The sequence below is a fragment of the bacterium genome, from assembly GCA_035281585.1.
Classification (GTDB): Bacteria; UBA10199; UBA10199; order DSSB01; family DSSB01; genus DATEDP01.
Map to the genome: position 1 here is coordinate 1 of DATEDP010000118.1, position 55,991 is coordinate 55,991.

57 protein-coding genes (1 of these 57 running past the window's edge) are annotated in these 55,991 nt (G+C 61.5%); 23 read left to right on the forward strand and 34 right to left on the reverse strand.

Annotation, left to right across the window (positions count from 1 at the left end):
• From nuoL (VJR29_10025) to VJR29_10135, 23 genes are all read right to left on the reverse strand, one after another.
• On the reverse strand, window positions 1–1,391 hold a 1,391-nt coding region (gene nuoL, locus VJR29_10025; GenBank protein HKY63745.1), incomplete at its 3' end, for an NADH-quinone oxidoreductase subunit L.
• Window positions 1,372–1,689, reverse strand: a complete 318-nt coding sequence (nuoK, locus tag VJR29_10030) for an NADH-quinone oxidoreductase subunit NuoK (GenBank protein HKY63746.1) — start codon at window positions 1,687–1,689, stop codon at window positions 1,372–1,374. The genes nuoL (VJR29_10025) and nuoK (VJR29_10030), both read right to left, overlap by 20 nt.
• Window positions 1,686–2,195, reverse strand: coding sequence for an NADH-quinone oxidoreductase subunit J (locus VJR29_10035; protein ID HKY63747.1), 510 nt, complete (start codon window positions 2,193–2,195; stop codon window positions 1,686–1,688). Before VJR29_10035 ends, nuoK (VJR29_10030) begins: the two co-directional genes overlap by 4 nt.
• A 106-nt stretch (window positions 2,196–2,301) precedes the next feature.
• Window positions 2,302–3,549, reverse strand: coding sequence for an NADH-quinone oxidoreductase subunit NuoH (gene nuoH, locus VJR29_10040; protein HKY63748.1), 1,248 nt, complete (start codon window positions 3,547–3,549; stop codon window positions 2,302–2,304).
• A gap of 141 nt (window positions 3,550–3,690) precedes the next feature.
• Window positions 3,691–5,187 carry a molybdopterin-dependent oxidoreductase gene (locus VJR29_10045; GenBank protein ID HKY63749.1) on the reverse strand — a complete coding sequence of 499 codons (1,497 nt, stop codon included), beginning with the start codon at window positions 5,185–5,187 and terminating at the stop codon, window positions 3,691–3,693.
• A gap of 36 nt (window positions 5,188–5,223) precedes the next feature.
• The gene (gene nuoF, locus VJR29_10050; GenBank protein ID HKY63750.1) at window positions 5,224–6,456 is read right to left on the reverse strand and encodes an NADH-quinone oxidoreductase subunit NuoF; all 1,233 of its coding nucleotides are present in this window, start codon (window positions 6,454–6,456) and stop codon (window positions 5,224–5,226) included.
• Between the two features lie 91 nt (window positions 6,457–6,547).
• Entirely contained in the window at window positions 6,548–7,024 is a 477-nt protein-coding gene (gene nuoE / locus VJR29_10055; protein HKY63751.1) for an NADH-quinone oxidoreductase subunit NuoE, read from the reverse strand.
• On the reverse strand, window positions 7,021–8,217 hold the full coding sequence (nuoD, locus tag VJR29_10060) for an NADH dehydrogenase (quinone) subunit D (protein ID HKY63752.1): 1,197 nt from the start codon (window positions 8,215–8,217) through the stop codon (window positions 7,021–7,023). The genes nuoE and nuoD overlap by 4 nt, the downstream gene beginning before the upstream one ends.
• Window positions 8,214–8,687: an NADH-quinone oxidoreductase subunit C gene (locus VJR29_10065; protein ID HKY63753.1), complete on the reverse strand. Its 474-nt coding sequence runs from the start codon at window positions 8,685–8,687 to the stop codon at window positions 8,214–8,216. Before VJR29_10065 ends, nuoD begins: the two co-directional genes overlap by 4 nt.
• Window positions 8,688–8,762: 75 nt before the next feature.
• Window positions 8,763–9,281: an NADH-quinone oxidoreductase subunit NuoB gene (gene nuoB / locus VJR29_10070; GenBank protein ID HKY63754.1), complete on the reverse strand. Its 519-nt coding sequence runs from the start codon at window positions 9,279–9,281 to the stop codon at window positions 8,763–8,765.
• Window positions 9,281–9,664, reverse strand: a complete 384-nt coding sequence (locus VJR29_10075) for an NADH-quinone oxidoreductase subunit A (protein HKY63755.1) — start codon at window positions 9,662–9,664, stop codon at window positions 9,281–9,283. Before VJR29_10075 ends, nuoB begins: the two co-directional genes overlap by 1 nt.
• Window positions 9,665–9,904: 240 nt before the next feature.
• Window positions 9,905–11,392 carry an NADH-quinone oxidoreductase subunit N gene (locus tag VJR29_10080; GenBank protein HKY63756.1) on the reverse strand — a complete coding sequence of 496 codons (1,488 nt, stop codon included), beginning with the start codon at window positions 11,390–11,392 and terminating at the stop codon, window positions 9,905–9,907.
• Window positions 11,393–11,467: 75 nt separating this feature from the next.
• On the reverse strand, window positions 11,468–12,985 hold the full coding sequence (locus VJR29_10085; protein ID HKY63757.1) for an NADH-quinone oxidoreductase subunit M: 1,518 nt from the start codon (window positions 12,983–12,985) through the stop codon (window positions 11,468–11,470).
• Between the two features lie 89 nt (window positions 12,986–13,074).
• Entirely contained in the window at window positions 13,075–15,267 is a 2,193-nt protein-coding gene (gene nuoL, locus VJR29_10090) for an NADH-quinone oxidoreductase subunit L (protein ID HKY63758.1), read from the reverse strand.
• Complete coding sequence (gene nuoK / locus VJR29_10095; protein ID HKY63759.1) at window positions 15,267–15,572, reverse strand: NADH-quinone oxidoreductase subunit NuoK; 306 nt, start codon at window positions 15,570–15,572, stop codon at window positions 15,267–15,269. The genes nuoL (VJR29_10090) and nuoK (VJR29_10095) overlap by 1 nt, the downstream gene beginning before the upstream one ends.
• A complete protein-coding gene (locus VJR29_10100) occupies window positions 15,569–16,069 on the reverse strand; it encodes an NADH-quinone oxidoreductase subunit J (GenBank protein HKY63760.1) in 501 nt (166 codons plus the stop codon). The genes nuoK (VJR29_10095) and VJR29_10100 overlap by 4 nt, the downstream gene beginning before the upstream one ends.
• 37 nt (window positions 16,070–16,106) lie before the next feature.
• Window positions 16,107–16,679 (reverse strand): NADH-quinone oxidoreductase subunit I, encoded by a 573-nt coding sequence (locus VJR29_10105; protein HKY63761.1) that lies wholly within the window; start codon window positions 16,677–16,679, stop codon window positions 16,107–16,109.
• Window positions 16,680–16,692: 13 nt separating this feature from the next.
• Complete coding sequence (nuoH, locus tag VJR29_10110; GenBank protein HKY63762.1) at window positions 16,693–17,895, reverse strand: NADH-quinone oxidoreductase subunit NuoH; 1,203 nt, start codon at window positions 17,893–17,895, stop codon at window positions 16,693–16,695.
• Window positions 17,895–19,010, reverse strand: a complete 1,116-nt coding sequence (locus VJR29_10115; protein HKY63763.1) for an NADH-quinone oxidoreductase subunit D — start codon at window positions 19,008–19,010, stop codon at window positions 17,895–17,897. The genes nuoH (VJR29_10110) and VJR29_10115 overlap by 1 nt, the downstream gene beginning before the upstream one ends.
• Before the next feature lie 97 nt (window positions 19,011–19,107).
• A complete protein-coding gene (locus VJR29_10120; GenBank protein ID HKY63764.1) occupies window positions 19,108–19,596 on the reverse strand; it encodes an NADH-quinone oxidoreductase subunit C in 489 nt (162 codons plus the stop codon).
• Between the two features lie 12 nt (window positions 19,597–19,608).
• Window positions 19,609–20,100 (reverse strand): NADH-quinone oxidoreductase subunit B family protein, encoded by a 492-nt coding sequence (locus VJR29_10125; GenBank protein HKY63765.1) that lies wholly within the window; start codon window positions 20,098–20,100, stop codon window positions 19,609–19,611.
• Between the two features lie 18 nt (window positions 20,101–20,118).
• Window positions 20,119–20,574, reverse strand: a complete 456-nt coding sequence (locus tag VJR29_10130; protein HKY63766.1) for an NADH-quinone oxidoreductase subunit A — start codon at window positions 20,572–20,574, stop codon at window positions 20,119–20,121.
• A gap of 92 nt (window positions 20,575–20,666) precedes the next feature.
• Entirely contained in the window at window positions 20,667–21,008 is a 342-nt protein-coding gene (locus VJR29_10135; protein ID HKY63767.1) for a PilZ domain-containing protein, read from the reverse strand.
• 263 nt (window positions 21,009–21,271) lie between these two features.
• Here VJR29_10135 and VJR29_10140 point away from each other — a divergent pair, with 263 nt between their 5' ends.
• The gene (locus VJR29_10140) at window positions 21,272–21,466 is read left to right on the forward strand and encodes a hypothetical protein (GenBank protein ID HKY63768.1); all 195 of its coding nucleotides are present in this window, start codon (window positions 21,272–21,274) and stop codon (window positions 21,464–21,466) included.
• Window positions 21,467–21,560: 94 nt separating this feature from the next.
• Here VJR29_10140 and VJR29_10145 read toward each other — a convergent pair whose 3' ends face one another.
• Together VJR29_10145 and lgt are read right to left on the reverse strand one after the other, a co-directional pair.
• Window positions 21,561–22,046 (reverse strand): hypothetical protein, encoded by a 486-nt coding sequence (locus tag VJR29_10145; protein HKY63769.1) that lies wholly within the window; start codon window positions 22,044–22,046, stop codon window positions 21,561–21,563.
• Window positions 22,043–22,822 carry a prolipoprotein diacylglyceryl transferase gene (lgt, locus tag VJR29_10150; protein HKY63770.1) on the reverse strand — a complete coding sequence of 260 codons (780 nt, stop codon included), beginning with the start codon at window positions 22,820–22,822 and terminating at the stop codon, window positions 22,043–22,045. Before lgt ends, VJR29_10145 begins: the two co-directional genes overlap by 4 nt.
• A gap of 58 nt (window positions 22,823–22,880) precedes the next feature.
• On the opposite strand from lgt, the gene VJR29_10155 reads away from it, so the two are divergent.
• The 3 genes from VJR29_10155 (at window position 22,881) to VJR29_10165 (ending at window position 24,699) form a co-directional block, all read left to right on the forward strand.
• Complete coding sequence (locus tag VJR29_10155) at window positions 22,881–23,810, forward strand: metallophosphoesterase (GenBank protein ID HKY63771.1); 930 nt, start codon at window positions 22,881–22,883, stop codon at window positions 23,808–23,810.
• A gap of 96 nt (window positions 23,811–23,906) precedes the next feature.
• Window positions 23,907–24,308 carry a DUF6789 family protein gene (locus VJR29_10160; protein ID HKY63772.1) on the forward strand — a complete coding sequence of 134 codons (402 nt, stop codon included), beginning with the start codon at window positions 23,907–23,909 and terminating at the stop codon, window positions 24,306–24,308.
• A 13-nt stretch (window positions 24,309–24,321) separates the two neighbouring features.
• Window positions 24,322–24,699: a CbiX/SirB N-terminal domain-containing protein gene (locus VJR29_10165; GenBank protein HKY63773.1), complete on the forward strand. Its 378-nt coding sequence runs from the start codon at window positions 24,322–24,324 to the stop codon at window positions 24,697–24,699.
• Window positions 24,700–24,854: 155 nt separating this feature from the next.
• Here VJR29_10165 and VJR29_10170 read toward each other — a convergent pair whose 3' ends face one another.
• From VJR29_10170 to VJR29_10180, 3 genes are read right to left on the reverse strand one after another with little or no spacing between them, the layout of a single operon-like run.
• Window positions 24,855–25,382 (reverse strand): hypothetical protein, encoded by a 528-nt coding sequence (locus VJR29_10170; protein ID HKY63774.1) that lies wholly within the window; start codon window positions 25,380–25,382, stop codon window positions 24,855–24,857.
• Window positions 25,379–25,960, reverse strand: a complete 582-nt coding sequence (locus VJR29_10175; protein HKY63775.1) for a hypothetical protein — start codon at window positions 25,958–25,960, stop codon at window positions 25,379–25,381. Before VJR29_10175 ends, VJR29_10170 begins: the two co-directional genes overlap by 4 nt.
• A complete protein-coding gene (locus VJR29_10180) occupies window positions 25,947–26,504 on the reverse strand; it encodes a sigma-70 family RNA polymerase sigma factor (GenBank protein ID HKY63776.1) in 558 nt (185 codons plus the stop codon). The genes VJR29_10175 and VJR29_10180 overlap by 14 nt, the downstream gene beginning before the upstream one ends.
• A 188-nt stretch (window positions 26,505–26,692) precedes the next feature.
• On the opposite strand from VJR29_10180, the gene VJR29_10185 reads away from it, so the two are divergent.
• Window positions 26,693–26,953, forward strand: a complete 261-nt coding sequence (locus VJR29_10185; GenBank protein HKY63777.1) for a hypothetical protein — start codon at window positions 26,693–26,695, stop codon at window positions 26,951–26,953.
• A 79-nt stretch (window positions 26,954–27,032) separates the two neighbouring features.
• Window positions 27,033–27,563: a hypothetical protein gene (locus tag VJR29_10190; protein ID HKY63778.1), complete on the forward strand. Its 531-nt coding sequence runs from the start codon at window positions 27,033–27,035 to the stop codon at window positions 27,561–27,563.
• Between the two features lie 77 nt (window positions 27,564–27,640).
• On the opposite strand, the gene VJR29_10195 is transcribed toward VJR29_10190, so the two are convergent.
• Window positions 27,641–28,327, reverse strand: coding sequence for an HAD family hydrolase (locus tag VJR29_10195; protein ID HKY63779.1), 687 nt, complete (start codon window positions 28,325–28,327; stop codon window positions 27,641–27,643).
• Window positions 28,328–28,353: 26 nt separating this feature from the next.
• Here VJR29_10195 and VJR29_10200 point away from each other — a divergent pair, with 26 nt between their 5' ends.
• From VJR29_10200 to VJR29_10260, 13 genes are all read left to right on the forward strand, one after another.
• The gene (locus VJR29_10200; GenBank protein ID HKY63780.1) at window positions 28,354–28,845 is read left to right on the forward strand and encodes a TIGR00725 family protein; all 492 of its coding nucleotides are present in this window, start codon (window positions 28,354–28,356) and stop codon (window positions 28,843–28,845) included.
• Window positions 28,846–28,968: 123 nt separating this feature from the next.
• Window positions 28,969–33,597, forward strand: coding sequence for an FHA domain-containing protein (locus VJR29_10205; GenBank protein HKY63781.1), 4,629 nt, complete (start codon window positions 28,969–28,971; stop codon window positions 33,595–33,597).
• A gap of 300 nt (window positions 33,598–33,897) precedes the next feature.
• A complete protein-coding gene (locus tag VJR29_10210; GenBank protein HKY63782.1) occupies window positions 33,898–35,418 on the forward strand; it encodes a hypothetical protein in 1,521 nt (506 codons plus the stop codon).
• Window positions 35,419–35,657: 239 nt separating this feature from the next.
• Window positions 35,658–38,537 carry an excinuclease ABC subunit UvrA gene (gene uvrA / locus VJR29_10215; GenBank protein ID HKY63783.1) on the forward strand — a complete coding sequence of 960 codons (2,880 nt, stop codon included), beginning with the start codon at window positions 35,658–35,660 and terminating at the stop codon, window positions 38,535–38,537.
• A gap of 154 nt (window positions 38,538–38,691) precedes the next feature.
• On the forward strand, window positions 38,692–40,290 hold the full coding sequence (locus tag VJR29_10220) for an alpha/beta fold hydrolase (GenBank protein ID HKY63784.1): 1,599 nt from the start codon (window positions 38,692–38,694) through the stop codon (window positions 40,288–40,290).
• A gap of 61 nt (window positions 40,291–40,351) precedes the next feature.
• Window positions 40,352–41,299, forward strand: a complete 948-nt coding sequence (locus VJR29_10225; protein ID HKY63785.1) for a hypothetical protein — start codon at window positions 40,352–40,354, stop codon at window positions 41,297–41,299.
• Window positions 41,300–41,459: 160 nt separating this feature from the next.
• Window positions 41,460–41,843, forward strand: a complete 384-nt coding sequence (locus tag VJR29_10230; GenBank protein HKY63786.1) for an RNA-binding protein — start codon at window positions 41,460–41,462, stop codon at window positions 41,841–41,843.
• Window positions 41,844–41,897: 54 nt separating this feature from the next.
• Complete coding sequence (locus tag VJR29_10235) at window positions 41,898–42,713, forward strand: LssY C-terminal domain-containing protein (GenBank protein HKY63787.1); 816 nt, start codon at window positions 41,898–41,900, stop codon at window positions 42,711–42,713.
• Between the two features lie 51 nt (window positions 42,714–42,764).
• Entirely contained in the window at window positions 42,765–43,664 is a 900-nt protein-coding gene (locus tag VJR29_10240; GenBank protein HKY63788.1) for a TIGR01777 family oxidoreductase, read from the forward strand.
• A 107-nt stretch (window positions 43,665–43,771) separates the two neighbouring features.
• On the forward strand, window positions 43,772–44,818 hold the full coding sequence (locus tag VJR29_10245) for a pyridoxal phosphate-dependent aminotransferase (GenBank protein HKY63789.1): 1,047 nt from the start codon (window positions 43,772–43,774) through the stop codon (window positions 44,816–44,818).
• A 216-nt stretch (window positions 44,819–45,034) separates the two neighbouring features.
• A complete protein-coding gene (locus VJR29_10250; protein ID HKY63790.1) occupies window positions 45,035–46,582 on the forward strand; it encodes an FAD-dependent thymidylate synthase in 1,548 nt (515 codons plus the stop codon).
• Between the two features lie 106 nt (window positions 46,583–46,688).
• Window positions 46,689–48,518 carry an SLC13 family permease gene (locus VJR29_10255; GenBank protein HKY63791.1) on the forward strand — a complete coding sequence of 610 codons (1,830 nt, stop codon included), beginning with the start codon at window positions 46,689–46,691 and terminating at the stop codon, window positions 48,516–48,518.
• A gap of 37 nt (window positions 48,519–48,555) precedes the next feature.
• Complete coding sequence (locus VJR29_10260; GenBank protein ID HKY63792.1) at window positions 48,556–48,978, forward strand: hypothetical protein; 423 nt, start codon at window positions 48,556–48,558, stop codon at window positions 48,976–48,978.
• 235 nt (window positions 48,979–49,213) lie between these two features.
• On the opposite strand, the gene VJR29_10265 is transcribed toward VJR29_10260, so the two are convergent.
• Window positions 49,214–50,035 carry a hypothetical protein gene (locus VJR29_10265; GenBank protein ID HKY63793.1) on the reverse strand — a complete coding sequence of 274 codons (822 nt, stop codon included), beginning with the start codon at window positions 50,033–50,035 and terminating at the stop codon, window positions 49,214–49,216.
• Window positions 50,036–50,199: 164 nt separating this feature from the next.
• On the opposite strand from VJR29_10265, the gene VJR29_10270 reads away from it, so the two are divergent.
• Together VJR29_10270 and VJR29_10275 are read left to right on the forward strand one after the other, a co-directional pair.
• On the forward strand, window positions 50,200–50,919 hold the full coding sequence (locus VJR29_10270) for a hypothetical protein (GenBank protein HKY63794.1): 720 nt from the start codon (window positions 50,200–50,202) through the stop codon (window positions 50,917–50,919).
• Window positions 50,920–51,124: 205 nt separating this feature from the next.
• On the forward strand, window positions 51,125–52,765 hold the full coding sequence (locus VJR29_10275; protein HKY63795.1) for a hypothetical protein: 1,641 nt from the start codon (window positions 51,125–51,127) through the stop codon (window positions 52,763–52,765).
• Window positions 52,766–52,768: 3 nt separating this feature from the next.
• On the opposite strand, the gene VJR29_10280 is transcribed toward VJR29_10275, so the two are convergent.
• Complete coding sequence (locus VJR29_10280; GenBank protein ID HKY63796.1) at window positions 52,769–53,404, reverse strand: MBL fold metallo-hydrolase; 636 nt, start codon at window positions 53,402–53,404, stop codon at window positions 52,769–52,771.
• 10 nt (window positions 53,405–53,414) lie between these two features.
• Window positions 53,415–54,020 (reverse strand): pyridoxamine 5'-phosphate oxidase, encoded by a 606-nt coding sequence (gene pdxH / locus VJR29_10285; GenBank protein ID HKY63797.1) that lies wholly within the window; start codon window positions 54,018–54,020, stop codon window positions 53,415–53,417.
• Between the two features lie 27 nt (window positions 54,021–54,047).
• Here pdxH and VJR29_10290 point away from each other — a divergent pair, with 27 nt between their 5' ends.
• Both VJR29_10290 and VJR29_10295 read left to right on the forward strand, forming a co-directional pair.
• Window positions 54,048–54,983: a universal stress protein gene (locus VJR29_10290; protein ID HKY63798.1), complete on the forward strand. Its 936-nt coding sequence runs from the start codon at window positions 54,048–54,050 to the stop codon at window positions 54,981–54,983.
• Entirely contained in the window at window positions 54,980–55,435 is a 456-nt protein-coding gene (locus VJR29_10295; protein HKY63799.1) for a hypothetical protein, read from the forward strand. Before VJR29_10290 ends, VJR29_10295 begins: the two co-directional genes overlap by 4 nt.
• Before the next feature lie 2 nt (window positions 55,436–55,437).
• Here the strand turns inward: VJR29_10295 and VJR29_10300 are convergent, their stop codons facing one another.
• Together VJR29_10300 and VJR29_10305 are read right to left on the reverse strand one after the other, a co-directional pair.
• Window positions 55,438–55,821, reverse strand: a complete 384-nt coding sequence (locus tag VJR29_10300; GenBank protein ID HKY63800.1) for a DUF2203 domain-containing protein — start codon at window positions 55,819–55,821, stop codon at window positions 55,438–55,440.
• A 23-nt stretch (window positions 55,822–55,844) separates the two neighbouring features.
• A protein-coding gene (locus VJR29_10305) for a (2Fe-2S) ferredoxin domain-containing protein (protein HKY63801.1) crosses the window boundary here: on the reverse strand, window positions 55,845–55,991 show its end. It continues 177 nt past the right edge of the window; the window shows 147 of its 324 coding nt (coding positions 178–324); the start codon falls outside the window, past its right edge; the stop codon is at window positions 55,845–55,847.

The window sequence follows — 55,991 nt, forward strand, 5'->3', positions numbered from 1 at the left end:
TGGAGGTGGTGCTTGGCGTGCTCGGTCAGGCGCTGCTCGCCCAGGAAAGTCAGGGTGAAGAGCCGGAACATGTAGAAGCTGGTCAGGGCCGCGGTCAACAGACCCATCGCCCAGAGCACGGTGTGGCCGCGGTGGAAGGCCTGCCAAAGAATTTCATCCTTCGAGAAAAAGCCCGAGAAAGGCGGGATGCCGGCAATCGCCAGCGTGGCCACCAGAAAGGTGGCGAAGGTGATCGGCATGGCCTTGCGTAAGCCCCCCATCTTGCGGATGTCCTGCTCGCCGCTCAGGGCATGGATCACCGAGCCCGAGCCGAGGAATAGGCAGGCCTTGAAGAAAGCGTGGGTCATTAAATGGAAAACTCCGGCGCTGTAGGCCCCGACCCCGACGCCCAAGAACATGTAGCCGAGCTGGGAGACCGTCGAATAGGCCAGGACCTTCTTGATGTCGTTCTGAACCAGGCCGATCAGGGCGGCGAAGAGCGCGGTCGCGGCGCCGACCACCGCCACGATCTCCAAGGTCTGGGGGGCCATGTCGAAGAGAAAATGCAAGCGGGCCATCATGTAGATGCCGGCGGTCACCATGGTCGCGGCATGGATGAGAGCCGAAACCGGCGTCGGTCCGGCCATCGCGTCGGGCAGCCAGATATAGAGCGGGATCTGGGCCGATTTGCCGGTGGCGCCGATGAAGAGGAAGAGCCCGATCAGCGGAGCCAGGCCGGTCAAGGCCGGGGCGAATTTGGCCAGCACCTCGAAATTGAGGATCGGCATGGCGTGGGGCAGCTGCGGCACCAGCGTCGCCAGGATCATGAAGATCCCGATCAGAAATCCGAAATCGCCGATCCGGTTGACGATGAAGGCCTTTTTGCCGGCATAGGCTTTCTCGGCGTCCTCGAACCAAAAGCCGATCAAGAGATAAGAGCAGAGTCCCACCCCTTCCCAACCGACGAAGAGGAGGAGCAAGTCCTCGGCCAGGACCAAGATGAGCATCGAGGCCAGAAAGAGGTTCAGATAAGCGAAGTAGCGGGCGAAGGCCGGATCGCCCTTCATGTAGCCGACCGAATAGAGGTGGATGAGGCTGCCGACCCCGGTGACGATCAAGATCATCACGGTGGAGAGGCGGTCGATGGCCAGCGCGGCATCGACTTGGAAATTTCCGACCGCGATCCATGAGAAAAGGTTTTCGCGCAGCGGGGCCGAAACCCCCTTGAGGAAAGGCAGGCCCAAATAGAGCGAGACGGCGAAGGCGGCCAGCGGCAAAGCGACACCGATCAGGCTGACCAAGGCCTCGGAGGCCGGCTTCTTGCGGGCCGAGGCCTGCAGAGCCAAGCCGCCGTTGATCAAGGCGCCCAAGAGCGGGAATAGGATGATCAAGCTAATCGACATGGGCCGCATCCCTCAAGGTGTTGAGCGTCGTGGTTTGAACCGAGGCCCGGCGCCGGAAGACCAGGACCACGATGGCCAAGCCGATCGCCGCTTCGGAGGCGGCCAGGACGATCACGAAAAAGGCCGCCATTTGGCCGTCCAAGGTTCCCCAAGCCCGGGAAAAGGTCACGAAGGCCAAATTGACCGCGTTGAGCATCAGCTCGATCGACATGAAGATGATCAAGGTGTTCCGCCGCAGCACGACGCCGGCGAAGCCCATCACGAAGAGGGCGGCGGCGAGCACCAGGTAATGGTTCAAGGTGATCATTTCGTTTCCAATTTCCTTTTGGCCAAGAGCACCGCGCCGATCAGCGCCACCGTCAGCAGAATCCCGGCCAGCTCGAAGGGCACCACCCAGGGGCCGAACATCTCCCGGCCCAAGGCCGCGACCTCGCCGAAACCGGCCGGCAAGACGGCCACCGGCAGCTTCGGCCGGGTCAGGACGTAGCCCAGGGCCAGAAAAAGGCCGAGGGCCGAGACGGCGAGCAAGGTCTTGCCGGCCCAGTCGTACCCCTTCTCGTGAAGCTCGCTCTCCTCGAGGTTGAGCAGCATGATGATGAAGATGAAAAGAACCAAGATCGCGCCGGCGTAGGTCAGCACCTGGATCACGCCGAGGAAGTTGCCCTGCAAAGTGACGTAGAGCCCGGCCAGCGAGATCAGCGTCACCACCAGCGCGAGCGCCGAGTAGATCGGGTTCCGGAAGCCGATCACTCCGGTCGCCGAAATCACCGCCATCGCGGCTAAGACATAAAATAAAATCGCAAAACCGGTCATCTCATCGCCTTTGTCATCCCGAGCGAAGCGAGGGATCCCTGCGGAGTTTGTTAATACAAAAAATCTCCGCAGGGATTCCTCGTCGCTTACGCTCCTCGGAATGACACTACAACAACAAATAAACCGCCGCCGTCGCCGCCACGTTGACGATCGCCAGCGGCAGCATCACCTTCCAGCCCAATTGCATCAACTGATCGTAGCGGAAGCGCGGCAGGGTCCAGCGGACCCAGATGAAAACCCAACAGAAGAACAAAATCTTGGCCAGAAAGGCGCCGAATTGAAAAGCCGCGGCCGCCACCTGAGAGCCGGTCGAGCCCAGGGCGACCGGGCCCAAGAGGGTCTGGCCGACGACCAGGATCATGCCCACCAAGATCGCCGGGATGCCGACGACCTTGGGCTCGAAGCGCCGGGCATCGCGGTAATTGGCCACCCGCTTGCGCTTGAGAATAATCCAGCCCAAGAGGATCGAGATCACCCCAAAGCCGATCACCGAATAATAGAGAATCGGAGTGGCGTGGGCCCGCAAGGTCTCGGTGGCGACGAAGGGAACCTGCCAGCCGCCGAAAAAGAGCGTCGCCATGAGGGCCGAAGCAATCGTCATGTTGACGTACTCAGCCATGAAGAAAAGGGCAAACTTCAGGGAGCTGTACTCGACGTGATAGCCGGCCACCAGCTCGGCCTCGGCCTCGGGCAGGTCGAAGGGCAAGCGGTTGGTTTCGGCGAAGGCCGCGACGATGAAGAGCAGGCAGCCCAAGGGCTGGCGCAGGACGTTCCAATTCCAAAGCTTCTCGCTCTGGTCGGCGACGATGGTCCCGAGATCGAGGCTGCCGGCCAGGATCAGCACCCCGACCACCGAGAGGCTCAGGGTCAGCTCGTAGCTGATCATCTGGGAAGAGGAGCGCAGCCCGCCGAGCAGCGAGTACTTGTTGTTGCTGCCCCAGCCCGCGAGCATGATGCCGTAAACCCCCATCGAGGAGATCGCGAAAATATAGAGGATGCCGACGCTCAAGTCGGCGGCTTGCAAGCTGAAGGCTTGGCCGTTCAGCGACAAAGGCGCGGCCCAGGGAATGACCGCGAAGGTCATGCAGGCCACGGCCATCGCCAAGAAGGGGGCCAAAGCGTAGACGAACTTATTGGCCTTGGTCGGGTAGATGTCTTCCTTGAAGACCAGCTTCACCACGTCGGCCAGGCTGTGAATGAGGCCGCCGAGGCGGAGGCCCAGGATCGAGGCGCGGTTGGGGCCGCGGCGGTCCTGGATATAGGCCGCGCCCTTCCGCTCCAGCCAGATCAAGAAAGGCAGGATCTGCATCAGGATCAGGAAGGGAATCAGGATTTTGAGCGTGATTACTAGCATCGCATTCTAATTTCCCCCCTTTGAAAAAGGGGGGACCAAGGGGGGATTTAAAGCGACGGCATGACCATCAAAGTATGCTTGGACTTACGCCGCGTCTTTAAATCCCCCCTGCCCCCCTTTTTCAAAGGGGGGTGTCCTTCTTTATAAAACTTTTCCTCCGGCGCCCAGCGCCGCATAGCCAAAACCAAAGCTCTCCTCGAGCAGACTCTCGGCCGAGGGAATTCGCCATTCCTGGCCCATCGCCCGGGCGATGGCCTCGATCCAACGCCAAGCCGGCCGGATCTCGCCCTCCGGCTCCAAGGCTTTTTCGAATTTCTGGACCCGGTTTTGGAAATTGGTGAAGGTCCCTTCCTGCTCGGCGAAAACCGCCGCCGGCAAGACCACGTCGGCGTACTCGGCCGCCTCGCTTTGGTTGCTGGCGAGGAGGACGAAGAGCACCGGCTCCTCCTCTTTCAATCGCTTGAGATCGGCCTTGCTCAATCCTTCCAAGGCCACCACCACTTTGAGGTTGGTCCCGCCGCTGAATTTCTTGAAGCCCAGCCGCTCGACGCCGGCCCGATTGGGATTCTTGTCGGCCTTGATCAGAAAATCGTCGGAATAAGGGTTCTCGACCTCATGGGCCGAATACTGCAGATCGCGAACCCCCAAGCTCTCGGCCAGCTTCTTCAGGGCGGCGTTGTTCTCGTTGGACTCGTAGGCCGATCCCAGGAAAACCGCGTCCTCCGGGGCCAAGCGGGCGATGGCCTCGGCGGCCTCGCTGACCGCGTCCTCGACGCTGGCCGGACCGAGCTTGTCGTCGATCCGCAGCGCCGGCCGAAAGATCCGGTTCTCGTTGATAAAAGGATAGGAGAGCCGGCCCTCGTCGCAGGTCCAACATTGATTGACCGCTTCGTTCTCCCGCGGGAGGTAGCGGTAGACCTTGCCGTCGTGGTGGTTGATGTTGATGTTGCAGCCGGTCGAGCAGCCGGTGCAGATCGAGGGCGTGCTCTTGAGGAACCAGACCCGGCATTGGAAGCGGAAGGGCTTGCTGGTCAGGGCCCCGACCGGGCAGATGTCGACGGTGTTGAGCGAATACTTGTTGTCGAGCTGCTTGCCGGGGAAGGTGGTCAGAGTCGAGCGATCGCCGCGCTGGCTGACGCAGAGCTCGCCGGTCTTGCTGACCTCGTCGCAAAAGCGGACGCAGCGGGTGCAGAGGATGCAGCGCTCGTCATCGAGCATGACGTAGGGCCCGAGATCGACCTTCTTCGGCTTCTTGACCTTCTCCTCGCGGAAGCGCGACTCGGTCAGGGTGTGATCCATGTAATACTGCTGGAGCTTGCACTCGCCGGCTTGGTCGCAGACCGGGCAATCGATCGGATGGTTGATCAGGATGAACTCGAGGACGTTCTTCTGCAGGGCCTGGACCTTTTCGGTGGCGGTGTGGACCACCATGCCCTCGGTGGCGACGGTGTTGCAGGAGATGGCCGGCTTGGGCATTTTCTCGATGTCGACCAGGCACATCCGGCAATTGCCCGCGATCGAGAGCTTGGGGTGGTAGCAGAAATGGGGAATCGCGATGCCGTTCTGGCGCGCGGCTTCGAAGACGCTGGTGCCGTCGGGAACTGTAACCTGTTTTCCATCAATGCTTAAAGTGGGCATAAAATCCGTGCACGCGGGCGGGCGCAAGGCCCGCCCCTACAAATTGATATACTTCTCAAATTCCTTACGGAATTTCTTCACGTAACTCCAAATCGGCATGGCCAGGGCGTCGGCCAGGACGCAGATCGTCTTGCCGGCCATGTTGTCGGCGTTGGCCACCAGCTGCTCGATGTCGCCGGGCCGGCCCTCCCCCGCCACCATTCGCTTCAGGATCTTGTAGGACCAGCCGGTGCCCTCGCGGCAGGGGCTGCATTGGCCGCAGGACTCGTGGGAGTAAAAATGAGCCAGATTCTCCAGGGCCTTCACCATGTCGACGGTCTCGTCCATCACGATGAGGCCGCCCGAGCCGAGCATCGAGCCCTTAGCCACACAAGCCTCGTAATCGAGGGTGAGGTCCTCGCATTCGGCGGCAGTGAGCACCGGCACCGAGGAGCCGCCGGGAATCACGGCTTTCAAGGCCTTGCCGTCGCGCATCCCGCCGCAGTCCTCATAGATCAATTTCTTCAGCGGATAGCCCAGCGGAACCTCGTAGTTGCCGGGTCGCTGGACGTGGCCGCTGACCGAGAAGAGCTTGGTGCCGGGGCTCTTCTCGGTGCCGAACTTGCGATAGCCGTCGGCGCCTTCCCTCATGATGTAGGGCAAGGCGGCGATGGTCTCGACGTTGTTGATGACCGTGGGGCAGCCGAAGAGGCCGACCACCGCCGGGAAGGGCGGCTTCAAGCGGGGCCAGCCGCGCTTGCCTTCGAGCGACTCCATCAAAGCCGTCTCTTCGCCGCAGATGTAGGCGCCGGCGCCGCGGTGGACGTAGACGTCGAGGTCGTAACCGCTGCCTTGGATGTTCTTGCCCAAATAGCCCTTGGCGTAGGCCTCGGCGACGGCCTCTTCCAAACGATGGTAGGGAAAGACGAACTCGCCCCGGATGTAGATGTAGGCGGTATGAGAGCGGATGGCGTAGCAGCAGACGATGATGCCCTCGAGGAGCAAGTGCGGATCGAGCTCCATGATGAAACGGTCCTTGAAGGTCCCGGGCTCGCTCTCGTCGGCGTTGACGCAGAGGTATTTGGGCTTGGGATTGTCCTGGGGAACGAAGCTCCACTTCAGGCCGGTCGGAAAGCCGGCGCCGCCGCGGCCGCGGAGACCCGATTTCTTCACCTCTTCGACCACGTCGACCGGCTTCATCGCGAAGAGCTTTGTCAAGGTCCGGTAGCCGCCATTCGACTCGTAGACCGAGAGCTTGTGCGAATCCTTCACGCCCCAATTTTTGGTCAATATTTTTTCCATATCGTAGGGGCGACCCTCGCGGTCGCCCCGTCTACCCCATGTCGGTGTACCGGGCGGCCGCAAGGGCCGCCCCCTACCTTTATTTCAACGACGCGATCAGGGCGTCCAATTTCTCCGGCGTCAGGTTCTCGTGATATTCGTCGTTCAACTGCAGCATCGGCGCGGTGCCGCAGGAGCCGAGGCACTCGACCTCGCTCAAGGTGAAGCGCAGCGCTTTGTCGGTCTCGCCGCACCTCAGATTCAATTTCTTCTCCAAATGCTCGGTGATCCTCTCGGCGCCCATCAGCTGGCAAGGCAAGGTCCGGCAGACCTGGAAATGGTATTTGCCGACCGGATGGAGGTTGAACATCGTGTAGAAGGTCGCCACCTCGTAGACCCGGGCCGGCGCCAGCTCGAGCAGGCCGGCGACGTATTCCATCGCCTCGGGCGAAACCCAGCCTTCCTGGCGCTGGACCAGCCAGAGCGCCGGCAGCATCGCGGCCCGCTTCACCGGATAGCGCCGCAGGACTTCGTCGAAGCGCTTCTTGTTCTCGGGGCTGTATTGGAAGGCGTTCACCGGTCCAGCTCCCCCGCCACGATGTTCAAATTGCCCAGGATCGCGACGGCATCGGAGATCATCCGGCCCTCGACCATCTTGGGAAAAGCCTGGTAGATCGGGAAGCAGGGCGGCCGGCACTTGACGCGGTAAGGGGTGCCCGAGCCGTCGCTCACGATGTAAAAGCCGAGCTCACCGTTGGCGGCCTCGGTGGCGCTGTAAATCTCGCCGGCCGGCGGCCGGATGCCCTCGTAGATCAGCTTGAAGTGGTTCATCAGGGCTTCGATATTGGTGTAGACCTCGGCCTTGGGCGGCAAGGCCACCCGCTTGTCGTCGCTCAGGATCGGGCCGGGCTTGAGCCGGGCCATGGCCTGCTCGATGATCCGGGCGCTCTGGCGCATTTCCTCGAAGCGGACCACGATCCGGTCGTAGGAATCGCCGTGCTCGCCGACCACCACTTCGAAGTCGTAAGTCTCATAATCGTAATAGGGATGATCCTTGCGCAAATCGTAGGGCACGCCCGAGGCCCGGAGGCAGGGACCGGTGAAGCCATACTGGATCGCGTCCTCGGGGCCGAAGGCTCCCACGCCGACCGTCCGGTTGAGGAAAATCTTATTGCGGTTGAGCAGGCCGGTGACCTCTTGAATGGCCTCCTCGGTCTCTTTCAGGCAGGCCCGCATCTCGGCCTCGAAGCCGGGATAGATGTCGCGCATCAGGCCGCCGATCCGGGTGTAGGCCGTGGTCAAGCGGGCGCCGCAGAGCTTCTCGATGATGTCATAGAACTTCTCGCGGACGTTGAAGTAGTACCAAAAATTGGTGAGGGCTCCGATGTCGACGATATTGGTGCCGGTGGCGACCAAGTGGTCGATGATCCGGTTCATCTCGCAGACGATGACCCGGATCAGCTTGGCCCGCTCCGGGATCTCGATCCCGATCAGCTCCTCGACCGCCTTGCAGTAGCCGACGTTGTTCATCATCGCGCTGACGTAGTTCAGCCGGTCGGTGTAGGGAATGACCTGGGTCCAGGTCGAGTTTTCGGCGTGCTTCTCGAAGCCGCGATGGAGGTAGCCGAACTCGGCGACCGACCGCTTGATGATCTCGCCATCGAGCTCGGCGAACAGGCGCAAAGTCCCGTGCATCGTCGGGTGGGAAGGACCGAGGTTCAAATAGACCGGCTTGGCGCTGAGCGCGTCCTTGTGCGGGCCTTCGCTCACGGGATCTCCTCGATCTGGGGAATTTTCTGGCGGCGTTCCTGCGGGTAGTCCTTGCGCAGCGGGTGGCCCTCGAAGCCCTCGTAGAGCAGGATCCGTTTCAGGTTGGGGTGGCCGTCGAAACGGATGCCGAACATATCCCAAACCTCGCGCTCGGCCCAGTCGGCGCTGGCCCAGAGATCGGTGGCGGTCGGCAGGTTCTGCCCCTCCTCCACCCTCACCTTCACCCGCAGGCGCTGCTTGTGCTTCAAGGAATAGAGCAAGTAGACGACCTCGAAGCGCGGCTTCTGGCCGAAGAAGTCGACGGCGACCACGTCCATCAGGAAGTTGAAATCGAAGCCCGGCTCGATCTTCAGCGCGGCCAACAGGTCGTGGAGCTGCTCGGGCTTGGCCACGGCCACGGCCTGGCCCTTGTCGAGATAGGCCCGGCTGATCGCCTGGGGAAAGGAATTTTTTAACAGCTCAATATCCATTTTGCAGGGGCGACCCTTGCGGTCGCCCTATTTGCCATCCGAGGTTTTACACGCGGGCGGGCGCAAGGCCCGCCCCTACCGATAGGAATACAAAATTTCATCCGCCGCCCGCTTTTGGTCGACCGCCTTCTCACCGCGGGCCTGGGCATCGAGCTTTTCCTGCAGCTTGACGATGGCGAGCAGGATTTGCTCGGGCCGCGGCGGGCAGCCCGGGACGTAGACGTCGACCGGGATCACCTCGTCGATGCCCTGGACCACCGCGTAATTGTCGTAGAAACCGCCGCAGGTAGCGCAGGCGCCGACCGCGATGACGTACTTGGGCTCGCACATCTGCTCGTAGATCTTCTTCAAGATCGCCGCCTGCTTGTAGTTGATGGTCCCCAGGACCAGCAACAGGTCGGACTGCCGCGGCGAGAAGCGGACCAGCTCGGCGCCGAAGCGCGAGATGTCGAAGACCGAGGAGACGGCGCCCATGAACTCGATGGCGCAGCAAGCCGTCCCGTAGGGCATCGGCCAAAGGCTGTATTTCCGGCCCCAGGCGACGACCTCGCTGAGCTTGGTGGTCAAAACGTTGTTTTCAGCGACCGATGCCATCAAGACTCCCAATCCAAAGCGCCGCGCTTCCACTCATAGACCAAGCCCAGGGTCAGGACGAAGAGGAAGAAGCCCATCGAGGCCAGGGCGCCAACGCCCAAGCCGGCGGCCTTGAACTCCTTGAGCAAGACCGCCCAGGGAAAGAGAAAGACCACTTCGACGTCGAAGAGCAAAAAGATCATGGCGACCAGGAAGAACTTCACCGAGAAGCGCTCGCGGGCGTCGCCGGTCGGGGGGACACCGCACTCGTAGACGTCGAGCTTGCTGGCCGTCGGCTTCTTGGGACCGAAGGCATAAGAGAGCAGGAGGAACAATCCGGCGAAGACGAGCCCCAAGAGGATCACGAAGATCAAAGGAAGGTAATTATTAAACTCGACCTCCATCCGGCCGAAACCCCATTTCCTTTAGAAAAACAAAGAATTAGGCAAGCGCTTATCGCCCCGCCCTTCCCCAAGTCAAGGACGCTTTTTTCTTGGCAAGCCGGACGGGACGCTTCAACTTCCAGCCGTTTTTTACTGAAAATTCCCACATAACGAAAGGATCTTATGACGTAGGGGCACCCCTTGCGGGTGCCCGGATCTAGAAGCCACGTTTAGGGGATTGGTCACCCGCAAGGGGTGCCCCTACAGCAATAAATCGGCCGAAGCCGCGGTCACCAGCGCCAGCGACTTCCAGAAGAGCCCGAAAACGAGGGTGGCCGCGGCCAAGCAGACCAAAACCCGCGACATGCCCAAGGACGCGCCGGAAATGGCCTTCTCGTCGGCCGGATCGTCGAAGAACATGTTCTTCACGACCCGGGCGTAATAATAGAGGCTGACCACGCTGTTGGCCACGCCGATGATGGCCAGGGCATAGAGCTTGGCCTCCAGGACGGCCGAGAAGAGATAGAACTTGCCGACGAAGCCCACGAAGGGCGGCAAGCCGGTCAGCGAGAACATGAACAAGGCCATGCTGAGGGCGATCGCGAAGCCCTGACGGCCGCGTCGGGCGAGGCCCTTGTAGCCTTCGATGTCCTCGGTGCCGAGCTCGTTCTGGACCACGATGGCCACGCCAAAGGCCCCCAAGTTCATGATGAAATAGGTGATCAGATAGAAGAGCACCGCCTTGATGCCCGCGGTGTTCATCGCCGCCGCGGCCATCAACATGTAGCCGGCGTGGGCGATCGAGGAGTAAGCCAAGAACCGCTTGATGTTCTTCTGCTGGATGGCGAGCAGGTTGCCGAGCACCATCGTCGCGATCGCGAAGAGCGAGAGCAGGTTCGAGATATCGAGAAATTTCAGCGGAACGAAATTTTCGCCGCTCGGCACGGTCAGGGCGGTGAAGACGAAGCGCAGGATGATGGCGAAGCCGGCGGCCTTGGGGCCGACCGAGAGGAAGGCGGTGACCGGGGTCGGAGCGCCTTCGTAAACGTCGGGCGCCCACATGTGGAAGGGCACCGCCGAAATCTTATAGCCGAAGCCGGCGAAAGCCATCAGCAGGCCGACGAAGAGGGTCAGCCGCTCGGCCGGGTTCTGCTCGAGGAAGGCCCGAATCTGGATCGCGTCCAAAGTGCCGGTGACGCCGAAGATCAGCGAGAGCCCGTAGATCATGATGCCGCTGGCGGTGGCGCCGTAGAGGACGTATTTGAGCGCCGCCTCGGCCGAGCGCCGCGAGCCCGGCAGGTAGCCGACCATGATGTAGGAGAGGATGCTGACCAGCTCCATCGAGAGGTAGATCATCAAAAGGTTGTTGGAGGCCGCCAGCATCGGCATGCCGATCACGATGCCGACCAGGATCGCCCAGTATTCGGCTCCGGCCTCGGCCAGCTCCTTGGCCTTGAGGCTGAAGTAGATCGTCACCAGGGCGGTGATGGCCCCGAAGATCCGGAAGAAATTGGTGAAGGGATCGACGACGATCATGCCGTGGAAAGCCGCGACCTTGGGGAATTCCCAGGAATAGAGGGTCAGGCCGATGTAGCCGAGCAGGCCGATCACCGCCAAAGTCGGAGTGAGCAGGCGCTTCCGGCTCAGGCCCTGGGGCAGGTCGACCAAGAAGATCAGCACGAAGACCGCCGAGAGCAAAAACTCCGGCAGAAAATACCAAAGACTGGCGATGTTATTTAACGTTTGCATGAATCATCCGTCGGGCGGGGCTAAAGCCCCTTGCTACAAGATCCTGTAGCAAGGCCCTTTAGGGCCGCTCCCCTTTTACCATCCTAAAACAGAGGCCACCTTTGCGCCGTAGGGCACCAACATCTCGTTGATCCCGTTCAAGGACACGCTCACCATATTGATCAGCGGCTTGGGGTAGACGCCCATCGCGATCACGATGATGACCAGCGGCAGCAAGGTGATGACCTCGCGGCCGTTGATGTCGGGATAACCCTTGTACTTCTCGTTGAGCGGGCCCAGGAAGACCCGCTGGAGGCACCAAAGCATGTAGGCCGCGGTCAGCACCACGCTGGTGACGGCGATGGCGGTGTAGACCGGCCAATTCTTGAAGGCGCCCAAGAAAACCAGGGCCTCGCTGATGAAGCCGGAGAGCCCGGGCAGGCCCAGCGCCGCAAAGAAGGCGATGCCGGTCCAAACCGCGTATTTCGGCATGGCGGTGGCCAAGCCGCCAAAGCCGTTGATGTCGCGATGGTGGGCCCGGTCGTAGATAATGCCAACGATCAAGAACAATTGGGCGGTGATGGTGCCGTGGTTGAACATCTGGAGGACGCCGCCGGTGATGCCCTCGGCGGTCAACGAGGCGATGCCCAAGAGGACGAAGCCCATGTGGCTGACCGAGGAGTAGGCGATGAGCTTCTTGAAGTCCTTCTGGGCCATCGCGCAGAGCGCGCCGTAGATGATGTTGATCACCCCCAGGACCGCGACCCACTTCACCAGCTGGACGGTGACGTCGGGGAACATCTGGTAGTTGAAGCGGAGCATGCCGTAGGTGCCGAGCTTCAATAGAATTCCGGCCAGGATGACCGAGATCGCCGTCGGCGCCTCGACGTGGGCGTCGGGCAACCAAGTATGGAAAGGGAAGACCGGGACCTTGATCGCGAAAGCGATGAAGAGCCCGACCCAGCAGGCCACCCGGATTCCGGGGATCGCCAGCGGACCCTGATGGAGATCGATGTTTTGCAGGGCGATGATGTTGAAGGTCTGGCCTTCGCTGTAGAGGTAGAAGGCGACCAGGACCAGCAGCATCAAGACCGAGCCGGCCAAGGTGTAAAGGAAGAACTTGATCGCGGCGTATTCCCGGCGCGGCCCGCCCCAGATGCCGATCAGGAAGTACATCGGCAGCAGCATCACTTCCCAGAAGATGAAGAAGAGGAAGAAATCGAGGGCCAGGAAGGTGCCCATCATGCCGGTCTCGAGGAGCAGGAAGAGGACGAAATAGCCCTTCACCTGCTTCTCGATGCCCCAGCTCGCGATGATGCAGATGGTGCTGATCAGGGCGGTCAGGATGACCATGGTCACCGAGAGGCCGTCGACGCCCATATAATATTGGATGTGGAAGGGCGTGATCCAGTCGATCGGGCCCTCGGCGAACTGGATCGCCTTGCTGGTCCGGTCGAAGTCCATGAAGAGCTTCACCGCCAGCCCCAGGGCCGGCAAGGTCGCGATCAGCGCCACCCACTTGACCAAGCTTTCCTTGGCCTTGGGCAAAAGCGCGATGATCGGAATCCCGATCAGCGGGGTAAAAGTCAAAAGAGAGAGAATCGGAATATTCATGTTCGTTTCCTAAATCGTAGGGGCGGCCCTTGCGGCCGCCCGCGTCTACCAAATTCGTCTGGTAGACGGGGCACCCGCAAGGGGTGCCCCTACAGTAATTTCCAAATCATCAGCACCAAGACGCCGGCCATCGCGGCGTAGAGGTAATTTTGAATCCGTCCGGTCTGGATCTTGCGGAGCTGGCCGCCGGCCGCGATCACGGTGTCGCTGACCAGATTGACCAGGCCGTCGACGTAAAAATTGTCGACGAAGCCGGTGACCTTGGCGAAAGCCTTGGTGATCGTCGCGCTCAAGTTGACCAAGCCGTCGATCACCTTGGCGTCGAAGGCGCTCATGAAGTTGTTCAGGCGCAGCAAATTATTGACGAAGACCTTCTGATAGATCTCGTCGACGTAATACTTGTTGAGCACCAACTTATAGAGCCGGGGGTACTTCTCGACGAAGCCGGCCGGGATCTGCTGGCGCTTGGTGTAGAGGACGACGGCGGCCCAGATCGAGACCGCGGCCACGAAGACCGAGAAGGCCATCAGGAAATACTCGATGGCGTGGACCTCGTGGTGGGCCGCGGCCGCGCCGTGGCCGGCCGCGAAGACCGGTTCCAGCCAATGCTCGAAGAAATTGGGGATGTGGAGGAAATGGCCGAGGGCATAGGGAATGCCGACCAAGCCGCCGACGACCGAGAGCAGCGCCAAGACCACCAGCGCGAAGAGCATCGACTTCGGCGACTCGTGGGGCTCATGGGCGTGGTGATGATCGTGAGCGTGGGCACCGTGGGCGTCGGCATGGGCCGCCGCCGCATCGGCCGCGTCGTGGGGCTCTTCTTCATCGTCATGGTGAAGGTCATGGGCCACCTGCTCGGCCGCCGGGATCAGATGGGCCCGCTCGCCCAGCTTGCCGAAGAAGGTCATCGAGACCGCCCGGAACATATAGAAAGCGGTGCCCATCGCGCCGAGCACGCCCAGCACCCAAAGAACGTAGTACCAATTTTGATGGCCGCCGCGCTCGAAGGTCTTCCAGAGGATCTCATCCTTCGAGAAGAAGCCGGCGAAGGGGATGATCCCGGCGATGGCGATGGTGGCGAGCAAGAAGGTCCAGAAGGTCACCGGCATGTATTTCTTGAGGCCGCCCATCCGACGCATATCCTGCTCATGGTGCATGCCGAGGATGACCGAGCCCGAGCCCAGGAAGAGGCAGGCCTTGAAGAAGGCGTGGGTCATCAGGTGGAAGATGCCGGTGACGTAGGCGCCGGTCCCCATGCCGAGGAACATGTAGCCGAGCTGGGAAACCGTCGAATAGGCCAGGACTTTCTTGATGTCGTTCTGGGCGAAGCCGATCGAGGCGGCGAAGACCGCGGTCAAGGCGCCGATGGTGGCGACGACGATCAGGGCTTCGGGCGCCAAGGTGTAGACGAAATTCAGCCGGCCGATCATGTAGACGCCGGCGGTCACCATCGTCGCGGCGTGGATCAGGGCCGAGACCGGCGTCGGGCCGGCCATCGCGTCGGGCAACCAGACATAGAGCGGGATCTGGGCCGATTTGCCGGTGGCCCCGACGAAGAGCAGCAGGCCGACGACGACCAGGATCGGCGCACCCCAGAAGGTGACGCCTTGAAGGTGATGAACCTGCTCGCCGATCTCCTTAAAGGTCACGGTGCCGTGGCCTTGGGAATAGAGGCCCCAGAAGAGGACCGCCACGCCGACCATGAAGGCGAAGTCGCCGATCCGGTTGACGACGAAGGCCTTCATCCCGGCCACCGCGTTGGGCGTGTGGCTGAACCAGAAGCCGATCAGCAGATAGGAGCAAAGCCCGACGCCCTCCCATCCAATAAACAGCATGAAAATATTGTCGCCCATCACCAGCAGGAGCATCGCGAAGCAGAAGAGGTTCAGATAGGTGAAGAAGCGCGAATAGCTCGGGTCCTCGGCCATGTAGCCGGTCGAGTAGACGTGGATCAGGAAGCCGACGCCGGTGATGATCATCATCATGACCGAGCTTAAGGGGTCGAGCAGGAAGGCCGCGTCGGCCTTGAGGTTGCTGGTCTCGAGCCAGGTGTAAAGCACCCGGGTGACCGAGCGCTCCTCGGCCGGCAGGCCCAGGAGGTTCCAGAAGACGCCGACCGCGAAGACGAAGGCCACGAAGATCGCCAGGCAGGCGACGGTGCCCGAGAAGCGCTTGGACTTGGAATAAGGCAAGCCCAGGAAAATGCCGAGGCCGTTGATCAGGAAGCCGACCAACGGAGCCAGGGGAATCACCCAACTATATTCTAGGAAGAAGCGCTCCATCATCCCCTCATGTCGTCGACGCTGTTGGCGTCGATCGTTTTGAAATTCCGGAAGATCATCAAGCCGATGGCCAGGGCCACCGCGGCTTCGGCCGCGGCCAAGACGATCACGAATAGCGCGTAGACCGAGCCCTCGATGGTCTTATTGCCGAAGTGGCCGAAGGCGACCATGTTGAGGGCGGCGGCGTTCAGGACCAGCTCGGTGCCGAGCAGGATGCCGAGGGCGTTGCGCCGGGTCACCACGGTGTAAAGGCCCAAAGCGAAAACGATGGCGGCCACGAAAAGGAAGTGCTGCAAGCCGATCATTTCACTTCCCTCCTGGCGGCGGCGACCGCGCCGACCAAGGCGGCCAGGAGCAGGATCGACACCAATTCGAAGGGCAGGAGGTATTCCTGCAAGAGCACCTCGCCGATGGCCGCGGTGGTCGGCTCGATCGGCCGCTGCTCGGCGACGAACCACTGGGTGCCGTAGATCAGCTTGCCCAGCAAGATCAGGAGCAGGATCAGGGCCGGAACCGCGATCTTCACCGAGGTCACCGGATTGGAAAGCTTCACGTCGGAAATGCCGGCGGTCATCAAAACCGCGAAGAGGTAGAGGACCAGGATGCCGCCGACGTAGACTAGGATCTGGATGATGCCGAGAAAATCGGCGCCGAGCAGGATCATCAGGCCGGCGACGCCGGCGAAGGCACCGAGCAAGGAAAAGGCCGAGTAGACCAAGTTCTTGGAGAAGGCGATCAGCACGCAGGCGGCGATGGTCATCGCGGCTAGACCGGTGAATACAAGTGGCTCTATCGGATTCATACGCTCAATAAATCCCACCGCTAAACATCAGCGGATTTTAATGCAAAGTTTCGTTCTCGGCCGCGTCGGCCGGCTCATCGGCCGGCTCCGCGCCCTGGGCACCCGCAAGGGGTGCCCCTACAGTCTCGGCCTCATCGCCCTTGTCCTTCTTGGGCGGCTTGTAGGGCACCACGTAATCGCCCTCGGGCACGAAGTGCGAAATCATCTCTTCCAGCGAGTAGGCCGCTCGCTCGAACTCGGGGATGAAGTGGATCGCCCCGGTCGGGCAAGGCTCGGTGCAGAGCCCGCAATACATGCACTTGGCCATGTCGATGTCGAATTGGCTCATCGCGCGGCCGACCGGCGAGTCCTTGGCCACCGTGATCTTGATGCAATCGATCGGGCAGGAGGTCTCGCACATCAGGCAGGCGGTGCAGGTGTCCATCTCGACCCGCAGCCAGCTCCGGCTCCGCTCCGGCATCAGCTCGCTGACCGGCCGCGGAGTCTTGTCGGGGTATTGGATGGTCACCGGCTTGCGGATCAAATGGCTCAGCGTGATCGTCAAGCCCTCGAAAATCGAGGCCGCCGATTCCCGGATATTTTGAAAATATTGTCCGACCGCGGATGCCATGGATCCAATTCCTTTAAACGAAAGGCGTCAATTGCACTTCGGCCCGGGCGGTGCGGATTTGCCACCAGACCCGGTAAAAATAGTAAATCGTCAGCAAGGCCGCGACGCCGAAGAGCAGGTAGCTCACCTTGGGCGCGCCTTGCGGGAAAAGCATCAGCCAGAGAGCCGCGCCGATCACGCAGAAGAAGCCGATCGGCACCAGGTACTTCCAGCACAAGGTCATCAATTGGTCCATCCGGATGCGCGGCAGGGTCCAGCGCAATTGGATGACCAGGAAGATGATCACCAGGCACTTGGCCTGGAAGAAAATCAACTGCAGCACCTGCGGCAGCCAGCTGGCCGCGGCCGCGGCCTTCTCGGTCAAGGAGGCAGGGATCTGCCAGCCGCCCAGGAAGAGCGTCGTCAGGATGGCGGCCATCACGTAGAGATTGGCCCACTCGGCGAAGAAGAAGAAAACGAAGCGCATCCCCGAGTATTCGGTGTTGTAGCCGCTGACCAGCTCGCTCTCGGCTTCGGGCAAGTCGAAGGGAGCGCGGTTGCCTTCGGCGACCAGCGAGGTGAAGAGAATGAAGAAGGCCACCAAGGTGAAGGGATTGGCGAAGAGGAACCACTGCCAAGGATGGGCGCCCTGTTGGGCGATGATCGTCTGCATCGAGAGCGACCCGGCCGGCAGCAGCACGGTCAGGGCCGCCAAACCGGCCGGAATCTCATAGCTGATGACCTGGGCCGCCGCCCGCATGCCGCCGAGCATCGACCATTTGCTGCCCGAGCCCCAGCCGGCCATGACCAAGCCGACGACGGTCAGCGAAGAGGTGGCGAAGATATAGAGGATGCCGACGTTGAGGTCGGCGACGATCAGCTTGCTGGCGAAGGGCAAGGCCACGAAGGTCGTGAACATGCCCAGAAAGACCAAATAAGGCGCCAGGATGAAGAGCGGCTTGTCGGCGTCCTTTGGGATCAAGTCTTCCTTGAGCAGGCTCTTGATGCCGTCGGCCAAAAACTGAAGGATGCCTTGGGGGCCGACCCGGTTGGGGCCGATCCGATCCTGCATGCGGCCGGCGATGCGGCGCTCGACGAAGCTCAGGATGCCGGCGAAGGGCGAGACGAAGGCCAGCAGGACGAAGAGGGCCACCCCGAACTGAACGATGGCCTCGACCAGCCAATAAGGCGTCCGCCATAGCAAGTTTTCATGAAGATAGACGGCCAAGCTTTCCATTATCGATCGATCTCCGGTGCCACCACGTCCAAGCTTGCAATCAGCGTCACCAAGTCGGCGATCATCATCCCCCGGCTCACTTTTTGGATGATCGACATCCCGGTGAAGGAGCCGGTGCGGATCCGCAGCCGGAAGGCCTTGGCCGAGCCGTCGCTGATCAGGTAATAGCCGATGTCGCCGCGCGAGGACTCGGTCCGGACGTAGGCCTCGCCGACCGGCGGCTTCAAAATCTTGGGCATCTTGGCCAGGGTGTCGCCCTCGGGGATCCGGGCGAAGCATTGGCGCAGGATCTTGATCGACTCCAGCACCTCGCGGACCCGGACGATGTAGCGCTCGTAGCTGTCGCCGACCGCGCCCTTCTCGCCCGAGCCGACGCAGACCTGGAAATCCAGCTCCGGATAAATCGAATAGGGGATGTCGCGGCGGAGGTCGAAGTCGACGCCGGAGGCCCGCAGGTTGGGACCGACCAGGTTGTAGGCGATGGCGTCTTCGCGGCTGATGGTGCCGACATTGACCAAGCGCTCGATGAAGATCTTGTTGTCGCTGACCAGCCGCTCGAACTCCCGGACCTGGGGTTCGAACTGGTCGAGAAAGGCCAGGGTCCGCTCGCTGAAGTTGGGCGGCATGTCGTAGGAGACGCCGCCGATCCGGACGTAATTATAGGTCAGGCGCTGGCCGCAGAGGGCTTCCATCAGGTCGTTGACCTTCTCCCGCTCTTTCAGGGCGTGGATGAAAGGGGTGGCCGCGCCGACGTCCATCGCCAAGGCGCCGATCGAGAGCATGTGGGAGATGATCCGGTTGAGCTCGGCCGCGATGACCCGGAGATACTCGGCCCGCTTCGGGACTTCCAGGCCCATCAGCTTCTCGACCACCATGGCGTAGCCTTGGTTGGCGTTCATCGCCGAGAGATAGTCGGCCCGGTCGGTGTAGGGCATGAAGCCGTTGTAGTCGCAGATCTCGCCGATCTTCTCGATCGAGCGGTGGAGATAGCCGACGTCGGGCAGGGCCTCGCTCATCACCTCGCCGTCGGTCTTCACCACGAAGCGGATGACGCCGTGGGTCGACGGGTGCTGAGGACCCATGTTGAGCAGCATTTCTTGCGATGCGATCGCCATAAAAACCTTCGGTAGGGGCGACCCTTGCGGTCGACCCGGGCAAAATGCCCGTTAATAAATCCTTGCCGGCGGGCACCCGCGAGGGGTGCCCCTACAGCTAATTCAACAACGACGGTCTCGTCGTCGCCATCCCCCGATATTCTTCCTGTTCTTTGTAATCCTTGCGCAGCGGATGGCCGACCCAATCGTCGGGCAACATGATCCGGCGAAGGTCGGAGTGGCCTTCGAAAATCACGCCCAGCAAGTCGTAGGCCTCGCGCTCCTGCCAATTGGCCGTCGGGTAGATCGCCTCGACCGTCGGCACCTTGGCGTTGCTCTTCGGCACTTTCACCTTCAAGGTCAGCGAGTGCCGCTTGGAGTAAGAGAAAAGATGGTAGACGACCTCGAGATCGTCGGGCGGCGCATCGACCCCGGTCAAATTGCTCAGGCAGTCGAAGGCCAGCTCGGCCTCGTCGCGGCAGAAAGTGAGGATTTCGGCGATCTTGGCCGCCGGCACCGTCAAAAAGGGATCGCCGGCCCGGTCGGTCGTCGCCACCGTGCCCTCATATTTCTCCGCCAGCTTTTTTGAAATCTCGTCGAAGCCCATCTCTCTAAACCTTTAAGCTACCGCGCGGCGCGCGAACTTTTCCTTCATCATCTTCTCTTGGATCTTGAGCAGGCCCTGGGTCAACGCCTCGGGGCGCGGCGGGCAGCCCGGCACGTAGACGTCGACCGGGATGATCTTGTCGACGCCCTTCACCACCGAATAGGCCAGCTGGAAGAGGCCGCCGCAGTTGGCGCAGCTTCCCATCGAGATGACGTATTTCGGCTCGGGCATCTGCTCGTAAAGAATCTTGGTCCGCAACGCCATCTTGTAAGTCAGGGTGCCGGCGACGATCATCAGGTCGGACTGGCGGGGCGTGGCCCGAAAGACCGCGCCGAATCGGTCGAGGTCGGAGCGGGGCCCGCCGGTCTGCATCAGCTCGATCCCGCAGCAGGCCAGGCCGAAGAGCAGGTACCAGACCGAAGAAGCCCGGGCCCAGTTGAGGACGTCGTCGACCTTGGTCGTGACGATATTGTCAGGCAGCTGGCCTTTGATTGTCGGAAACATCTTAACACTCCTGTGGTCTTAGCTCGCAGCCGGCGGACGCGGGCTGATCAGAGTCGCCGACTCCGGCGTGCTCTTGGCCAGGCGCTCATCGGGCACCACTTGCTTGAACCACTTCAAATCGCCTTTGACCCAAACGTAGAGAAGTCCGACGAAGAGAATCAAGGCGAAAACCAGTATTTCAATGAAGGCGGTCCAGCCCATTCCCTTGGCGATCCAGGCCTTGAAAATCGTCGCCACCGGGTAAACGAAGGCGATCTCGACCGAGAAAATCACGAAGGTGATGGCCACCAAGTAGTAGCGCAGGTTGTAGTTGATCCAGGCCCCCTCGGCCGGGATCTCACCGCACTCGTAGATGAGCTCTTTTTCGGGCGTGGGAAAGGAAGGCCGAACCAGCCGGCTGACCAGCAGGCTGACGCCGACGAAGCCGGCCCCGACCAAGATAAAAACCAATACATTCGCGAAGTTAAAAATCATGGCTTCCCAACCGCAATAGGCGCGGGTGCTATAAGACAGCCGCAGAAGCAGCGTCAAGGAAAATGGGCCGGTTTGAAGGCTTTACAGATCGGCTAGTTGAGCTTGGCTTTGACGAACTTCTCGATCTCGAGAATGTTGTCGTTGTACAGGCCTTGGAACTGGACCGCCACACCCCGGCGATCGTCGCTTTCGCTGCGCAAAACTTCGGCGCTCAGCTTGACCGGGCTCTTTCGGTTGGGGAGATGGATGACCACATCGAGCTTCTGCAGGTCGTCGAGCTTGGCCGGGTCGATTTGGAGGAACATCCCGCCACAGCTGATGTTGGAGCTGGTGGTCTGGAGCTTCTTTTCGCCGACCTGAAGATCCACCGGAAGCTCGGCATCCACGCGTCGGAAGATTCTCTTCTCGATGTAGTTCACGATTCCCTCGATCATTCACCACCAAAAGCGAGCAATTTCTCGATCTAGAAGCGGGGCGCCTCGAAAATTCGCCCTGCGTCCAGCCCTGCTCTAGGATTTATCCACAGGGCTGTCAACAGCTATAAATAACGCCGCGCGTTGGCTTTGAAAATGTCCAAAAAATGACTAAGCGCGTTAAATTGCTCAGCTTTTGAAATCCTTCGGCTTTTGAATTTTCAGCGGCCCGCTTCCTTGACAGGCCGGAATTCGGGTGGAGATAATCGCGCAGGGAAAGCACCATGCAAGACTACCTCTCCATCACCCGACTGCAGGACTATATCGGCCGCAAAGTCGAGATTATTGCGTTCGACATCAGTTATATGGGCATTTTAACGCACGTCGATTACGACAGCGGAACGCTCAAAATCGTCGACGGCGACGACTTCGCGATCCTCGAGATCGAGCGGGTGGAATCGTTCAGTTTAGTGGAGTAGCCAGGGGCTTTAGCCCCGCCAACGGCGCGAAGCGCCGTCATGGTTTGCGCAAAAGATGGCGCCTTCGGCGCCAGGACGGGGCTAAAGCCCCTTGCTACTGCAATCCAATGTTCGTCACCTGGATGTCGCGCTTCCGGGTGAAGTCGGACACCTTGATGAACAGCTCGTCCTCTTCGCGATTCGAGCTCTTCAAATCCGAAATGAAGCTCTTGGCCACGTTGGTGATGCTCACCTTGGAGCCGCTGCCCTGGGGCGTCACCTTGACCGCCATCCGGTAGTAGGCTCCGACCGTGCCGTAATCCCTTTTGCCGAAGATCAAGACGTAGTGCGAGTCGGCGGTCGTCGGCTGCCAGTAGGTCTCGATCGTCATGGCCGCGTCGTCGGCCTGTTTCAGCGAATAGCCCCGGTAGATGAGCGCCTCTTTGGCCGCGCGATAAGCCTCGGCCGGCGGCACCGCGAAATATTTCACGATGGCCTCGGATTCTTGGACCGAGCCGTAGAGCTTGGGCTTGCTGCAAGCCGCCGCGCTTCCGAGCAGAAGCAGAACCGTCAGGATGCGCCAGGCACGATGAAACTTCATGAAGATCTCCCTCTGCGTAAGAGTAGCACCGCCAGAGCCGCCAAGAGAAGGATCGCGCCGAGGAACTGGGAGGTGCTGAGCCAGCCCTGGATCACGTAGCCGCGCTCGGCGTCGCCGCGGAAGAGCTCCAAGACGATGCGGCTGAGCGCGTAAGTTATTAGATACAAAAGAAGAATTTGGCCGTCAAACGCTTTCTTCCGGCTGTAGTAGGCCAGGAAGGCGAAGATCGCCAAATTGGCGCCGGCCTCGAAGAGCTGGACCGGATAAAGCGGAATTCCCGAGGGCGCCAGGCTCTCGGCGTGACCCGGATAGTGCGCGGCGTACCAAGCTTTGGGATCGCAGCCGCGGCCGTAACAGCAGCCGGCCAAAAAACAGCCGATCCGGCCGAAGGCGTGGCCCAGGGCGACGCCGGGCATGAAGACGTCGGCCACCTTCCAAAAGCTCCAAGCCCGCCGCTTCAAATAAAACCAAGCGGTGAAGATGCAGGCGATGAGCCCGCCGTAGAAGACCAAGCCGCCTTCCCAAATTTTAAAGATGGCCGCTGGATTTCGGGCATAGACCTCCCACTCGACCGCAATGAAGGCGAGGCGCGAGCCGACGATGGCGGCGAGCATGAGCCAGAAAGCCAAGTCGATCATCGCCGCGGCCGGCAAGCCCTCCTTGGGAGCCTGGTAGCGAACCCAGCCCAGGGCTGCCAGGAAACCGACCGCGACCATCAGGCCGTAGCTGTGAACCTTCAGGCCGCCGATGTCGAAGAGAAGCGGATGCACCGGCATTTCATCGCCCGGCCCCCAGGCCTTTACAAGGCAATTCTCGAGCGGCAAGAATGCTTGGATGCCCTCGCGCCTGGCTACTCTCGTCCTGCTGGTCCTTTTGTCCCAGGCCTCCTGCGGAAGCTCGCCGGAGCTTTTGCCGCCTTCGCCGACGCCCTCGGCCTCGCCGATTCCGGTCGAAACTCCGGATCCCGCGGCCTTGCGCTTTTTCAGCTTCGGCGATTGGGGAACCGGCGACGCCAGCCAATATGCGGTAGCCTCAGCCTTGGAGAGCTTTTGCCGGGCCCGGGGCTGCGACTTCGGCCTGCTGTTGGGCGACAATTTCTATGATAATGGTGTGGCCTCGGTGAGCGACCCGCAGTGGGAAGCCAAGTTCGAGTCGGTCTATGAGCTGGAGGTCCCCTTCTACGCCCTGCTCGGCAATCACGACTACGATGGCAATGAGCAGGCCCAAATCGACTACAGCGCCCTTTCCGAGCGCTGGACCATGCCGGCCCGCAATTACCGAATCCGCTGGCCCTCGAACCAGGAGCCGCCCTTGCTCGAGATCTTCGTCATCGACAGCAACGCCGTCGACGATGCGGTGGCGGCCGAGCTCGGCCTCGCCCTCGCCGCCTCCGAAGCCCGCTGGAAGATCGCCGCCCTGCATCACCCGCCCTACAGCAACGGGCCTCACCCCGACGACGAGCTGGGGCAGAACGCCTGGCTGATCCCCCTGCTCTGCCCGACGGTCGACGCGGTTTTGGCCGGCCACAACCACTTTTTCGCCCATCTCGACGATCCGAACGACGGCTGCCGTTTTCAGGAGTTCATCGTCGGCACCGGCGGTCGAAACCTCCATTCCATTCGGCCCGACAGCCGCGCCCTCTACGCCGAAGCCGAATTCGGCTTCGCTTGGCTCGAAATTTCATTCGACACTTTGCGGCTGGAATTTCGCCGGCGCGACGGCTCCCGCGGCTACCTCCACCAAATTCTCAAGCCCGCCCCTTGACGCAACGCGACCGAATTTTGACGCGCTCCGCGCGCGCCCGACTCTTGTGGCTTCGACGGGCCGAAGGCTACAATCGTTCAGAGGAAAGGGAACGAAATGCCCCGGCGCTCGATGAAGCGGATCCTGAAAGCGGGCTTGGTGGCCAGCTTGGCCATGGCTCTCTTCACCATTCTCGCCGCCCGCGTCGGCATGCCCTTCCTGGATTGGAGCCGGGTCTTGGCCGAGCCGGCCCGCCATCCATTTCTGGCCTACGGCTTCTTCCTAACCCTGGGCCTCGGTGTGGCCTTCCTTTTCGCTCTGCTTTTCCACGACCTCTTGCCCGGCCAATCTTGGCAACGGGGGTTTCTGTTCGCCGTGATGATGTGGATTTTGACCGGCGCGGCCCTTGCACCGCTGCTCGGTCTGGGATTCTTCATGGGCAGCGTCGTCGTTTCCTTTGGGACCCTGGCGACCTACCTTTGCTACGGCGGAGTGCTGGGCTATCTCTGCGATGTTTGATATTCCTTGAGCGATGCTAAAGAAATCCCGCGCCCTGGTCTTGATCGCCCACGGCAGCCGCCTCGAAGCGGCCAACGAGGAAATCCGCGCCTTGGCAAGCCGGCTCGAAGCCCGGCTCGGTTATCCGGTCATCGGCGCCTTTCTCGAGCTGGCCGCGCCCTCCATACCGGAAGCGGTGGATTTGGCCCTGGCGACCCGCGCCGCTGAAATCCTGATCCTGCCTTATTTTTTGACCCAGGGCCGGCACGTCCAGGCAGACATCCCGGCGATCCTCGCCGAAAAAGCCCGAGCCTATCCCGAAACCCCGCTCAAGCTCCTGCCTTATTTGGGCTCGCAAGAAGGGATTTTAAGTTTGTTGGAAATTTTATTGGAGGAACCAAGGTCATCCTGAGCGAAGCGAAGGATCTGCGACCTACCTAAGGTGGTTTGAAAATCTCAGGTCGCTTCGTGTCATTTAAAGGGATTCCGAAAAGACGAAGAAACTTTTGATTCCCTTAGTTACTTGGACAGTCGCAGATCCTTCGTTTCGCTCAGGATGACCTTTAATCAATACCCCGATCCCGAACCGCCCTGAATCGCGTTGACCCGGCCGCCGCCCGGCGGCGGGAGGCCGCGCTTGACCGATTGAACCTCGCGGCGAATCTCTTCCATCACGAAGATGAATTGGGCTTGCTGCTTGGTGTTGAGGTGGTTCTTGGCCTCGGCGAACATCCGATCGTCGACTTTGTCGAGGTTGGACTTGGCGACCGAAATCTGCTGGATGAGGCCTTGGATCTGGGCTTCGTTGCCGCTGTTCGAGACCTCGCGAAGCTTGAGGGTGAGCTGGCGGATCTGGTTGCGGTCAGCAGTCTTCTCGCGCCGGTACTTAAGCAAAATTTGGCTGATCTGTTGGGACTGGGTCGGGCTCAGCTCCAAGGCATTGTTGAGCCGGATCATGACCAGCTCGTGGATCTGCTGGCGGCGGGCCTCGAGGAGGGCGGCTTCCTGGGCGTCCTTGGCGTCGCCGGCGAGGGCCGGAGCGCCGAAAAGCCCGAGCGCCAAGAGCAAGGCTCCATGGATCAAGCGCCGCTTCATGCCTGCTCTCCGAGTTTCTTCTGCAATCTTTGAATCAGCTGATCCAATTCCGGTCCCGAGAGATCCTGCAGATCGGCACCGTCTTCGAGCAGCACATCATCCTGATTGCCGAGGATTCGCCGTTCCATGTTTTGCGCCAGACCTTCCAATTGCTCGGGGTTCAAGGTTTCCAGCTCCAGGATGCCGGAGCCGGTGACCGAAGTTTGCCCATCGGTGAAGGCCAGGAGCGCCGTCGACCAAAGCGCGGTCGGCGATTTCCGTTCCTGCCACCGGGAGAGCCCAATGAACAATAAAAGAACCGCCGCTGCAAGCGCCAAGGCGGGACGCCAGGCCGGAGCTCGGCGGGCCGGCTTTTCGGCGGCGATCGCCTCGCGAATGCGCTTTCTTTGGGCGGCGAAGAAGAGCTCGCCGGGATCCTCGCCGTCGAGCTGCCGGAAGGACTCGGCCAAGCGGCGGAAGGACTCGGCTTCGGCCCGGCAGGCGGGACAGGCCGCCAAATGGGCCTGCAACTCGGGGTCGGGGCCACCGTCCAAAAGCTCAGCCGCCAGATTTTCTTGAATTTTCTTACATTGCGTCATTGCGGACCTTTTTCCGAATCCAGCCCCTAAGACTCTTCATGGCGTGGTGAAAGTTAACTTTAACCGCCGTTTCGGTGCTCTTCAGCAGGCGGGCGATTTCCTTGAAGGGCAATTCCTGCTGAAGCCGGAGCAAAACCACCTCTTTCTGCCGCGGCGGAAGGTCGGCCAAGGCGGCCTCGAGATGGGCCTTTTGGAAGGCCTTCTCCTCCTCGGCTTGCCGCTCCTCATACGCCGGATCGGGCAGGTTGAGCGGCAATTCTTCCATGTTCCGCTTGGCCTTGACCAGCTCGGTGCGGCAGAGGTTGATCGCGATCGCGCAAAGCCAGGTCTTGAAGGAAGACTCGAAGCGGAAACCGGCCAGGGCCCGATAAGCCTTGACGAAGGTCTTCTGGGTGACCTCGTCGGCGTCCTCGGTCTGCCGGAGCATCCGCAGGGCCAAATAATAGATCGGCCGCTGATAGCGCCGGACCAACCGGTCGAAGGCCTCGGAGCTGCCGGCCAGGACGGCCTCGATGTCTTTTCGGTCTTCTTCCTTGTCGATCAAGTTCAATCCTCGTTACCCTCTCCCCTTGTGGGAGAGGGTGCCCCGAAGGGGCGGGGAGGGGGCGTGGCATAAATCGTATGTTTGCCCTGCCGCACTCCCTCTCCCGTCTCCGGCTAAAGCCGGAGCCACCCTCCCCCGCAAGGGGGGAGGGCACTAAAGTACTGGGGAATATTAAAGCTTGCGAAAAATTGCCACGGCATTATGTCTCCGCCATGCCCAGCACCGCCAACCGCCTTGAAGACCATTGGCCGCAAGCCAAGGAACGGATCCTTCAGGAATGGGATCTTTTGACCGACTCCGACCTCGAAAGGACCGGCCGGGCTTTCGATAAAATCGTCAGCTTGATACGCCGGCGCTATGGCGGCCGGGTCGAAATCATCCAGGAAGCCGCCATCCGCGATGCCCTGAACCGCCTGCTGAGCCCGCTGGAAAACGAACCGGCGACCTAAAAACGAAATAATTTGACGGCCCTCCAGGCTCGAATTATTCTCTAAATAGCCTAAATTTTTCAGAAATCGAGATGAGCCTATGAAAAAATCCCTCTTGGTCCTAGCTCTTTCCGCCCTGATTGCCAGCCCCGCGATCGGCCTCGCCGACGGGATGCCGGAGGCTCCGACCACCGTTCGCCGCCATCGTCCGGCCCGAGCCGCAGCCGCCGAGCCCCTGCCTCCGCCGCCGACCTGCACTTCGAAATCGCCGGCCAAGAAAATCGAGCTCGTCTCTTTCGGCCCCAACCAGCCGGCCGGCAAGATCGTCGGCTCGATCCAAGAGTGCGCCAGCACGATGTACGATGTCCTTCGGCTCCTTTCCGGCCCCAACACCATCGGCCTCAAGTATCCCGAAGAGCACGAGCAATGGGGCTATTATTGGCTCTGGGCTTACAAGCTGGCCAACCCGATCGAGGATTCGATCATCCTGATGGACAACTCCGGTAAGCGGATCATGAAGGGCAAGGATCCGGTCGAGCTCTACATCACCTTCAACGAGCACGACGTGGTCGAATCGGTTGAGATGGATCTGATCAAGAAGAAGAACAGCCAGCAGGTCCTCTTCCCGTAGGGGCGGGCCTTGCGCCCGCCCGAGGCAGGGACAGCGCAAGGCAGATGGGGCACCCGCAAGGGGCGCCCCTACCAGCGTCATCCATCGAAAATCGGCAAAACCTCTTCGAGCGGGTCGAAGCTATCGACCACGAAATCGGCTCGAGCCGCCTCCAAGGCGGCGCGGCTCGTCGAGCCGGTGGCCACCGCGACGGTGGTGAGGCCGAGTCGTCGTCCGCAATCCACGTCGTGAACCGTGTCGCCGACCAGCAGGATCTCTTCGGGCGCGACTCGCCGGCCGAGGCGCTGCCGGCCCCTTTCGACCGCGACCTTGGTCAGCTCGGGCCGCTCGGGGTGGTCCGATCCGTAGCCGCCAAAATGAAAGAAATGATCGAGCTTGGCATGGCGGAGCTTTTGGCCGGCGGTGCTCTCGAAGTTTCCGGTGGCGAGCCCGAGCAGGGCCAAGCCGCGTCGTTGCAAGAGGTCCAGCAAGGGCAAAACGCCGGGCATGAGGCGGAAGCGGGCCGAGCGGGGAATCTCCTCGGCCATCGCCGCGGCATAGGCCTCGGTGACTCGCCGCTCCTCTTCGGGCCGGGGCCGGCGACCGAGATTCTTTTCGAAGAGCTCGCGGATCAGCGAAGGATCGGTGCGGCCGTCGGGATGGACATCGCGCCAAGCTCCCTCGATCCCATAGAGCTCCGCGAAAACCCGGTCGAAAGCGACTTTGCCGGCGCCGCCGGTGAGCAGCAAAGTCCCGTCGATGTCGAAGATTACGAGTTTGCGCATGGTTCAATTATCCATATACTCCAAAGATGTTGCCCAAGCCCTTGGTCGGAGTCATCGGTGTCTTGGAGGCCTCCGATAGCGAGCGCCAGATGGCCTTCGAAATCGGCAAGCTCATCGGCGCGATGGGCCTGGCCCTGGTTTGCGGCGGCCTGGGCGGCGTCATGGAAGAAGCCAGCCGCGGCTGCCATCAGGCCGGCGGCGTGGTCATCGGCCTCCTGCCCGGCGGCCGCAAGGAAGACGCCAATGACTACGTCACCTACGCCATTCCGACCAACCTCGGCCATTCCCGCAACATGCTCATCGCCCACAGCGCCGACATTTTGGTCGCGGTCGGCACCGGCTACGGCACCTTAAGCGAGATCGCCATCGCCCTGAAACTGGGAAAGAAGGTCCTAGGCTACAAAAGCTGGGACGTCCAAGGGGTTACCCCCTGCAACAGCTTGACCGAGATCCAGACCCAGCTGGCCGAGTTCTTCGGCCACCTCAACACTAAGTCCTTGTTATTCAAGGATAATTAACCTCATTCCGAGGGCCTGAAAATTCCGGGCTCCTGCGCAACTAAAGCCCGGCAACGCCGAAAAGCGAGGGAATCTGGGAATTTGCAGGGGAACACGGGGGTGGTCCTCCTTTTAAGGCCATTCATGAGCGGGGGCATCAAATACCGCTTATCACCGCGGGAGCGCACACTTGTCGCCGAGCAGCTCGGCACCCTGGAATCGGTGCGCGCGCGGCTCAAGGGCAGCGGCGTCGACGTCAAGATCCAAGATCCGGAGGTGGAAGTCTCGGTCGAGGAGAAAGGCGGGGAGATTTCCTATGAGCTCACCTATCCTTTGGACAACGACTATTACCCGGGCAACGGCCGCATTTACCTCAAGGACAGCTATCGCCTGAACCGGCGCGACGGGAGCTTGATCAGTTTCAACCGCTCGGCCTCGCAGAACGTCGGAACCTCGAGCCATCGCTTTTGGGTCGATACCGCCCGCCGGGATCATCCCCAGGAAAAGCTCAAGGGCTATGCCGAGCACCTCGAAAAATTCTTGAACGACTTGAGCCAGCTCCAACTCGACGCTCAAAGTCCGGCTCTGAAAACCATGCTCGCCGAAACCCTGCCCGGCTTGCATCGGCCGCTTCCACCCAACTCCAAGGCCTTGTTCGATGAAAACCTCGAAGTCTTCGCTCCGATCCGCGACGTCGTCCAAGACTTGGGTTTGCAGATGAAGTTTCGCAATGCCCAGACCGGACTGACGCTGCGCCGCGAGGGCGGCAAAATTCTCCTCGGCCTCCAGCTCGTCCTCGACAGCGATTCCGATCCGGCGCTGGACGCTGAAAACAACGGCCGCATGTTCTTGCACGACGTCTACGAGATCGACGCCGCCAGCGGAAAGGTCTTGAAGGCCAGCCGCAGCTTCACGCCGAGCAAGGTCGGAAGCCCGGCCTTCGACAAGGCCGCCGAGCGGCTGGCCGCCTTGGGGCCCCTCGATCCCAATTTGCCCGCCCTGGCCAAGCTCACCGCCGGCTGGCTCCAAGGCCTCGGAGCCGTCGAGCCGCCGGCCCCGGCCGGCGAAACCAATCTCGCCGAACCCGAAGACGCCTACGGCAAGGCCTTGTGGCGCTTGTACCAAGCCACCGCCGAGGCGCCCAAGCCGGTCGATTATCTGGTGCCCCGCAAAGACTCGAAGCCACTTCCCTCCGGCGCCGGACTGCCGGCGGATCCCGAGCGTCGCCAAGCGCTCCACCGCAGCCTGGCCGCGATGCTGTCGGGCGACGAAGCCGCCTTGCAAAAAGAAACCCAGGCTCGGAAGGACGACCCGATCTTCCAAGCCTTGGATCATCTCTTTCGCCAGGAAAACCACGCGGCCGCGCAGGCCTTGGCCGGTTTTCCCCGCGATGACGCGCTGGCTCGCCCCATCCGGGAATTGATCGACTGGCAAGACCGGGTCCAGCGCTTGGACCAAGGCCTGCCTCTGCTGCAGCTGGCGGTTCAAGAATGCCTCCAGCGCCGGAACAATGAGGACCGCGCCTGGGTCCGCAGCCTCGGCCGAGCCTTCAGCGGTGACAGCGGGGTCAACCCCGAGATGCGACGGGTGGCCGTGGAAGGCTTCTTCCGCCGCCTTCGAGTCTCGCTCGATCAAAGTCGGACCGGAGTCGACGACGCCATTCAAGGTTTGGAAGGCGACGGGCCTTTTGAAAAAGAAGTCAAAGCCTTGCTTCGCGGCGACACCGGGCTTCGCGAATTGGCCCAATTGCTGGACGAGAAGGACTGGGAGCTGCGCCGCGACGGCTTGGTCCATTTGGCGCAGCGGACTCTGAAGGACGAGGGACGGATGCCGGCAACGGCCCTCGCCATCGCCGAGCGCTACGCCGACAGCTATCCCAAGGCCGAGGCGCTGAAGAATTGGCTCAGCGGCCAGGGCAGCTTCGGCCAAAAGCTCGAATCCACCCTCGGCCATTTCAGTCATGAGGTCACCAACCCCTTCACCTTGGGAACCATGATGGTGGCCGGCGGCGCCTCGAAGCTCGGCAAGCTCGCCTTCGTCCAGTACTTCGGCAATTCCAGCCTGGGGCTCAAGTTCGGAGCCGAGGCTTTCTCGGTGGCGGTCGAAGCCGGCGTCTTCACCGGCAGCGATAAAATTTACCGCAGCCTGTTCCAATCGCCGGTCGGCGTTTGGAACCGGGCTCACCTCGATTTCACCGGCGCCCTGCTCGCCTTCGGCGTCCTGCGCGGCGGCGGCATCGCCGGCCGTCGCTTCCAGGGCCGGCTGCGAAATTCGGAAGCCTGGCAGTCCTGGCTCCAAGGCCGGACCCGGATCGGCTGGGCCGAAAAGCCTTTGGAATTCGCCACCGGCTTGAGCAAGGCCGAGGGCCCCGCCTGGAAACAACAGGCCGGCCGGGCCCTGGCTTACCCGCTGAGCTATGCCGCCGAAACCGGCTTCTCCCGCGCCTGGTTGAAGCCGGCCGCCGACTTCGCCGCCAGCCATGGATTGATCTTGACCTCCTTGATGGCCGCCAACAGCCTCAGCCGCTTCGCCGGTCTACGCCCGGGCTCGGCTCAAGGCTGGAAAGGCGACTTGGTCGACGACGCCCTGCTCTACGGACACTTTTACCTCTCGGGTCAGCTCTTGCAGCGGATGGGCCCGAGCCGCCTCGACTATCATCTGGCGGCGCTCGAAAGCTCCGGGCCCCGCATCGGCCTGCGCAAAACCGCTTCGACCGCCGAAAGCGCCAGCGAAACGCCGGCCGAGCCGGCCAAAGGCTTCGAAACACCGCCGCAGCTCCGCGAGTTGTCCGAAGGATGGGCCAAGATCTGGCAAAACCTGCGGCGGAGGAAGCCCGAATCGGCCGAGCCGGCCAGTGGCACCCCGGCCAAGCGCTTTAACCTGAAAGAGTGGCTGCAGGGCTGGCTTCGGAAAAAAGCCGCGCCGCCGCCGGCAGTGCCGACGGAGAAAACCCCTTTGATGCTTCCGGCGGCGCCGGCCGCCAGCGACCGACCTTCGCATCCCAGCTGGTTCGAGACCTTGCCGCCACCGCCGGTGCCCAAGGCCGGCGAAAGCTTCCTCATCCCGAAGCCCCTGGAGCTGCCCTTGCGCTTCGTGCCGGGCAAGGCCAAGGTGCAGGTCGCCGTCTCTTGGACCGGCAGCCATGACGACCGCCTCATGCTTCCGGTCAGCAAGAATATCGTGAATTACGAGTGCATCTTGGGCCGCGAGGAAATCCAAGCCCGGCCCCAACCGGCCCTTGTCGATCTCACCTTCCCGAGCACCGCCACCGGCATGGAAACCCAGCACGCCAAGATTTCGCTGCAGGTGAAATTAAGGCTCAATGCGATTCCCGACCACAAAAACGTGATCCAAACCTTGGCGACTCCCGAGAAAATCGTCGCGACCCTCGAAAACATGGCCAAGTCTTCGGCCACCTTCGTCAATGGCAAGCGGGTGAAGAGCGCAACGCTGAAAAACGGCGACCGAGTCCAATTCGGGAAGGACGGGCCCAGCGTCATCTTCCATCAAGACAGCCCCGACCGGGCGCCCAGCCTGACCCAAGGAATCGTGCCGCTCTCGCCGGAGCGGCAATCTTGGACCGTCGGCCGGGAAAGCTTCAAGGAGGGCAGCCCCGACATCCCCTTCTCGATGTCCAGCCGCGACATCAGCCGAAGCCAGGCCAAGTTGATTCGCGACGCCGAGGGCAACCACTACATCCAAGACCTCGGCCAGCAGCCGACCCGGGTCAATGGCAAGCCGGTCTACGGCACTCAGCCGCTGGAGAACGGCGACGTCATCGTCTTCGGCGAAGGCAAGGCATTCGTCTTCCGCGGCCCCGCCAAATCCGACGACCGGATCACGCCGGTCTTCGAGGACCTTGAAGCCCATCCGCGGACGAAGGTGCCGGCGCCGGAGCAAGCCGAGCACCATCCGGCGCTGCGCGATCTGAAGCCCGAGGAGGTGCAAAGATATTTCGAAATGCTCCTCGAGCAAGACCGGCTGCCGGTCGACGACGTCCGGGCCGGAATCTTGCAGGCTCCCAACGGCCGCTCTCTCTTGCTGCTGACCCATCACAGCGGCTGGACGATCGGCGCCGAGCCCAACCATCCCTCGACCAAACGTCTCTACCGCGAAAGCGCCGAAACCGAGGCCAATCCCTTTTCGATCTATCTCGACCAGAGCGGGCAATTCATCCTGAAGCCTCTCAAACCCGAGGCCAACATCTTCGTCCAAGGCCGGGAGACTCCGTTCTGGGAGAAGGAAGCGCCCTCGCCCACCGGTCCCCAATTGAGGGTGGAAGGCTGGGTCCGGCTGCTCGGTGGCGAGCGGATTTTTTCCGGCGACCAGATCCATTTCGATTTCATGAAATTCGCGCCGCCGAGGGTATCGCCGGAAGACCTCCGGTCGATCGCGAACCGTCCGACCGAGCCGCCGCCCTCGAGCCCCCGCCCCCAAGCGCCGGCTGCCGGCCAACCGCCGCTCCTGGGCTCCGGTCCCATCCCGCTCCAGCTCGCCAAAAGCCTGATCCTGCAAAACGAGGCCAACGCCGCCCGGCTCGACATCCGCTCGGAATCCGAAGCCCTCTCGGTGGCCATCCCGGTCGATCTGGGCAAGATCGGCCGCGTCACGGTTTTTCAGGAAGCCGGGGTCTGGAAAATCCACAGTGAGAGCGGAGGCGAGGCTCCCGTTTTAGTCAACGGCATCTCCCTCCCCCCGAATATCCGCCTTCCCCTGAAGCCGAATAGCGAGCTCAGTATCGGCAGCCTCCGTTTCAAAGTCCAATTACCCTAAGAATGTCATCCTGAGCGAAGCGAAGGATCTGCGACTGGCCAAGAAACTTAGAGTTTCCAAAGCCCCTTCGTTCCCTCGGAATCCTTTTGGAGGACACGAAGGGAGTAAACCTTTCAAAAGACCTTGGTGGGTCGCAGTTCCTTCGCTTCGCCCAGGATGACAGCCGTAGGGGACCTATTTATAAAGCTGGTAAAAAAACCGCCCTTTGTGGAAAAATCCTGGATAAGCGCGCAACCTGAAGGGGTCGGCCGGCCGATCAATGGTTTAAGGACGATCGTTTTGGGGAAAGGGAAATCCCCCGTGGGTGAACCAGTAGAAAATACCTCAGTTAGTTCCTGTAGTTACGAGGACTATTCCACCGGGATGTCGATTCCGGAGGCGGCCCCCCTGGCCAGCTTTCCGGCCGAGCCGGTCCTCGACCTCACTCAAAATACCTCCAGCACCGACACCTATTCCGAGGCCCTCCGCCTCCCCCGGCACCTTTCAGCCCATGACACGGTCCGCATTGCCGACGGCCAAGGCGGCTCCCGCGACCTCGAATTCGTCGATCTGATCCGAGAAGCCCGCTCCAATCCCGAAGCCCGCCGTCAACTGCTGACCCTGGCCCAGGCCGCGGCTTCCGATCCCCGGGTCACCAGCTCCTGCTTCCTGGCCAGCGAGGAAAACCTCCTCCCGATCCTGGCCCAACTGGGTTCCGACGACGAGACTGCCCGGCGCGAAGGTGCCCTCAGCTTACGGCAATTAATCCAATCGAAACCCGAGGATCGCCGCCTCCAACAAGGTTTGCTCGCCACCGTCGACCAGATGGCTCGGGAAAACCCGCGCAATGCCGAAGCCCGGCAACTGCTGGTCGAGGTTTATCGGGATTCTTCGCCGCAGAACGCGGGCTTGCGTCAATGGATGCAGAGCCATACCGCGGTTCCGAGCTATGTGCCCAATGCCGTCGCCGGCGGGAATGGCAACGGCGGCGCCCGCGCCCTGGCCCTTTCCGGCTCCAGCGGTGACGGCTCTTCGGCCGCGCTGCCGGTTTCGGCTCCCCTGGCTGGCGAAGGCTCCGGGATCCAAGCCTCGAGCTCGCCGCTAGCCCTAAGCCAATTGGTCGCTTTGCCCGGCTTTGCCCCCTTGGCCGGCCTGATCGAAGAGCGGACTCAGGGAACTCCTCTTCAAGGGATCGCTCCCGAAGGCATTGTCGGCTTTGCTTTGACCCACGCCAATTTGCCGGCTTCGGAATTCAAGGATCTGCTCTATCTGCGGATCATGGCCGGCGCCCTGCCGCTGAACAGCTTCACTGGCAGCCAATTCGGCCAATCCATGATCGTCGCCACCTCCTTGGCCCGCGACATCCGCCGTCAGCTCGACGGTCACGGCGGCAGCGAGCGGGCCCTGACCGCCGTCAGCGGCCCAAACGCGGAGGCGCCGACCCTTGAATCGACTCCGGTCGCCTCGACTTCGGTCCCGGCCCCCGGGCCTTCGGCTTCGCCCTTGCTCGATCCGGCCTCGCCGGTCCTGACGGCCTTTGCCAGCCAGCTGCAAAGCGGCTCGGTTTCGGCCCATGGCTTCTTCATGCCGGCTCTGCTGACCTGTCTTTCGGGCATGCAGGGCGTCGCGTCCCAGTCTTCGACCTTGGGCCAAAGCGTCTTGGCCAGTCAAAGCTTCGGTCTGGGCCTCAATTCCCATTACCGCATCGAGGGACCGACCAACCTCGATGAGGACAGCCATCAAGGCTTCGGCGGCGGCTCCCAGGGCCAGCAGGGCTCCGAGCAGCAGGACCAGGACGGCCGCGAGGATTCCGGCCATCCCCAAGATTCTTACTACGCTTAAGTTCTTTCCCTCCCCTTTGTAAGGGGGCTATGGAGGAAACTGGCGACTTAATGTCGCCAGGCAAACTCCATAGCAATGTTCGACTTTCCGAACTTGTTCCAGGGAGGGGTAGAGAGCTCGCGTCATGCAATGAACTTTGCACGACACCAAATCTCTACCTCCCCCTAACCCCCTCCTTACAAAGGAGGGGGAAAACGCTGTTGACCGACAGGGACGGCTCTCGCTAGTGCTTTACCTTCATGGAACCCCAAGCGATTGTCGTCAAAGGCGCCCGCCAGCACAATCTCAAGAACATCGACGTCCACATCCCGCGGAATAAGCTGGTGGTGATCACCGGCCTCTCGGGCTCGGGCAAGTCCTCGCTCGCTTTCGACACCCTTTACGCCGAAGGCCAACGGCGCTACGTCGAGTCGCTCTCGGCCTATGCCCGGCAGTTCCTCGAGCAGATGGGCAAGCCCGAGGTCGACACCATCGAAGGCCTTTCGCCGGCGATCTCGATCGAGCAGAAGACGATCAGCCACAACCCCCGTTCGACGGTCGGCACCGTCACCGAGATTTACGACTACTTCCGCCTGCTCTTCGCCCGAGTCGGGACTCCGACCTGTTACGTCTGCGGCAAAGAGATTCAGGCTCAGACCGTGACCCAGATGGTCGACCAGCTGCTCAAGCTTCCCGAGGGCACCAAGATCCACCTGCTGGCCCCGCTGGTGCGGGGCCGGAAGGGCGAGTACGGGCAAATGCTCCAGGGCCTGCGCGGCAAGGGCTTCGTCCGGGTCAAGATCGACGGCCAGACCTACGTCCTGGGCGAGGAGCCGGCGCTGGACAAGAAAAAGAAGCACGACATCGATCTCTTCGTCGACCGGCTGGTGGTCAATGCCGGCGCCAAGAGCCGGCTGGCCGAATCGCTGGAGACCGCGCTCAAGTTCGGCGAGGGAATCGCCAAGGTCGAGTTCCTGCCCGAGGCCGGCAAGCCGGCGGCGCCCTCGCTGCTCTTCAGCGAGAATTTCGCCTGCATCGATTGCGGCGTCAGCTTCGCCGAGATCAGCCCCCGGCTCTTCAGCTTCAACAATCCCCATGGCGCCTGCCCCGACTGCAAGGGCTTGGGCTGCACGATGATCTTCGACCCCGACTTAGTCGTGCCGAACCGGTCGCTGACCCTGGCCCAAGGCGCCATCGCCCCCTGGTTTTCGAAGACGGGCAACTACTATTCCAGCCTGCTGGCCTCGCTGGCCAAGCATTACGGCTTCAAGACCGACCTACCCTTCGAAAAGCTGGCCAAGAAGCACCAAGAGGCCATCCTTCACGGCTCGAAGGGCGAGGAGATCCGCTACGTCTACGAGCGTGACGGCGGTCGCCGGACCTACACCGCTCCTTTCGAGGGCGTGCTGGCCAACCTGAAGCGGCGCTACGATGAGACCGAGAGCGATTGGATGCGCCAAGAGCTCGAGAAGTACATGGCCTTTCAGGATTGCGCGACTTGCGGCGGCAGCCGGCTGAAGAAGGAAGCCACCGCGGTCAAGATCCAGGGGAAGGCGATCCACGAGGTCACGGCGCTCTCGGTGAAGCAATGCCTCGAAACGATGGCTCACTTGAAGCTCGGCAAGAAGGAGGCGCAGATCGCCGAGCGCATCCTCAAGGAGATCCACGAGCGGCTGACCTTCCTCCACAATGTCGGACTCGACTATCTGACGCTGGATCGGCGCAGCGGCACCCTCTCCGGCGGCGAGGGCCAGCGGATCCGCCTCGCCACCCAGATCGGCTCCTCGCTGGTCGGCGTGCTTTATATCTTGGACGAACCCAGCATCGGCTTGCACCAGCGCGACAACTCCAAGCTGCTCGAAACGCTGAAGCGGCTGCGCGACCTCGGCAACACCGTCCTGGTCGTCGAGCACGACGAGGAGACGATCCTCGAATCCGATTTCGTGATCGACATGGGGCCGGGCGCCGGCGTCGAGGGCGGCTACGTCGTCGCCGAGGGCACTCCGGCCGAGATCTTGGCCAATCCGTCCTCGGTCACCGGCGACTTTCTTTCCGGCCGCAAGAGCATCGCCCTGCCCGGCCAGCGCCGGGCCGGCAACGGCCTGAGCCTAACCCTGAGCGGCGCCAGCGCCAACAACCTGCGGCAGTTGACCGTCGAGGTTCCCTTGGCCACCTTGACCTGCGTCACCGGCGTTTCCGGCTCCGGCAAATCCACCTTGGTCAACGACACTCTCTACAAGGCCCTGGCTCAGCGCCTCCACCAAGGCCGGGAAGCTCCCGGCAAATTCAAGGAGCTGCAGGGCGTCGAGCACATCGACAAGGTCATCAACATCGACCAAACGCCGATCGGCCGGACGCCCCGGAGCAATCCGGCGACCTACACCGGCCTTTTCACCTTGGTTCGGGACCTGTTCAGCGAATTGAACGAGGCCAAGATGCGGGGCTACAAGCCCGGCCGCTTCTCCTTCAACGTCAAGGGCGGCCGCTGCGAGGCCTGCGAGGGCGACGGGATGATCAAGATCGAGATGCACTTTTTGCCCGACATCTACGTCGAGTGCGAGGAGTGCAAGGGCCGGCGCTACAACCGCGAGACCCTCGAGGTGCTCTACAAGGGCAAATCGATCGCCGACGTCCTCAAGATGACCGCGACCCAGGCGATGGAGTTCTTCACCAACGTCCCGACGATCAAGCGCAAGCTCAAGACCCTGGTCGACGTCGGCCTGGGCTACATCGAGCTCGGCCAGTCGGCGACGACGCTCTCCGGCGGCGAGGCCCAGCGGATCAAGCTCTCCCGGGAGCTGAGCAAGATCGCCACCGGCCGGACCTTCTACATCCTGGACGAGCCGACCACCGGCCTCCACTTCGCCGACATCCATTGCCTGCTCGAGGTGTTGCAACGCCTGGTTGAGGCCGGCAATACCGTGCTGGTGATCGAGCACAATCTCGACGTGATCAAGACCGCCGACCATCTCATCGACTTGGGGCCGGAGGGCGGCGATGAAGGCGGCGGCATCGTGGCGGTCGGCAACCCCGAAGAGGTCGCGGCCAATCCCAAGAGTTACACCGGCCAATACCTCAAGAAAATCCTGGAGAAAGAGGCCCAGCGCCGCCAGCAAAAGAAAAAGCGAGCGGTCAGCTGAGCTCTCCGGGCATTTAAGCCTTCCCATCTCGAATTCCGGCAACCTATAATTTTATCATTCCGTCCATTGCTTCGGGGAGGAGGGAGGTATCCTCAACGCGGTACGGCGGTGACATCGTTCCAAACGGGGTGATTTATCTACAGGGGGTGTTGGAATGAAATCACTGAAATCTCGCCCATTATTCTACTTTCTCATGGTGACGGCTTGGGGCTTGGTCCTGCCGGCGCCGGATAGCCTTGCCAAGGCGAAAGCCTGTAACAAGCAACCGACCGGCGTCTTTTCCGAAGAAATCTTCCTCAACGTTGTCACCGAAAACTTGCCGGATGAGACCTTGAATGGACAGCAGGTGCAAATGCGCGTCCATCATGTTGGACCGGTCTATGCCCAGGGGAAATGCCCGAACGTGCACAATTACGCCGCCGTGCTGGTCCATGGTCGAAGCGCTCCGGGCTCCCCCTCCTTCGATTTAAGAATGGCGCCTACCACCGAAGATCCGACCGGCGGCCGGCTCAGCGCCCAAGAAGCCTTGGCCAAAGCGGGCATCGACAGCTTCGCCCCCGATCTATTGGGTTATGGGAGATCCTGGCGAGGCCCACTCGACGATCCCTGCAATGCGAGCCTTCCGGCCTGCGTGGCGCTCAACTCCGACGGCACCTGTCCAGCCAACGCACCGTTTCTGATCCCGCCGACTCCGATCAATCCCCAATTCTGCTCGCCGGTGGCGGTGGGCTGTGATCGGACCCGAAACCCGGTTTTCCCGCTCAATCAACAAGCGAACAAGCCAGTGGGCCTCGGCGTCAATCCCGGCCTGCCCTTATGCGAACACTCCAGCCCTTATCATTTCGCCAATCCCGATGTTTTTGCGGGCAACATCTTGGATGTCATCGATTTGGCCATTGCCGAAGCCCGGCCCCAAGGCGGCAAGGTCGTCTTGCTTGGCTATTCTTTCGGGGGACCCAGCGTGGGCCGGACCCTTTACCTGCTGGGCGAAGATGCCGGGCATAAGGTGAGGCGGGCGGTGTTCATGGCCTCGCTCTTCAACCTGTTCCCCGCCAATCCGCCGGTCCTCATCAACTTGCCAACCGAGGAGAAGGACTTGTCGGAGCTGGAAAGATCGACCTCCTTTCCCTTGTCGTTGGGAAATCCCGCTGGTTGGACTGGGGTCGGTTCCCGCGAGGCCTTTTGCACCGGACGGATCACCACCGATGTCATCGATAATTTCTGGGATCAGATCTTGGCGCTCGACGATCTGGCCATCGCCTGGGGAGGGACTGTACCAAACGTTTATGACGAGAACGGGGAGCTGGTCCAAAACAACGCCACCGGTCTCCTGCGCTCGCCCACCTTCACTCGCAATGGTTGGAATCCCGAAGTGGCCCACACTGTCACCCTACCAACCCTCATTATGCACGGCCTCGACGACGGGGTCGCCCTGCCGGGGAATTCGGACAATATGTTCGACGAGCTGACCTCGGTCGATAACAAGCTGCTGGTACAGCTGGAATGCTCGAGCCACCAATTCATTGGGGAAAGCTGCAGCGGCACTCGTTGCGACGACCAAAATCCAAATACCACGCCTTACGGTCAATCCGTTGACGAGCCCGCTTGGAAGGGGCCGCATCAGACCATCGCCGCAGCCCTGATCGAATGGGTCAAGTACGGCACCTTCAACGAATCCGAATGCGGCCACTTCGTCGTCAACGCCAGCGGCGTGGCCAACGAGGTCCCGACCGCGAATTGCCCGGCCCCCTGAAAAGACCTTGATTTCAGAAACAGGAATGTGAAAGCCGCTCTAAGGCTCGGAAAGGAACCTTATGCGACGGCTGCCGACATTCCCTGTTTTTTTGCTCTTCCTATTTCTCGCTCACTGCGGGGGGTCGGGAAACGATTCCGGAAATCCCGGCGGAAACCCGGCGGCGGGAAACAACGGCGGCGGCAACCTCGCCACCTGCCAAATCTTCCCTTCCGACAATCCCTGGAATCTCGACATCTCGGGCTATGAGGTCCACGAGAACTCCGACGAGTACCTGGCCTCGATGAACGCCGGCAGCGAATTTCTCCACCCCGACTTCGGCAGCAACCCCGATTACGGAATTCCCTACATTACCGTCGGCGGCGATGAGCCCAAGCTACCGATGAGCTTCGCCGAAGAAGATGAGAGCGACCCCGGTCCCTACCCGATCCCGGCCGATGCTCCGGTCGAGGTCGGCGATCAACATGTCCTGGCGGTCGACACCGACAACTGCCTGCTCTACGAGATTTACGATGCCACTTATGTCGGTCCCGGCTGGGAAGCCTATTCGGGAGCCGTCTTCGACCTGAGCTCCAATGCCCTTCGGCCCGATGGCTGGACCTCGGCCGACGCCGCCGGCCTGCCCATCCTGCCCGGCCTGGTCCGTCACGATGAGGCGGTGGAGCTGGGCGAGATTCGGCATGCCCTCCGTTTCACCGCCAATGTGACCCAGGAAGCCTATATCCACCCAGCCACCCACGAGGCCGGCTCGACCACCGACCCCGGCGCCCCGCCCATGGGCCTGCGGGTCCGGCTCAAGGCCGACTATGATATTACTGGGTTTACTGGGGCCTCCCGGGTGGTGCTGGAAGCCCTCAAAAAGTACGGCCTGATCCTAGCCGACAATGGCAGCGACTGGTTCATCACCGGCGCCCGGGACTCACGCTGGGACGACGAGGACCTCGAGCAACTCAAAACCGTCCCCGCTTCGGCCTTCGAAGCGGTCGAAACCGGGCCCCTACATTACTGATTGCGGGCTTTTTGTACCCATGCTACCTTCGCCGCTGCATTCTGACCCTTATGTGCGTAGCTGGATTTCATTCGACCCACGAAATTTCGGGCCTGCCGTGTTTTCTAGCCCCCCTTAAGAGAAAGAAGCTTAAATCTAACCTCCCTATAAGGAGCTCATGATGAGCAAGAAACTCTATGTGGGCAGTCTCCCCTACTCGGTCGACGATGCCCAACTCAACGAATTGGCGGCCGCCTATGGCTCTGTCCTTTCAAGCAAGGTGATCAAGGACAAGTTTTCCGGCCAATCCAAAGGATTTGGTTTCGTTGAGATGGAAAACGACGATGAAGCCGATGCGGCCATCAATGGCCTGAACGGCAAGGACGTCGGCGGACGTACTTTAAAAGTCAATGAGGCTCGTCCCATGGCGCCCCGTCCCGGTGGCGGCTTTGGCGGCGGTGGTGGCGGTGGCGGCGGTGGTCGTCGTTTCGGCGGTGGTGGCGGCGGCGGTGGTCGCGGCGATCGCGACCGTCGTGGCGGTGGTGGCGGCGGAAGCCGCTGGTAAGCCCCTCGCGAAAAGAATCGACCCGTCGAGGCCCCGGCCTCGGCGGGTTTTTTTATGACCTTTTTCAGACGCCATCACCGGACCTTTTTTCGAATCGCCCTGAGCCTGCTTCCGCTCTATGGCCTGGTGGCCTATTTGTTGCTCCCCTTGGTTTGGAAGGAATACGAGCGCCAACCGGCCATGCGGGCCTCGCCCGGTCTCACCCGGACCGCCGAGGGAATCCCCGGCGACCCCATCAACGTCGGTTTCCATGGTCATGAGCGGGCCCTGGTCCAAGCCATGGAGGCGGGCGGCTGGCGGCGAGCCAAGCCGCTCGACGCCAAGACCATTTTGGAAATGGGTGAATCCCTGGCCCGCGACCGCCCCGATCCCCAAGCCCCGGTCAGCCCGCTTTACCTCTTTGGCCGCAAGGAGGACTTGGCTTTCGAAAAAGAAGCCGGCCCCACCCTGACCCACCGCCATCACGTCCGCTTCTGGCGAGCCGATGTCCTGGGCTTCGGCGACAGGCCTTTCTGGGTCGGCTCGGCCAGCTTCGACCGCTCGGTGGGCTTCAGCCGCTACACCGGTCAAATCCTCCACCACATCGACCCCGACCTCGACGCCGAGCGCAACCGGCTCTTCGAGGACCTGATCGGAGCCGGAAGGCTGGACGAGGTGTTTCGGGTCAGCGGGATCGGACCCACCTTCCATGGCCGCAATGGCGAAGGCGATTGGTATTATACCGACGGCGAGGTTCTGATCGGCCTCTTGCGGCCGGCCGAGGCCCCCTCGGCCCCGCCCGCCCAAGTCCGCGATCCGGCGGCCGGCAGCTTCCGCCAGGGCCTCTGGTCCGGCCTCCGCCGCCTCTTCCATGCTTTCGACATTTTTTAGTTGCTTCAAGGCCTTGACTTTGTTGAATCTCCGCACCCGAAGGGAAGGCTTATGAAAATCCTTATTACCGGTTCCCACGGCATGGTCGGCTCGGCCCTGGCCGAACGTTTGAAGGCCCAAGGTCACGAGATCCTCTGTCTGGTCCGGCATAAAGCCAATGCCTCGCGCGGCGAAGCCTATTGGAACGCCGAAGGCGGCAGCGTCGACAAGACCGGCGTCGATGTCCTGGCGCCGGAAGCCGTCATCAGCTTGGCCGGCGAGAACATCGCTTCCGGCCGCTGGACCCAGGAGCGCAAGCGCCGGATCCGCGACAGCCGGGTCAACGGGACCCGCGCCCTCTCCGAAGCCCTGGCCCATCTTCAGGTAAAGCCCAAGGTCTTCCTCTGCGCCTCGGCAGTCGGCTATTTCGGCAGCCGCGGCGACGAAAAGCTCACCGAGGCCTCCCCGCCGGGGCACGGCTTTCTGGCCGAGGTTTGCCAGGAATGGGAAGCCGCGACCAAGACCTCGGCCGAAGCCGGCATACGCACGGCCAACCTTCGCTTCGGCGTGATCCTCTCCCGCAGCGGCGGGATGCTGAAAAAGATCCTGCTGCCTTTCAAGCTGGGCGTCGGCGGGATCATCGGAAGCGGCCGCCAGTACATGTCTTGGATCACCTTGGAAGACGTGGTCGGCGCCATCGAGTTCGCCCTCCAAAATTCCAGCCTCCAAGGTCCGGTCAACACCGTGGCCCCCGAGGCCGTGACCAACCGCGAGTTCACCAAGGCCTTGGGTCGGAAGCTTTGGCGTCCGACCTGCTTGCCCTTGCCGGCCTCGACCGCCCGCATGGTTTTTGGCGAGATGGCCGATGAGATGCTTTTGGCCAGCGCTCGGGTCGTCCCCGAAAAGCTGGAGAAGGCCGGTTTCCGCTTCAAGCATCCCGATTTGAAAGGCGCGCTGAAATCGCTGCTCTAAACCCCATCGAGACGCTGTATCGCCGGCTCCATCGCCAGGGCCGTTCCATCGACATCCTCTATTCGGGCAATCCCAACGAGCAGGGCTTTCGTTTTCCATCCGAGGTTCTGGAGCGGGTTTACCGCGACTACTTTCAAACTCAAGATTACCGGCCCCATCCCAAGGGCCTGCCCGAAGCCCGCCAAGCCATCGCCGATTATTATGCCAGCGCCGGGGCGGCCCTCGATCCGGAAAACATCATCCTGACCTCGGGGACCAGCGAGTCCTTCCTTTACTTATTTCATCTCCTCGGTCCCCAGGGCGGGAACTTCCTCACTCCGGCCCCGGCCTATCCGCTTTTCGATTCGATCGCCGAGCTGGCCAAGGTCGAGTTGAGGCATTATCCGCTACGCGAAGATCGGGACTGGGGCATCGACCTCGCGGCCTTGGAGGCTCGCTGTGACCGCGAAACCCGCGGCGTCTTCCTCATCTCGCCCCACAACCCGACCGGGGCCGTGGCCGGCGCCGAGGAAATTCGAGCCTTGACCGAGCTCTGCAACCGGAAAAACCTGGCCCTGATCTGCGATGAGGTCTTCGCCGAATTTTATTTCGGCGCGGGGGCCTTTCCTCGACCCCTGGCTTCGACCCGACCGCACTTGCTCTTCACTTTGAACGGCCTCTCCAAGATGTTCGCCCTGCCCGGGCTCAAGCTGAGCTGGATCGGGGTCAGCGGCGAGACCGAAAAAGTCGCCGAAGCGGTCGACCGTCTTGAAACCCAGGCCGACACCTTCCTCTCCTGCCACACGCCGATTCAAAAGGCCTTACCGGCCCTGTTTCAGGAGGGGGCGGCCTTCCTGGCCGACTATCGCCGCGAGGTCCGCCGCCGCCGCGATCTGGCTCTCCAAATCCTGGGCGGCTCCGAAAAAATCCGGGTGGTTCCCCCGGCCGGCGGCTTTTACCTCACCGCCGAAATCCTCCCGCCCTTTCCATTGGAGGAAGAGGAATTCGTCCTCCGCCTGATGGACGAGGAAGGAGTCTTTGTACACCCCGGATATTTTTACGATTATGAGCGGGGAGTTCACTTCACGATCTCTTTCCTCACCGAACCCGGGATCCTGAGCCGGGGCTTGGAAAAGACGCTCCAACTTATCCACAGGTTGACGGTGTCATCCTGAGCGGGGGCCCCGGTCGAACGCCGCGAGGTTCGAGTGAGACTGGGGGGAAGGATCTGCGACCGCCCACGGTTGACCATAAGCCTTGGGCAGTCGCAGATCCTTCGCTTCGCTCAGGATGACAGACTTTTTTTTCTCCCGGCGTTCCCTTATCTTGCCAAGAAGCCACCGAACGTTTTAGTGAAAGCCGAACCCTGGAGAAATCCCGTGGATGCCTCCCTGACCCTACTGCCTAAAGTGACGCTCGAAGCGGTGATCCGCGATCCTTACGATCTGGCGGTGGCGACCGCTCGCACCTGCTATTCGGCCAAGGGCGTGATCAAGGTCGCCGACGTCAGCCGCGACGAGCGGGCCCGGGCCCTCCGCGACAAGATCGCCCAAACCACCCGCGAGGCCGGCCACTTGACGACCCGGCAGCACGCCCACTTCGTCTTTTCGCTGGAAAACGTCTCGCGCCAATTCCTCTGGTCCTTCCTCCACTCCCACCCCTTTTACAACAGCGAGCAGGTCTCGCAGCGCTACGTCAAGGTGGCCAAGGGCCACTACACGGTGCCGCCGATGGACGAGGAGCAACGCCGGATCTACGAGGAAGTCATCGCCGGCCAGATGCAGGACTACGAGGCCCTCATCGTCCAGCTCCTGCCTCAGGTGAAAAAAGAGTATTTCCGCATCTTCCCGGTGCGGCAGAAATACCTCGACCGCTACGAGCCGGTGCTGAAGAAGAAGGCCTACGAGGTCGCCCGCTACGTCCTGCCGGTGGCGACCCATGCCTATCTCTATCACACGATCAGCGCCCTCACCTTGCTGCGCTACCACCGCCTGATGGACTGCTACGACACGCCTTGGGAGCAACGCCAAGTCGTCGAGCAGATGATGGCCTTGGTGCTGGAGCTCGATCCCGAGTTCGGCCGCGAGCTGGTCGACCCGCTCAAGCCCGAGCAGACGCCGGAATACCGCTGGTTCCAGGAGCGGCGCCAGCCGCCGGCCGGAGCCGACTATCTTCGGGAATTCGATGCCGCCCTCGAGGGCCGCTACGCGGTCCTGGCCGATTACAAGGCCCACGCTCCCCAGACCCTGGCCCAAAGCGTGCGCTCGGTCCTGGGGCTGACCCGGGCCCAGATGACCGACGCCGAAGCGATCGACGCGGTGCTCAACCCGGCCAAGAATCCGCTCTTGGCGGACACCCTCAATCCCAACACGATGTCGAAGCTCTCGCGGACCCTCTTCCACGTTCACTACACCTTCCGGAAGAAGATCAGTCACAGCGCCGACTCCCAAGACCAGCGCCACCGAATGACACCGGCCTCGCGGCCGCTGCTCGAAGCCCATTACACCGGCCGGCCCGATTACATCGTGCCGCTGATGATCCGGCAGGACGAAGCCGCCTTCGACCTTTACCGGGCCTCGATGGAGCGGACCTTCGCCGGGATCAACCGCCTGCTCGACCTGGGGCTCCGCAAGGAATTCGCCCTTTACCTGCTGCCCAACGCCTTCCCGATCCGCTTCGAGGAATCGGGCGACCTGCTCAACCTCCACCACAAGTGGCACACCCGGGCCTGCTACACCGCCCAAGAGGAGATCTTCTACGCCACCTTGGACGAGCTCAAGGCGGTCAAAGCGGTCCATCCTCAGCTGGTCGAGCACATCTTGGCGCCCTGCTATGTCCGCAAGCACGCCGGCTTGAAGCCGATCTGCCCCGAAGGCGAGCGCTTTTGCGGCGTCAAGGTCTGGGAAAAAGAGCTCGAAGACTACGCCCGCCTCCTCTAGGACCCGCAAAAATACGGTTGCGGCTGGCGCCTCAATTGTTTAACCCTGCCCTCACCTTCCGGCAGTGGAGGAAACCCGAAATCGATATCTTTTCGAGAGGCCGTCCATGTCCGAAACGACCCACGACGACGAGATCGTCCAAATTTCCTCTAAAAAATTCCTCGCCGGTTGCCTATTGCTGGCCGTCGGCATCTTCATATTGGGAAAATTCGTCGCCCTTCCGGCCATCTTGGTCGCAGCCGAAGTCTTTTTGGCCATCATCAGCCTCTTTGTCCTGGGTTCGATGAAATACCGGGTCGACAAGAACGCCATCACCTACGGCGCGGTCCTCGTCATCTTCGCCACTTTCTGGTCGGTTTGGTGGGAAGGCTCCGGCCTCCGCCAGCGGGTCGCCGCCGAGGGCTCGGCGGCATGGAGCGAATTATTCCAGCGCTACCTGCTGACCATGCACGGCTGGAACGAGCTGATCCACGCCGACACCATGCTCTTCATCCTCGGCCTGACCTTTTTCGTCGCGGCCATTGCCCAGACTCGCCTCTTGGAGAGCATTTCCTTCATGGTCCTGCGCCGCAACAAGGGTTGGGTCGTGCCAACCATCGCGGCCCTGACCGGTTTGGTCGCGGTGGCTTCGGGCATCCTCGACGGCGTCTCGATGATCGGCCTGATGATCCGGGTCTTGGTCTTGATCCTCTTCTTGGCCAAAGTCCAGGACGAGGCCGTGGTCTATGCGGTCATGGTTTCGACCATCGTCACCACCGTCTGCGGCATGTGGTTGGCTTACGGCGAGCCGCCCAACCTCATCATGAAGGCCAATCTCCAGCCCCACCTCGACAACGCCTTCTTCCTCCGCTACTGCGCCCCGGTGGCAATCGGCAGCTATCTCATCGTCTTCTTCAACGTCCGCAGACGGCTCAAGGGAAGACGGATCGACGTGAAGGAAATGGACATCCTCGACCTCCACACCGCCGACGTCCGATTCCTCCAGGCCAGCCAGCATGGCGAGGTGCTCTTGGCCGCCGAATTCGTGGATACCTACCGGGACGAGCTCGGGAGCCATTACAAGCCGGTGGAGCATCGGCTCCACGCGGGCGAATCGCTCGGCGCGGCCATGATCCGGGAGGGCGTTCCGCCGGAGACGCGCAAAAAAATACTGGGCCTCTACGTCGATGAAAGCCTGGCCGAGGACCTCGACCGGCACTATGTCCACGAAACCGCGGAAGACCACCACGGCCGCGACCAAGCCGCGGTCAAGATCCGGGGGATGCTCCGCCGGATGAAGCGCCGCCGCTCCCAGGCCCAGAAGATCGGCTTCCTCGCCTTCGTTCCCTTTGTCGGCTTCTTAATTTGGCACGCCATCGACCACGACGTCCCGCTCTTCCTGGCCTCTTTCGCCGGCTTCGCCGTGGCCTTCCTCGGGATTCTGTCGATTCCCAAGATGCGGGGCCTGGCGCTTCGCGACGCCAAGCACGAATTTTCAGAATACCTCTTTTTGCTGCCGCTCTTCTTCTCGATCACGCTGCTGCAAAAGACCGGCTTCTTCGAGATCGTCGCCTCCTCGATCCATGCGGGCCTGGAGAAATTCGGCGTTATCGCCATGTCCTATCTACAATTCACCGGCGCGGCCTTCCTTTCGGCCACCCTCGACAACAACGTGGTCGCCGATTTCGCCGGCCGGGCCATCCGGGGCTTCGAAGTGTCCGTCATTCACCTCTTCGCCATGGCCCAGATCGCCGGCTACGCCGTCGGCGGCTGCTGGACCCACATCGGCTCGGCCCAATCGGTGGTCTCTTACGCCTTTATCCGCCGCGAGGTCGATCCCAAGTACACGCCCTTTCAGTGGATCAAGGCGATGACACCCATCATTCTCGAAATTTTCCTGCTGATGAGCCTGGTCATCGTGGCCGAATCTTTGCTTTTGAAATGGTTGCCGGAATAGGTAAGATTCCCCGAATATGGAAAACGAGGAGGATCCCATGAACGCCAACAGCCGGCGACGTTTCTTGATGAGTCTGATGATTCCCTTCACCCTGGGAGCTTGCAGCAAGAGTCCCGAGCCGGAAAAGGCCGCCAAGGCCTTCATCGATGCCTACTACGTCAAGATCGACCTAAAGGCCGCCAAGGATTTGAGCAGCGGCTTGGCCCTGGAAAAGATCGACAACCAGATCGGCCTGATCGCCGGCCAGCCGCCGGACCAAGGCGCCGACCTGCCCAAAGTCGACGCCCATCTCGCTTCGGCCGGCGAGGTCAATGGCGACGAGGCGACCTATATCTTTGAGGTGAAGCCCCAAGTCCAGGATGTGGGGGCCCGCAAGGTCTTCGTCAAATTGCGCCACGAAAATGGGGTTTGGAAAGTGAGCCAATTCACCGAGGAGAGCCAGGGTACCGTAAGTCCATAAATTGTCATCCTGAGCGCAGCGAAGGATCTGCGACCCACCAAGGCTTTTTTACAAGGTCGAAGTCCCTTCGTGTCCTCCAAGGGGATTCCGAGGAGACGAAGAGGCATCGGCATATAATAGTTTCCTGGCCAGTCGCAGATCCTTCGTCGCTTCGCTCCTCAGGATGACAAATCGCTCAGTATGACAAAAAAAGCCCGCTCTTTTGGAGCGGGCTTTTTATTTTCGAAAAGCGATCTTACTTCTTTTTCTTGGCCGGCTTCTCGGGGACGGCGCCCGGCGCCGGTTCCGGCGGAAGCAGCGGCTGACCCGAGGGCGCCGCGGCGAAGAGGCTGGAAAGCAAGGCGGTGGCCTTGTTCTTCACCTCGGTGTTGGGCGAGCTGCTGGCCAAGGCATCAAGCCCGAGCTTCAGCTGATCATCCTTCGGATTGTCGCCGAAGATCTCCATGCCTTTGAGGGCATTGAGATATTGCTCCTGATCGAGACCGCCCTTCTTGACGTAAGCGGAGGGACCGGCCGGATAAGGGATGATGTCCTCGTGATAGGAGAAGGCGATCATTTTGGCATGACCGACCGCCTGCTCTTCCTTGGTGGTGTAGTAGAGGTGAATTTCGACCATGGCCCCGGGCTTGAATTGCTTCTTCAAGTCCTTCGGCATGAAGACCGGAATCTTCATCCCGTTGGCGAAGCTGTCGAAGGTGATGACGCGGTATTCGTTCTCCACCACCTCCACCGGCAATAGATTGATGTTGTAGAAATCCTTGCGCTCCTTGCCGTCGGCGCCGATCGAGGGCAGAAATTCCATGAAGACGCCGCGGACGAAGAACTCGGGGCTCTTGCCGCGATCCGGCGGATCGACCGCCCCCCACTTCAGCAAGCGATGCTCCTTGACGGTGGCGGCGCCGGGATCGGAGCTGATCGGGGCGTTGTCGCCGGTGGCCGCCGGCTTCTTGGCCGCGGAGCTTTTCTTTTTGGCGGCCAGGGCATCGCTGAAGGCCGCGGCGCCGGCGACCAGGCTCAAGGCCGTAGCCAGCGTCAAACTCTTCTTCCATAAATTCATAGTTTCTCCTTTGGTTGAAAGCAGATGCAGATTCTTACGCAGAACCCTTGAAAATTGGGCTTTTTATACTTAGGCCCCCTCGGATAGTCACGAAAAAAGGCACTTGCCAGCCAAAGCGCGGGCTGCATAGGATCTGCCGGCTTTTTGAATCGGGAGAACGCCCCATGGGAAAGGTTTTAATCTTACAAAACGCGGCCTTGTTCACCGCCGGCAGCTTCGAGGATGAGCTCAAGCGACGCGGCATCGACTACGAGTACCGTAAGGTCTACGAAGGCGCGAAGAACCTTCCGGCCCCCGATCAAGCCAAGAATTATTCCGGCTACATCGTGCTCGGCGGACCGCTCCGTCTCAAGGTCGAGAATCCCGAGAAGACCGAATGGCTGCGGCAGGAAGTTTCCTTCCTGCGGGCCTGCCTCGACGAGCACAAGCCGGTCTTCGCCGTCGCGCAAGGCGCCAATTTGCTGACCCATGCCCAGGGCGGCTGGGTCGCCAAGGCGCCGGAAAAAGAGATCGGCTGGATCCAAGTCGAGATTTATCCCGACTATTCGCGCAACAGCGTGATCTACGGTGAAATCGAGGAAAAACGCTTTCCGGCCTTCTGCTGGTACGACACCTTCAACGGTTTCCCACCTCAGGGCTATTGGTATGCGCTGAGCCCCAATTGCCGCTACCAATCCACCGGCATCCACGGAAACTGCTACCTCTTCAACTTTCATCCCGAAGTCACCGAGGAGCTGGCGGCTTCCTGGGTCAAGGAATACGCCTCCGATCTTCCCTCCAAGGAAGCCGGAGCCAAGATCCTCGCCGACACCCGAGCTAACATGGAGTGGACCCAAAAGTTCTCGCGCAAGATCATTCACGCCTTCGAGTCCTTCCTAAAATGAAGCTGGGAGCGAGGGCTTGAGGCCACGGCTTGGCGCTCAATCGGGGAGCTTCAACCTCAATCGGCGGGGGTCCTAAATCGACCGCTTCGCCCTTGGCGATGGTAACTAGCTGAAATGTTTTGGCTATTTATATTGATCCCGCCGGAGTCGATGGCACGCCGGTTGCTAAAAACAAGCCAGGAGGCGCACACCTGACAGGTGCCCCGTGTCCTTCGATGAAATTTCCCTCACCAGAAGAGTCTTAGACCTCCGTGAATCCAGCCCTGACGACGCCGCTTGGCTCGAGGGCCTGCGCGGGCTTTCGCTCTCCGCTGCCGAAGCTTCGGCGCTGGCCACGGTGCTGGAAGACCGCTTCGTCTCGCCCGAGGAAAGGTTGGATCTGCTCGGCCGCTTGGAATTGCATGGCACGCTGGAATCCGGTTCCACTGTCGGCGGCTTCATCCAACGGCTCGCCGGTACCGACGGACTCGAGGCCACCCGCCACCATGCCCGCGCTTTGGCCAGTCGCCTGGCTTCGACATCGGTCGACGGCGAGCGCAGCCCGGTACCCGCCGAAACGATCCGCGAGCTGGCCGCGGCCCTGCCCCGAAGCGGCTTCGATATCGGCGCCGTTTCGCCGGTGACTTATGGGATCTACTCCTATCTCGCGCCCCGGGATTCGGCCATGGTCGCCTTGGCCGCTGAAATCCGGCAAAATTGGGAAAGCTCGACCGATCCGATCTTGCGGATGCGCAACGCCCGGGTCCTCGCCGAGACCGGCGACCGCCGGGCCGCCGCCTTCCTTCGCGAATCCGCCGCCGGCTTGACCTCGACTTATTCCGGCGAGCTTTCGCTGGACGAGCGAATCTCGCGGGCCGCCGGCCTGGCCGTCGACGGCCACGAAGCCGCCGCCCGCTTTTTGCAAAACATCGCGATGGACCCCCGCGAAACTCTCGCCCGCCGCAGCCGGGCTTTGGAATACCTCCCGCCCCAGAGCTTGGACAACGGCTCCGATACCGCCGAAGTGTTCCGCTCGCTGGTCGAGGATCCCGAAGAGCCGGTCCCCACCCGTTATCTCATGCTGAGCCTGCTGGCTCGCTCGCCCCACCCGCCGGAACGGGCCTGGTGGCAACGGATGATCGACGACCCCAGCATGCTCGTCACCGATCGAGCCGTCGCCTGGGGAGCTTCGGCGCCCGGCAACTCCGACCATGAATATTCCCAATGGAACTTGACGCTCGCCGCCTTGGGAACTTCCCACGCCGATTTCGCCGGCGGGCTCTTGCGTGATGTGATTTACAATCGAGGCGCTCCGATCGGAGCCCGCCGCGAGGCCTTGATGGCTTATCTCCATCAAAACAGCCGGGGCCATCTTTCCTGGGAAACCCTGCGCGAAGTTTTGGCCCTGCCGCGCGGCGAATGGGACGGCTTGCTCGAGGAAGCCGCCGCCGGCGATCGCCCGCTCCGCCTGCATTTCCCGAGGGACCGGTCGGGGGTCACCGCCTTCGGCCTCGGCTCCTCCGAAACCGTCGGCAGCGAGATCGTGCTGGAAGTCCGAGGCCGCGGCGAAGGCGAATGGGACTGGCAAGTCGACTTTCGTCCCTTCCATCCCGGTCAGGATGCGGTGGTGGCGGCCGCCGATCCGGCACCCTATGAATTCTATCTTCCCCGGAATCGCCGAATCCTGCTGGGCGGTCTCAGCGCCGGCGACATCGCCGGCGAGGTGATGGAGCCGGCCCCGGCCGGAGCGCCGAGCGGCGGCAGCAACTCGTCGGCTGGATCAGCCTCCGGAACCGAGCCGCATGCCGCGACCGGTTCCAGCCGGCCCTCGAACGGCCAGCTCAGCGTGATGGGAATGGGCATCTAAGGCTCAAGAGCTCAGGAAGGGATTCTCTTCCCGCTCCTCGCCGATGGTGGTCTCGGCGCCATGGCCCGGATGAACGACGGCATCGTCCGCCAAATCCAGCAGTTTCCCGTGAATCGATTTCATGAGAAGGGCGAAATCGCCGCCCCAGAGGTCGGTGCGCCCGATGCCGCCTTGGAAGAGGGTGTCGCCGGTGAAGACGTGGGACCCTTCCGGGGTCGGCACATAGAAGCTGAGACTGCCCGGCGTGTGGCCCGGGGTGTGAAGCACCTCGAGCTTGTAGCCGCCGAAGGTCAAAACTTCCTTGTCCTCCAGCCAGTGCTCGACCGGCGGGACGGTGAAGCCGGGCAGCCGGAACAAGGCGGTCTGCATCGCGACATTGTCGTAGAGAAAGAGGTCCTGGCGGTGGAGGCAGACCTCGCCGCCGAGTTTGGCGTGGACTTCCTCGGTGGCCCCGACATGGTCGAAGTGGGCGTGGGTGTGGACGATGTACTTGGGCTTCCAGCCCTGGACCTGAAGCGTCGCCAAGATCCTTTCGGCTTCGGCGCCGGGATCGACGATGACGGCTTCCTTGGTTTTTTCGCAGGCCAGGATGCTGCAGTTGCATTGCAGCGGACCCAGCGGGAATTTTTTTAAAAGCATGGGATGACCTTTAGGGGCTCAATCGCTCGATCTTCCAGCCCCCACCCGAGCGCCGGTAGCGGAAGCGGTCGTGGAGCCGATTGGGCCGGGATTGCCAGAACTCGAGGCTGCGAGGTTTGAGCGCGAAACCGCTCCAATGCGGCGGCCGCGGCACCTCCCGGCCTTCGAATTCCTTCAGATAGCGGCGAAAGCTCCGCTCGAGCTCGTCCCGGCTCTTCAGCACCGCGCTTTGCTTCGAGGCCCAAGCGCCGATCTGGCTCAAACGGGGCCGGGAACGGAAATAATCGTCGGCCTCGGCCACGCTCACCGGCTTCACCGAGCCGACGATCCGCACCTGCCGGGCCAAGGGCTCCCAATAAAAAGTCAGGGCGGCCCGGGGATTGGCGGCCAAGGATTTTGCTTTGGCTGACCGGAAATTGGTGAAAAAAACGAAGCCGGCCGGCCCGAGGCTCTTGACCAAAACCATCCGGCCTTCGGGAAAGCCGTCGCGGCCGACGGTCGAAAGACAGGCGGCGGTCGCATCCCCGATGGCCGGTGCGGCCTTGGCCATTTTGAACCAGCGGCTGAAAAGCGCCAGCGGGTCGGGAGTCAGATCTTTTTCGACGAAATTTGCCATATTCACGCCGCACCGTTATAAAGGGCCATGGTAAAAAGCAAAGCAACCCCGGGCAAGCTCTTATGGGCCTTCAATCCTTTCCACGACAAACCCGCGGCCTTGAAGAGCAGCGCTCAGGCCCTGCTTCGCTTCTCGGAGCAATCCGGCCTGAAGCCGGAGCCGGTTTACGTCGTCAGCCCGGCGGAGGTCAACGTCGTTCTCGAATTCAGCGTTCCGGCGAAAGAAAGATATCGCCAAGTTTCCTTGGCCCGCTCCCGGAGGGTCTTGAAAGACCTCAAGGCCGAGAGCCTCGAGCCGGTCATCTTGATCGAGAAAAGCCTCAGCCTTTCGGCCAGCACCAAGCAGCTGGTCAATTACGCCGAAAGCCAGGGCGCCGAAGCCATCCTGGCCGGCACCACCTCCGGCAAGGGCCTCCGCGGGGCTTTGTTGGGCAGCTTCGCCGAAACCTTGCTGTATCAGGCCCGCTGTCCGGTCGTCTTGATCCAGCCCGGCGCCAAGGTCGGCAAGCGGGTGAAACGCCTCCTTTTTATCAGCGACCTGAGCCCGGCTTCGCTCGAAGCCTTCGCCGACTTCTGCCCTTGGGCCGCGGCCTTGGGTGCCGAAGTTCGGCTCTTCCACTCGATCCCCCGGCCCTTTTCCTGGGCTTCCTTCGCCATCGACGCCCTCCTGGGCCCCGATCGGATGTCGGAAAAACAGTATCTGATCCTTACCCGAAAACTTCGGGAAAACGACGTGAAGCCTTTCCGGGAAGCGGCCCAGCGGCAGGGGCTGCGCTTTTCCCATCAGCTCGATATCGGCGGAAAGGATGTCGCCGACGATGCCCTCAAAGCGGCCAAAAAATATCGGGCCGACCTGGTCGGCTTGGCCGGGCGAAGCGGTCCCTTGAAAACCCGGCTGCTGGGCAGCGTCACCAAAAGCTTGCTCCGCGACGCTCAACTGCCTATCTGGATCAAACACTCATGAAAATTCTCTCAACAATTCTCCTTTCGACCCTCTTCCTTTCGACGCCGCTCGCCGCCAAGCCGCTGCCGCCCCATCCGGTCCAAGCGGCGACCGCCGCCACACCCTCGCTCAAACAGTACATGGCCACTTTCGGGACCATGCTCGCCGGATTGGAGATCATGAAGATTCACGAGAAGAACGTCGACTGGGAAGCCGTCGACCTCTCCGTTCAGGAGATGAGCCAGACCCTCGACGCCATGCAAAAGGCCGACTCCCAGAACCGCTACAAGGAATACACCGACATCCTGGCCGCCGGGATGATCGACCTCAAGGCGAAGAGCGCCAAGCGGGACAAGGGCTTCTTCAAAGCCGTCGACAAGGTCAGCGAGACTTGCTTCAAATGCCACGCCGCCCATCGGCCCGGCGATTACCTGGTTCCTAAGGATCAACGGTATTCGGGCGACAAAAATTAGGCTCAGTGGAGGGTGAGGTGGTCGGGGCGCTTCAAGGCGGTCCGGCCGGCGAAGCCGTCATTGTAGCCGTGGAAGTACTCGATTCCCTCGTCGCCGTAGCGCCAGCAGTAGTAGCCCTCGCCGTTGTCGAAATCGACCAGCCAAATGCCCTTGGGTTGGCAGCCGAGCTTCAGGATCTTCTCGCTCCAGTGATTCAGCACCTCGGCGATTTCGTTTTCCACCGCTTTCCACTTTTCGGGATCGGCGTGGAAGTGCTTGAGCTTCTCCTCGAGGATGAGGAATTGATCGACCGCTTCCTTGGTGATCTTTCGGATGACCGGCAGCAGAGCCTCGGCTTCTTGGAGACTGAAGCGGCGATTCTGCAGGATTTTGACCAAGTCACCCATGAAATCTCGCTCTGCCGCGTAGTTTACCGGTTTTCGGGATAGATGGCGAGGCGTTCGACGATTTTTCCGCCTTCAATGTGGCTCTCGAGAATTTCCCGGGCATCCTCGACCGAGGGCACTCGGTACCAGATTCCCTCGGGATAGACGACCACCACCGGCCCCAGCTCGCA

Excerpts from the sequence above, each read along its gene's own strand:
- VJR29_10265 (HKY63793.1), bottom strand. The coding sequence starts at position 50,035 with ATGAATTTATGGAAGAAGAGTTTGACGCTGGCTACGGCCTTGAGCCTG.
- VJR29_10290 (HKY63798.1), top strand. The coding sequence starts at position 54,048 with ATGGTAAAAAGCAAAGCAACCCCGGGCAAGCTCTTATGGGCCTTCAAT.
- VJR29_10225 (HKY63785.1), top strand. The coding sequence starts at position 40,352 with ATGCGACGGCTGCCGACATTCCCTGTTTTTTTGCTCTTCCTATTTCTC.
- VJR29_10280 (HKY63796.1), bottom strand. The coding sequence starts at position 53,404 with ATGCTTTTAAAAAAATTCCCGCTGGGTCCGCTGCAATGCAACTGCAGC.
- VJR29_10195 (HKY63779.1), bottom strand. The coding sequence starts at position 28,327 with ATGCGCAAACTCGTAATCTTCGACATCGACGGGACTTTGCTGCTCACC.
- VJR29_10120 (HKY63764.1), bottom strand. The coding sequence starts at position 19,596 with ATGGGCTTCGACGAGATTTCAAAAAAGCTGGCGGAGAAATATGAGGGC.
- VJR29_10175 (HKY63775.1), bottom strand. The coding sequence starts at position 25,960 with ATGACGCAATGTAAGAAAATTCAAGAAAATCTGGCGGCTGAGCTTTTG.
- nuoK (HKY63759.1), bottom strand. The coding sequence starts at position 15,572 with ATGATCGGCTTGCAGCACTTCCTTTTCGTGGCCGCCATCGTTTTCGCT.
- VJR29_10270 (HKY63794.1), top strand. The coding sequence starts at position 50,200 with ATGGGAAAGGTTTTAATCTTACAAAACGCGGCCTTGTTCACCGCCGGC.
- VJR29_10220 (HKY63784.1), top strand. The coding sequence starts at position 38,692 with ATGAAATCACTGAAATCTCGCCCATTATTCTACTTTCTCATGGTGACG.
- VJR29_10130 (HKY63766.1), bottom strand. The coding sequence starts at position 20,574 with ATGATTTTTAACTTCGCGAATGTATTGGTTTTTATCTTGGTCGGGGCC.
- lgt (HKY63770.1), bottom strand. The coding sequence starts at position 22,822 with ATGCCGGTGCATCCGCTTCTCTTCGACATCGGCGGCCTGAAGGTTCAC.
- VJR29_10240 (HKY63788.1), top strand. The coding sequence starts at position 42,765 with ATGAAAATCCTTATTACCGGTTCCCACGGCATGGTCGGCTCGGCCCTG.
- VJR29_10115 (HKY63763.1), bottom strand. The coding sequence starts at position 19,010 with ATGGCGATCGCATCGCAAGAAATGCTGCTCAACATGGGTCCTCAGCAC.
- VJR29_10160 (HKY63772.1), top strand. The coding sequence starts at position 23,907 with ATGCCCCGGCGCTCGATGAAGCGGATCCTGAAAGCGGGCTTGGTGGCC.
- VJR29_10295 (HKY63799.1), top strand. The coding sequence starts at position 54,980 with ATGAAAATTCTCTCAACAATTCTCCTTTCGACCCTCTTCCTTTCGACG.
- nuoH (HKY63748.1), bottom strand. The coding sequence starts at position 3,549 with ATGCTAGTAATCACGCTCAAAATCCTGATTCCCTTCCTGATCCTGATG.
- VJR29_10100 (HKY63760.1), bottom strand. The coding sequence starts at position 16,069 with ATGAATCCGATAGAGCCACTTGTATTCACCGGTCTAGCCGCGATGACC.
- VJR29_10145 (HKY63769.1), bottom strand. The coding sequence starts at position 22,046 with ATGAAGTTTCATCGTGCCTGGCGCATCCTGACGGTTCTGCTTCTGCTC.
- VJR29_10205 (HKY63781.1), top strand. The coding sequence starts at position 28,969 with ATGAGCGGGGGCATCAAATACCGCTTATCACCGCGGGAGCGCACACTT.
- VJR29_10075 (HKY63755.1), bottom strand. The coding sequence starts at position 9,664 with ATGGAGGTCGAGTTTAATAATTACCTTCCTTTGATCTTCGTGATCCTC.
- VJR29_10045 (HKY63749.1), bottom strand. The coding sequence starts at position 5,187 with ATGCCCACTTTAAGCATTGATGGAAAACAGGTTACAGTTCCCGACGGC.
- VJR29_10255 (HKY63791.1), top strand. The coding sequence starts at position 46,689 with ATGTCCGAAACGACCCACGACGACGAGATCGTCCAAATTTCCTCTAAA.
- VJR29_10135 (HKY63767.1), bottom strand. The coding sequence starts at position 21,008 with ATGATCGAGGGAATCGTGAACTACATCGAGAAGAGAATCTTCCGACGC.
- VJR29_10035 (HKY63747.1), bottom strand. The coding sequence starts at position 2,195 with ATGACCGGTTTTGCGATTTTATTTTATGTCTTAGCCGCGATGGCGGTG.
- VJR29_10200 (HKY63780.1), top strand. The coding sequence starts at position 28,354 with ATGTTGCCCAAGCCCTTGGTCGGAGTCATCGGTGTCTTGGAGGCCTCC.
- VJR29_10140 (HKY63768.1), top strand. The coding sequence starts at position 21,272 with ATGCAAGACTACCTCTCCATCACCCGACTGCAGGACTATATCGGCCGC.
- nuoH (HKY63762.1), bottom strand. The coding sequence starts at position 17,895 with ATGGAAAGCTTGGCCGTCTATCTTCATGAAAACTTGCTATGGCGGACG.
- VJR29_10190 (HKY63778.1), top strand. The coding sequence starts at position 27,033 with ATGAAAAAATCCCTCTTGGTCCTAGCTCTTTCCGCCCTGATTGCCAGC.
- VJR29_10235 (HKY63787.1), top strand. The coding sequence starts at position 41,898 with ATGACCTTTTTCAGACGCCATCACCGGACCTTTTTTCGAATCGCCCTG.
- nuoK (HKY63746.1), bottom strand. The coding sequence starts at position 1,689 with ATGATCACCTTGAACCATTACCTGGTGCTCGCCGCCGCCCTCTTCGTG.
- VJR29_10260 (HKY63792.1), top strand. The coding sequence starts at position 48,556 with ATGAACGCCAACAGCCGGCGACGTTTCTTGATGAGTCTGATGATTCCC.
- VJR29_10125 (HKY63765.1), bottom strand. The coding sequence starts at position 20,100 with ATGTTTCCGACAATCAAAGGCCAGCTGCCTGACAATATCGTCACGACC.
- VJR29_10165 (HKY63773.1), top strand. The coding sequence starts at position 24,322 with ATGCTAAAGAAATCCCGCGCCCTGGTCTTGATCGCCCACGGCAGCCGC.
- uvrA (HKY63783.1), top strand. The coding sequence starts at position 35,658 with ATGGAACCCCAAGCGATTGTCGTCAAAGGCGCCCGCCAGCACAATCTC.
- nuoL (HKY63758.1), bottom strand. The coding sequence starts at position 15,267 with ATGGAGCGCTTCTTCCTAGAATATAGTTGGGTGATTCCCCTGGCTCCG.
- VJR29_10155 (HKY63771.1), top strand. The coding sequence starts at position 22,881 with ATGCCCTCGCGCCTGGCTACTCTCGTCCTGCTGGTCCTTTTGTCCCAG.
- pdxH (HKY63797.1), bottom strand. The coding sequence starts at position 54,020 with ATGGCAAATTTCGTCGAAAAAGATCTGACTCCCGACCCGCTGGCGCTT.
- VJR29_10065 (HKY63753.1), bottom strand. The coding sequence starts at position 8,687 with ATGGATATTGAGCTGTTAAAAAATTCCTTTCCCCAGGCGATCAGCCGG.
- VJR29_10085 (HKY63757.1), bottom strand. The coding sequence starts at position 12,985 with ATGAATATTCCGATTCTCTCTCTTTTGACTTTTACCCCGCTGATCGGG.
- VJR29_10105 (HKY63761.1), bottom strand. The coding sequence starts at position 16,679 with ATGGCATCCGCGGTCGGACAATATTTTCAAAATATCCGGGAATCGGCG.
- VJR29_10080 (HKY63756.1), bottom strand. The coding sequence starts at position 11,392 with ATGCAAACGTTAAATAACATCGCCAGTCTTTGGTATTTTCTGCCGGAG.
- VJR29_10230 (HKY63786.1), top strand. The coding sequence starts at position 41,460 with ATGAGCAAGAAACTCTATGTGGGCAGTCTCCCCTACTCGGTCGACGAT.
- nuoB (HKY63754.1), bottom strand. The coding sequence starts at position 9,281 with ATGGCATCGGTCGCTGAAAACAACGTTTTGACCACCAAGCTCAGCGAG.
- VJR29_10300 (HKY63800.1), bottom strand. The coding sequence starts at position 55,821 with ATGGGTGACTTGGTCAAAATCCTGCAGAATCGCCGCTTCAGTCTCCAA.
- VJR29_10170 (HKY63774.1), bottom strand. The coding sequence starts at position 25,382 with ATGAAGCGGCGCTTGATCCATGGAGCCTTGCTCTTGGCGCTCGGGCTT.